The 57,671-nt window shown below is 42.7% G+C and carries 42 protein-coding genes, 3 pseudogenes and 1 riboswitch (1 of these 46 running past the window's edge); of the genes and pseudogenes, 35 read left to right on the forward strand and 10 right to left on the reverse strand.

Annotated elements, in window-relative coordinates; all coding sequences use genetic code 11:
• Positions 1 to 146: 146 nt before the first annotated feature.
• The 7 genes from ACWXW9_RS20645 to brxL are packed head-to-tail and all read left to right on the forward strand — an operon-like array spanning position 147 to position 13,431.
• Positions 147 to 377, forward strand: a complete 231-nt coding sequence (locus ACWXW9_RS20645) for a helix-turn-helix domain-containing protein (RefSeq protein WP_285848691.1) — start codon at positions 147 to 149, stop codon at positions 375 to 377.
• Between the two features lie 30 nt (positions 378 to 407).
• Positions 408 to 1,010 (forward strand): DUF1819 family protein, encoded by a 603-nt coding sequence (locus ACWXW9_RS20650; RefSeq protein WP_494930942.1) that lies wholly within the window; start codon positions 408 to 410, stop codon positions 1,008 to 1,010.
• Entirely contained in the window at positions 1,007 to 1,576 is a 570-nt protein-coding gene (locus ACWXW9_RS20655; protein WP_494930943.1) for a DUF1788 domain-containing protein, read from the forward strand. The genes ACWXW9_RS20650 and ACWXW9_RS20655 overlap by 4 nt, the downstream gene beginning before the upstream one ends.
• A 9-nt stretch (positions 1,577 to 1,585) precedes the next feature.
• Positions 1,586 to 5,224, forward strand: coding sequence for a BREX system P-loop protein BrxC (gene brxC, locus ACWXW9_RS20660; RefSeq protein WP_494930944.1), 3,639 nt, complete (start codon positions 1,586 to 1,588; stop codon positions 5,222 to 5,224).
• A gap of 12 nt (positions 5,225 to 5,236) precedes the next feature.
• Entirely contained in the window at positions 5,237 to 8,767 is a 3,531-nt protein-coding gene (gene pglX, locus ACWXW9_RS20665) for a BREX-1 system adenine-specific DNA-methyltransferase PglX (RefSeq protein ID WP_494930945.1), read from the forward strand.
• Between the two features lie 39 nt (positions 8,768 to 8,806).
• On the forward strand, positions 8,807 to 11,308 hold the full coding sequence (gene pglZ, locus ACWXW9_RS20670; protein ID WP_494930946.1) for a BREX-1 system phosphatase PglZ type A: 2,502 nt from the start codon (positions 8,807 to 8,809) through the stop codon (positions 11,306 to 11,308).
• A gap of 47 nt (positions 11,309 to 11,355) precedes the next feature.
• On the forward strand, positions 11,356 to 13,431 hold the full coding sequence (gene brxL, locus ACWXW9_RS20675) for a protease Lon-related BREX system protein BrxL (protein ID WP_494930947.1): 2,076 nt from the start codon (positions 11,356 to 11,358) through the stop codon (positions 13,429 to 13,431).
• A gap of 107 nt (positions 13,432 to 13,538) precedes the next feature.
• On the opposite strand, the gene ACWXW9_RS20680 is transcribed toward brxL, so the two are convergent.
• Positions 13,539 to 15,791: a helix-turn-helix domain-containing protein gene (locus ACWXW9_RS20680; protein ID WP_494930948.1), complete on the reverse strand. Its 2,253-nt coding sequence runs from the start codon at positions 15,789 to 15,791 to the stop codon at positions 13,539 to 13,541.
• Positions 15,792 to 16,078: 287 nt separating this feature from the next.
• On the opposite strand from ACWXW9_RS20680, the gene ACWXW9_RS20685 reads away from it, so the two are divergent.
• Positions 16,079 to 16,456, forward strand: coding sequence for a hypothetical protein (locus ACWXW9_RS20685; RefSeq protein ID WP_494930949.1), 378 nt, complete (start codon positions 16,079 to 16,081; stop codon positions 16,454 to 16,456).
• A gap of 36 nt (positions 16,457 to 16,492) precedes the next feature.
• Positions 16,493 to 17,100, forward strand: a pseudogene (locus ACWXW9_RS20690) (tyrosine-type recombinase/integrase).
• A 95-nt stretch (positions 17,101 to 17,195) separates the two neighbouring features.
• On the opposite strand, the gene ACWXW9_RS20695 reads toward ACWXW9_RS20690, so the two are convergent.
• A complete protein-coding gene (locus ACWXW9_RS20695; protein WP_494930950.1) occupies positions 17,196 to 18,854 on the reverse strand; it encodes a hypothetical protein in 1,659 nt (552 codons plus the stop codon).
• 158 nt (positions 18,855 to 19,012) lie between these two features.
• Entirely contained in the window at positions 19,013 to 19,381 is a 369-nt protein-coding gene (locus tag ACWXW9_RS20700; RefSeq protein ID WP_142546877.1) for a hypothetical protein, read from the reverse strand.
• Positions 19,382 to 19,655: 274 nt separating this feature from the next.
• Between ACWXW9_RS20700 and ACWXW9_RS20705 the strand changes: the two genes are divergently transcribed.
• From ACWXW9_RS20705 to ACWXW9_RS20745, 9 genes and pseudogenes are all read left to right on the forward strand, one after another.
• Positions 19,656 to 21,089 carry a Wadjet anti-phage system protein JetA family protein gene (locus ACWXW9_RS20705; protein ID WP_494931012.1) on the forward strand — a complete coding sequence of 478 codons (1,434 nt, stop codon included), beginning with the start codon at positions 19,656 to 19,658 and terminating at the stop codon, positions 21,087 to 21,089.
• Positions 21,086 to 21,694, forward strand: a complete 609-nt coding sequence (locus ACWXW9_RS20710) for a DUF4194 domain-containing protein (RefSeq protein ID WP_494930951.1) — start codon at positions 21,086 to 21,088, stop codon at positions 21,692 to 21,694. Before ACWXW9_RS20705 ends, ACWXW9_RS20710 begins: the two co-directional genes overlap by 4 nt.
• Positions 21,663 to 25,175, forward strand: coding sequence for an ATP-binding protein (locus ACWXW9_RS20715; protein ID WP_494930952.1), 3,513 nt, complete (start codon positions 21,663 to 21,665; stop codon positions 25,173 to 25,175). Before ACWXW9_RS20710 ends, ACWXW9_RS20715 begins: the two co-directional genes overlap by 32 nt.
• Positions 25,176 to 25,202: 27 nt before the next feature.
• On the forward strand, positions 25,203 to 26,492 hold the full coding sequence (locus ACWXW9_RS20720; protein WP_494930953.1) for a Wadjet anti-phage system protein JetD domain-containing protein: 1,290 nt from the start codon (positions 25,203 to 25,205) through the stop codon (positions 26,490 to 26,492).
• Positions 26,493 to 28,042: 1,550 nt separating this feature from the next.
• Positions 28,043 to 28,615, forward strand: a pseudogene (locus tag ACWXW9_RS20725) (recombinase family protein); the annotation flags it as partial.
• 149 nt (positions 28,616 to 28,764) lie between these two features.
• On the forward strand, positions 28,765 to 29,619 hold the full coding sequence (locus tag ACWXW9_RS20730; protein ID WP_494930954.1) for a recombinase zinc ribbon domain-containing protein: 855 nt from the start codon (positions 28,765 to 28,767) through the stop codon (positions 29,617 to 29,619).
• Positions 29,620 to 29,748: 129 nt separating this feature from the next.
• A complete protein-coding gene (locus ACWXW9_RS20735) occupies positions 29,749 to 30,711 on the forward strand; it encodes a helix-turn-helix transcriptional regulator (protein ID WP_494930955.1) in 963 nt (320 codons plus the stop codon).
• A gap of 113 nt (positions 30,712 to 30,824) precedes the next feature.
• On the forward strand, positions 30,825 to 31,451 hold the full coding sequence (locus ACWXW9_RS20740) for a type 1 glutamine amidotransferase family protein (RefSeq protein WP_494930956.1): 627 nt from the start codon (positions 30,825 to 30,827) through the stop codon (positions 31,449 to 31,451).
• A gap of 51 nt (positions 31,452 to 31,502) precedes the next feature.
• Positions 31,503 to 32,027, forward strand: a complete 525-nt coding sequence (locus ACWXW9_RS20745) for a VOC family protein (protein WP_494930957.1) — start codon at positions 31,503 to 31,505, stop codon at positions 32,025 to 32,027.
• 150 nt (positions 32,028 to 32,177) lie between these two features.
• On the opposite strand, the pseudogene ACWXW9_RS20750 reads toward ACWXW9_RS20745, so the two are convergent.
• A pseudogene (locus ACWXW9_RS20750) lies at positions 32,178 to 32,459 on the reverse strand (DinB family protein); the annotation flags it as partial.
• Between the two features lie 403 nt (positions 32,460 to 32,862).
• Between ACWXW9_RS20750 and ACWXW9_RS20755 the strand changes: the two are divergent.
• Both ACWXW9_RS20755 and ACWXW9_RS20760 read left to right on the forward strand, forming a co-directional pair.
• The gene (locus ACWXW9_RS20755; RefSeq protein ID WP_494930958.1) at positions 32,863 to 33,306 is read left to right on the forward strand and encodes a HEAT repeat domain-containing protein; all 444 of its coding nucleotides are present in this window, start codon (positions 32,863 to 32,865) and stop codon (positions 33,304 to 33,306) included.
• A gap of 443 nt (positions 33,307 to 33,749) precedes the next feature.
• Complete coding sequence (locus tag ACWXW9_RS20760) at positions 33,750 to 33,869, forward strand: helix-turn-helix domain-containing protein (protein ID WP_494930959.1); 120 nt, start codon at positions 33,750 to 33,752, stop codon at positions 33,867 to 33,869.
• A gap of 259 nt (positions 33,870 to 34,128) precedes the next feature.
• Here the strand turns inward: ACWXW9_RS20760 and ACWXW9_RS20765 are convergent, their stop codons facing one another.
• Positions 34,129 to 34,362, reverse strand: a complete 234-nt coding sequence (locus ACWXW9_RS20765) for a hypothetical protein (RefSeq protein WP_494930960.1) — start codon at positions 34,360 to 34,362, stop codon at positions 34,129 to 34,131.
• A 20-nt stretch (positions 34,363 to 34,382) separates the two neighbouring features.
• On the opposite strand from ACWXW9_RS20765, the gene ACWXW9_RS20770 reads away from it, so the two are divergent.
• Positions 34,383 to 35,762: an amino acid permease gene (locus ACWXW9_RS20770; protein ID WP_476127403.1), complete on the forward strand. Its 1,380-nt coding sequence runs from the start codon at positions 34,383 to 34,385 to the stop codon at positions 35,760 to 35,762.
• A 114-nt stretch (positions 35,763 to 35,876) separates the two neighbouring features.
• Here the strand turns inward: ACWXW9_RS20770 and ACWXW9_RS20775 are convergent, their stop codons facing one another.
• Positions 35,877 to 36,614 carry a GNAT family N-acetyltransferase gene (locus tag ACWXW9_RS20775; RefSeq protein WP_494930961.1) on the reverse strand — a complete coding sequence of 246 codons (738 nt, stop codon included), beginning with the start codon at positions 36,612 to 36,614 and terminating at the stop codon, positions 35,877 to 35,879.
• Between the two features lie 216 nt (positions 36,615 to 36,830).
• Between ACWXW9_RS20775 and ACWXW9_RS20780 the strand changes: the two genes are divergently transcribed.
• Both ACWXW9_RS20780 and ACWXW9_RS20785 read left to right on the forward strand, forming a co-directional pair.
• On the forward strand, positions 36,831 to 37,529 hold the full coding sequence (locus ACWXW9_RS20780; protein ID WP_494930962.1) for a hypothetical protein: 699 nt from the start codon (positions 36,831 to 36,833) through the stop codon (positions 37,527 to 37,529).
• A 567-nt stretch (positions 37,530 to 38,096) separates the two neighbouring features.
• Complete coding sequence (locus tag ACWXW9_RS20785; protein WP_494930963.1) at positions 38,097 to 41,015, forward strand: DUF3863 domain-containing protein; 2,919 nt, start codon at positions 38,097 to 38,099, stop codon at positions 41,013 to 41,015.
• Positions 41,016 to 41,074: 59 nt separating this feature from the next.
• Here ACWXW9_RS20785 and ACWXW9_RS20790 read toward each other — a convergent pair whose 3' ends face one another.
• Positions 41,075 to 41,749 (reverse strand): NAD(P)H-dependent oxidoreductase, encoded by a 675-nt coding sequence (locus ACWXW9_RS20790; protein WP_494930964.1) that lies wholly within the window; start codon positions 41,747 to 41,749, stop codon positions 41,075 to 41,077.
• 143 nt (positions 41,750 to 41,892) lie between these two features.
• Between ACWXW9_RS20790 and ACWXW9_RS20795 the strand changes: the two genes are divergently transcribed.
• The 7 genes from ACWXW9_RS20795 (at position 41,893) to ACWXW9_RS20825 (ending at position 50,020) form a co-directional block, all read left to right on the forward strand.
• On the forward strand, positions 41,893 to 42,285 hold the full coding sequence (locus ACWXW9_RS20795) for a winged helix-turn-helix transcriptional regulator (protein ID WP_494930965.1): 393 nt from the start codon (positions 41,893 to 41,895) through the stop codon (positions 42,283 to 42,285).
• A gap of 318 nt (positions 42,286 to 42,603) precedes the next feature.
• Positions 42,604 to 43,623, forward strand: a complete 1,020-nt coding sequence (locus tag ACWXW9_RS20800) for an ABC transporter substrate-binding protein (protein WP_494931013.1) — start codon at positions 42,604 to 42,606, stop codon at positions 43,621 to 43,623.
• Positions 43,624 to 43,789: 166 nt separating this feature from the next.
• Positions 43,790 to 44,800, forward strand: a complete 1,011-nt coding sequence (locus ACWXW9_RS20805) for a LacI family DNA-binding transcriptional regulator (RefSeq protein ID WP_494931014.1) — start codon at positions 43,790 to 43,792, stop codon at positions 44,798 to 44,800.
• Between the two features lie 75 nt (positions 44,801 to 44,875).
• Complete coding sequence (locus ACWXW9_RS20810; protein ID WP_494930966.1) at positions 44,876 to 46,975, forward strand: amylo-alpha-1,6-glucosidase; 2,100 nt, start codon at positions 44,876 to 44,878, stop codon at positions 46,973 to 46,975.
• Between the two features lie 28 nt (positions 46,976 to 47,003).
• Complete coding sequence (locus ACWXW9_RS20815; protein WP_494930967.1) at positions 47,004 to 48,257, forward strand: ABC transporter substrate-binding protein; 1,254 nt, start codon at positions 47,004 to 47,006, stop codon at positions 48,255 to 48,257.
• Between the two features lie 23 nt (positions 48,258 to 48,280).
• Positions 48,281 to 49,180: a carbohydrate ABC transporter permease gene (locus ACWXW9_RS20820; protein ID WP_494930968.1), complete on the forward strand. Its 900-nt coding sequence runs from the start codon at positions 48,281 to 48,283 to the stop codon at positions 49,178 to 49,180.
• Between the two features lie 12 nt (positions 49,181 to 49,192).
• Positions 49,193 to 50,020 carry a carbohydrate ABC transporter permease gene (locus ACWXW9_RS20825; protein WP_494930969.1) on the forward strand — a complete coding sequence of 276 codons (828 nt, stop codon included), beginning with the start codon at positions 49,193 to 49,195 and terminating at the stop codon, positions 50,018 to 50,020.
• Between the two features lie 161 nt (positions 50,021 to 50,181).
• Here ACWXW9_RS20825 and ACWXW9_RS20830 read toward each other — a convergent pair whose 3' ends face one another.
• From ACWXW9_RS20830 to ACWXW9_RS20840, 3 genes are all read right to left on the reverse strand, one after another.
• On the reverse strand, positions 50,182 to 51,687 hold the full coding sequence (locus tag ACWXW9_RS20830; protein ID WP_494930970.1) for a stalk domain-containing protein: 1,506 nt from the start codon (positions 51,685 to 51,687) through the stop codon (positions 50,182 to 50,184).
• Positions 51,688 to 51,839: 152 nt separating this feature from the next.
• The gene (locus tag ACWXW9_RS20835) at positions 51,840 to 52,475 is read right to left on the reverse strand and encodes a cyclodeaminase/cyclohydrolase family protein (protein ID WP_494930971.1); all 636 of its coding nucleotides are present in this window, start codon (positions 52,473 to 52,475) and stop codon (positions 51,840 to 51,842) included.
• On the reverse strand, positions 52,472 to 53,338 hold the full coding sequence (locus tag ACWXW9_RS20840; RefSeq protein WP_494930972.1) for a bifunctional 5,10-methylenetetrahydrofolate dehydrogenase/5,10-methenyltetrahydrofolate cyclohydrolase: 867 nt from the start codon (positions 53,336 to 53,338) through the stop codon (positions 52,472 to 52,474). The genes ACWXW9_RS20835 and ACWXW9_RS20840 overlap by 4 nt, the downstream gene beginning before the upstream one ends.
• Positions 53,339 to 53,451: 113 nt before the next feature.
• A riboswitch (ZMP/ZTP riboswitch) is annotated at positions 53,452 to 53,536 on the reverse strand.
• A gap of 219 nt (positions 53,537 to 53,755) precedes the next feature.
• On the opposite strand from ACWXW9_RS20840, the gene desA reads away from it, so the two are divergent.
• The 5 genes from desA to ACWXW9_RS20865 form a co-directional block, all read left to right on the forward strand.
• Complete coding sequence (desA, locus tag ACWXW9_RS20845) at positions 53,756 to 54,811, forward strand: Delta(5) desaturase DesA (RefSeq protein WP_494930973.1); 1,056 nt, start codon at positions 53,756 to 53,758, stop codon at positions 54,809 to 54,811.
• A gap of 72 nt (positions 54,812 to 54,883) precedes the next feature.
• The gene (locus tag ACWXW9_RS20850; RefSeq protein ID WP_342416742.1) at positions 54,884 to 56,017 is read left to right on the forward strand and encodes a sensor histidine kinase; all 1,134 of its coding nucleotides are present in this window, start codon (positions 54,884 to 54,886) and stop codon (positions 56,015 to 56,017) included.
• Positions 56,014 to 56,613, forward strand: coding sequence for a response regulator transcription factor (locus ACWXW9_RS20855; RefSeq protein ID WP_283654733.1), 600 nt, complete (start codon positions 56,014 to 56,016; stop codon positions 56,611 to 56,613). The genes ACWXW9_RS20850 and ACWXW9_RS20855 overlap by 4 nt, the downstream gene beginning before the upstream one ends.
• 181 nt (positions 56,614 to 56,794) lie before the next feature.
• Positions 56,795 to 57,418: a deoxynucleoside kinase gene (locus ACWXW9_RS20860; protein ID WP_149095950.1), complete on the forward strand. Its 624-nt coding sequence runs from the start codon at positions 56,795 to 56,797 to the stop codon at positions 57,416 to 57,418.
• On the forward strand, positions 57,415 to 57,671 hold the beginning of the coding sequence (locus tag ACWXW9_RS20865; protein ID WP_134911064.1) for a deoxynucleoside kinase. The gene runs 385 nt beyond the window's last position; only the first 257 of its 642 coding nucleotides appear in the window; it begins with the start codon at positions 57,415 to 57,417; its stop codon lies beyond the right edge, outside the window. The genes ACWXW9_RS20860 and ACWXW9_RS20865 overlap by 4 nt, the downstream gene beginning before the upstream one ends.

Consider the following 57,671-nt stretch of genomic DNA (forward strand, 5'->3'; position numbering starts at 1 on the left):
TAAAATGGCAGGGTTCTTCTAATTTTATAATAGCTCAAAACCACAATGCCTTTAAATCAAAATTATGAGAAACTCTCACAAACCTATACTTAATTCCTGTTAGAGTGAACTTTTTTGTGCTATGATTTAGCGGGTGATGTATTTCAATGATTGGGGTGTTTTTTGTGGATGTACGATACAATAAGCTGTTCAAACTTCTGATTGATAAAGGGATGAAGAAAACAGATCTACGCCATGCCACAGGTATAAGTCCTAACACATTGACTAAACTTTCTAATAATGAATATGTCTCAATGGACGTGCTTGTCAAAATATGTCGAGTGCTTAAATGCGATGTAGGAGATATTATGGAAGTTGTTTCTGCTGTAGAAAACTAACAGTAGAACGGATATTCGAGGGGTGATGGTATGGCAAAATTAGAATATAGTGCTGGAATGGTGAAACATTCATTTTGGTTTAATGAATTTAGAAAAATGATTGGTCTTCTGCTGGAGGGAAGTAGTTGGGAGGGGATCAAACGATTATGCCAAGAGGAAAACATTTTTTCTGTGCGCACAGTTGAGCGAGCGAATCACATATACCGTGTGGTTGCCAATCGTGTGAATAGTTTAGATAGAAGCATTCATACGTTTTTTTATAATGGCGAATTGAGTACACAAAAAATAATTGTACTAATTTCTATCATGAAGACGGACAAGCTTTTTTTTGATTTTGTCTACGAGGTTTATTATGAAAAGCTCCAATTTGGAAACAATCAACTTTCTGACGGCGATATTCAGCTTTTTCTTAGAAATAAGCAAGTTCAAAGTGAGCGAGTTGCGAAATGGACAGATGAAACTTTAAAACGTCTAGGAAGGGCATATAAAACAATTCTCATTGAAGCTGGTGTTTTGATTCGTGGCTCAAGGGACAACATCCAAAAGCCAATATTGGATATCGCTTTGAAAAGTTGGCTAATGAATAACCAAATGCAGATATATCTGGATGCTTTGACAGGGGGAGAAAGGTGAAGACATTACATGAGCGACTAGATCAGATGGAACAATTAATTCGTCTCCCCAACTTTCGACAAAACAAAGGGCTGGGTAATGAAGTCGGATATTATGTATTTGACTATCCTCCAGAGCATGAACTTGTTGTGCGGCAGCGAATACAATACATGAAAAATAAGAATAGCAAGTTTAATGATGGGTATGAATTGGTAGTCTTTGATCTATATGATATTGTCATCGAAATGCTTGAAGAAGAAGGTTTTCTAGATTTATGTTATGGATTCGAACAGAAAAATGGGTTAGATCGTATTGTTACAGCTATTGAACGGCTTGTATATGAGGAGAATATGGTGGAGCATTATATTCAAAAGAACACTCCTCAGATGGCGGTTGTAGTATTAATAGGGGTTGGAAAATGTTATCCATTTCTTCGTTCGCATAAAGTATTGAATAATCTGCATCATGCGGTTGATCATGTACCAGTAATTATGATGTATCCAGGAACGTATGATGGTCAACAACTCGTGCTTTTCTCGGAATTAAAGGATGATAATTATTATAGAGCTTTTCGACTCGTTGATTAGGAGGAATGGATGATGATATCAATTCGCGATATGTTTGTTAAACCGATAGACCGTGATATTAAAGGCGTGATTAAAGTTGGTCAAGCAGATGATGAGAACATTCGCCAGGAACTGGATGAGTATGTTGTTACAAAGGAAATGCAAAAGCATTTCGCTGACTTTTTTGCCAGCTACAAAAAAGGAATTGCTGGACGTACAGATAAAATGGGGGTTTGGATATCTGGATTCTTCGGAAGTGGTAAGTCACATTTTTTAAAAATACTATCTTATTTATTAGAAAATAAGGCTGTCAATGGACGGAAAGCATTTGAATTCTTTACTGAAGATAAAAAAATATCAGATTCGATGGTACTTGCAGATATGACATTAGCTTCAAATGTATCCACGGATGTCATTTTATTTAATATAGATTCCAAAAGTGATGTTAGCGGCAAACAGTCGAAAAATGCCATTGTTTCGGTTTTTCTTAAAGCATTTAACGAGATGCAGGGTCTATGTGCTTCTATTCCTTTTTTGGCTGATCTGGAGCGCACACTAATAGAAGCCAATATATATGAAGAATTTAAGCAGTTGTTTGAAAAATTGTATAAGAAAACATGGGTGTCCTCTCGGCATAAGTTTGATTTTATTCAGGATGTTGTTGTGGAAGTTTTGGTAACTTTAAATTTTATGAGCGAAGCCGCGGCACGTAATTGGTGCGAGAAAGCTGCAGAACCATACCAGATTAGTATTGAACAATTTGCAAAACTGGTGAAAGATTACATTGATCGAAAGGGAAACAATCATCATGTTGTCTTTTTAGTAGATGAGATTGGTCAATACATAGGTGATGATTCCAAGCTTATGTTGAATTTACAAACTGTCACTGAAGACCTTGGGACAGCGTGTCAAGGAAAAGCATGGGTGATTGTAACGAGCCAACAAGATATAGATGCAATTGCCAAAGATATGGGGCTACGTAGTAATGATTTTTCAAAGATACAAGGTCGTTTTGATACAAGATTATCGCTTTCCTCTGCCAATGTGGATGAAGTCATAAAAAAACGTATATTGGAAAAAACTCAGACAGCAGATGAGACATTACGACTGTTGTATGAACAAAAATCAACAATCATAAAAAATCTGATAGTGTTTAACGATGGAGTGGAAAAAAAGCTATATGTTAATGAACAGGATTTTTCTGCTGTTTATCCATTCATTCCTTACCAGTTCAACTTGCTAGGCGATGTACTGACATCTATCAGGCAACATGGTGCATCTGGAAAGCATCTTTCAGAAGGTGAACGTTCAATGTTGGCCCTGTTTAAAGAATCGGCAGTGAGAATTATGAATAATGAAGCCGGTGCGTTAGTACCTTTCAACGTATTTTATGATGCACTACACCAGTTCCTTGATCATCGGCATAAAGGGGTAATTATTCGGGCAGCAAGTAATAGATATATTAATCCTGATCAGGAAGAGGATTGTTTCAATGTTAACGTACTAAAAACCTTGTTTATGATCAAGTACGTCAAGGAAGTAACGGCTCATGTAGATAATATTGTTAGTCTTATGATCAATCATGTGGATACTGACCGTATTGCACTCAAGAAAAAGGTTGAGGATGCACTTAAAGTACTGGTTGATCAGACACTTGTACAAAAACATGGCGAGGTATACGTTTTTCTAACGGATGAAGAACAGGAAATCAATCAAGAGATCAAAAACCAGACGGTAGAAATGGCAGAGGTCATTGCCAAAGTATCCGAATTGATTTTCACAGATATCTATGGAGAAACGAAATATCGCTATCCAGCTTTCAATGGTCGCTATCATTTTTTATTTAATCAGTTTGTGGATGATCGTCTTCATCGTCCCAATCAAAATTATGATATTGGTGTTCGAGTATTGACGCCAAATTCAGAGTATGCTGACGATGAAATGACTCTGAGGATGATTTCTGGACAGAACAAGGAAGTATTGATAGTGTTGCCTAACGACGCTGCTTTTCTGGAAGAAGTTCGCAGTGCTTTAAAAATCGAAAAGTACTTACGTACTGCTGCTTCGGGAGCTTTGACAAAGTTTCAACAGATTAAGGATGCCAAAAACATTGAGATGAACGAACGAAGTGGTCGTGCAAAGCTCTTCCTGACAGAATCGCTCAAGCAAGCTCAGATTTATGTCAATGGAGACAAGGTGCAGATTGGTGCAAAAGACGTATCTACTCGTATTAACGAAGCAATAGGTAAATTGGTATCGACTGTCTATCACAAGCTTCCGTATATTAATGTGGCAGTGGGAGAAGTTCATATTAGAGAGTTGTTCAATACTTCTATGCAACAGTTATTAACGTTAGAAGGTGGAGAGCCTGCCAATGCGAATGCACTGCGAGACGTATTGGAGTTTATCTCTCTTAATGCAGCGTCACACTTGAAGACATCAATGAAGAGTATAATGACTCGTTTTATGAAAGCACCTTATGGATTTGTCGAAGACGATGTAGAATGGCTGGTAGCCTATCTATTCAAAAACGGTGATATCTCTTTTACAGTCAATGGTAGCAGCGTAACCTTATTGAACAAGACTTCAGACGAGATCATTCGCTATGTGACAAAGCGTGAATTTGTAGAAAAAATGCTTATGGATCGGCGTGAGAAAGCTACAGATCAACAGAAGAAAACGGTGCGAGAGTTATCTAAGGAAATATTCAGTGTTTCTATTATGAGTGAAGATGATGATGCCATCATGCAGGATTTTCAGCGCTATAGTCAACGCTTATTAAATGATATTGAAAAGATTGAGATTATGATTCAACAAAATAATTCTTTGCCAGGTAAAACAGTTGTTTCATCAGGAAAGCTGTTGCTTCGCAATGTGCTGCAGATACAGGTACCAGCAGAATTCTTCCAACTGCTTCATCGTGATCGGGATGATTATCTGGACTTTGCGGATATGTATGAACCGATCAAGCTGTTCTTTAATGGAGAGCAGAAAAACATTTTTGAGCGTGCTCTTCGTCTCATAGCTATTTTCGATGAAAGTAAGACCTTTATTGTGGATGAGCAGGTAGAATTGTTAGTAGCAGATATTAAGGGGATTTTGAAGAAAAATGAACCTTATACGGACATTCCGAAACTTCCTGATTTGCTCGATAAGTTTGCCGCGGCGTATACAAAGGTGCTTGATGATATGTCTATTCCTGTGCGTGCTGCTGTAGATGATGCCAAGGAACGCATTGTGGATGCTTTGGATGGAAAGCCATATCAAGATGCAATGAGTGAGCATGCATTTAGGTTGTTTCAAGAAATATACGATAAATTACAAACGTGTAACAATGTCGCCACATTGCAAAATATCAGAGTAGAAGCAGATGCACTAAAAGTAAGGCTGCTCAACGAAATGGATGCCAAGGATAGACAGTTTGTGAGGGAGCGTGCGAAGCAGGCTGAGCAATACAAAGTTAACAGTGAAACGGCTACTACAGCAGAACCCGAAGTGCAATCACTACCAAAGGTGAAAAAACGCCGGAATATCAGTATTAAAAGCATCAATTTGACAAACTCATGGCAAATTGAAACTCAGCAGGATGTCGAAAAATATATTGCTGCATTACGTGAGCGCATTTTGCGTGAACTTGATGAAGAAACGGTGATTAATATCGAATTTTAAGGAGCTGTACAGATGAACAAAACAGCCATTAAAAAGTTTGCAACATGGGCAAGGAATAAATTGATTGGCGACATTACGTATAAGTCAGGATTGATGGGCGTGTCGAGTGAAGGCATTGCTGATCCATTGCCCCAATCTACGAAAGAGATTCAATTTTTTGATATCGGTGCGAGTGAACCCTATGCTATTTCACATGCAGAGATCGCACAACGTGACAAGCTAGTTGAGATGATCAAAACTAAAGCCGCTAGTTCTGATTATAAAAATGCTTATCGTTATGTAGTCGAGGAAGTAGCGTATACCTGGTTTAATCGCTTAATTGCTATTCGTTTTATGGAAGTCAATGATTATCTGCCTTCTCGTATAAGAGTACTCTCATCGGAAAGTCCAAATAAGCCAGAGCCGGATCTCGTTACGACGCCGTTTGATGCAGATTTGCCCTTTGCAAGCGCCGAGCGGGAACAAGTGCTGAAATTTAAGCTAGACAATAAACTAGATGATCTTTTTCAAATGTTATTTATTAAGCAATGCAATGCCTTATACGAAGTCCTACCCGAATTGTTTGAGAAGACAAATGATTATACAGAATTGCTCTTGAATATCACATATTCAGATAAAGACGGTGTTGTATCTCGACTAATTAACAGTATCGCTGAAGAAGACTTTCAAGAACAGGTTCAGATTATTGGATGGCTGTATCAGTATTATAATACGGAGCCAAAAGAAGAAACCTTTAGTTTATTGAAGAAAAATGTGAAGGTTACAAAAGAACGCATTCCTACGGCAACGCAATTATTTACTCCAGATTGGATTGTTCGCTACATGGTCGAGAACAGTCTTGGACGACTGTGGTTAGAGCAGGAGCGTGCAAGAGTTGGTCTTGGAAATGAATATCTAAATGGTAGCTATTTTGGGTGGAAATATTACCTTGAAGAAGCCGAGCAAGAACCATCTGTTCAAAAGAAAATAGATTTATTTCTAAAGGAACAGAAGTATTTAAGACCTGAAGAAATTAAGATTATTGACCCTTGTATGGGGAGCGGTCACATTTTAGTTTATGCTTTTGATGTATTAATTCAAATTTATGAAAGTCAAGGATATAGTGCGAGAGATGCTGCCAAGCATATATTACAACATAATATTTTTGGATTAGATATTGATAAGCGCGCATGGCAGCTTGCCTATTTTTCATTAATAATGAAGGCACGACAATATAACCGAAGAATATTTAATGAGCAAGTAGCTCCTCAAGTGTATTTTCCTTCTGGGGATGCAGAAGGAGAGGAATGGGGCTCTTTAATCAAAGTAGATGCACTTGAACCGATTCCACAAATATCAGAAGGTCAAATGACAATTGAAGATATTAATTATGCTGAAAAACTACGGATATGGAATTTTAAGAGATTGCTTTCACAACAATACGATGTTGTGGTAACTAATCCACCCTATATGGGCTCTAGTGGGATGAATATCAGAGTATCGGACTTTCTTAAACATAATTATCCTGATAGTAAGAGTGATTTGTTTGCCGCATTTATTGAGAAGTGTGTTGCTCTGACTCGACAGTATGGTTATCAAGCAATGATTACTCAACATGCATGGATGTTTCTATCCAGTTTCGAGAAGTTGCGCGAGAAGATATTGATGCAGCAAGTAGTTAATATGGCTCATCTAGGTACAAGAGCATTTGCAGAGATAGCCGGAGAAGTAGTGCAATCAACAATGTTTGTGTTGCGAAAGTGGAAATTGGATGAATATAAGGGTTCATATGTAAGACTTGTTGATTTTAATGATGCAGAACAGAAAAAAGTAGAATACCTAAAAGTTCTTTCCGACAGTAAATGTCCGTATCTTTACTCAACCAATGTTAAAAAATTTCATGTAATACCAGGAAAACCAATAGTTTATTGGGCAAGCAATAAAATTATGGGTATATTTGATAAGGAGAAAATGATTACTATTGCTAGTCCCAAGAGGGGACTAAGCACCTGCGCCAATGATAAGTTTTATCGTTCTTGGGTAGAGATTAATTTCAAAGAAATTGATTTTGCTAATCTTAAAGGAGAAATAACCCAAGGTAAATGGATTCCGCTAAACAAAGGTGGGGAATTCAGGAAATGGTATGGAAACTTATGGGATGTGGTTGATTGGGCAGGGAATGGACGAAATATTAGGGCTTTCCCATCTTCATTAATAAAGAATGAAGACTTTTACTTTCTACCTTCGCTTACCTGGTCTTCAATAACATCAGGTGGGTTTAGTGTAAGATGTACACAAGAGGGATTCATATTTGATCAAGCAAGTAACGGGTTATTTCCTGGAAAAGAATTATTTTATTACATTGCTGGATTGTTAAATTCTGTGGTAGCAGCGAAGATATTAAACTTAATAAACCCATCCCTGAATGTATTAGTTGGAGACATTGCGAAAATTCCAGTTATTATAACACAAGAGGAAAAAGAAAAAGTGGATTCTATTGTTGCTAGTAACATCACGATATCAAAAAACGACTGGGATTCTTTTGAAACTTCGTGGGATTTTCAATATCATCCTCTAATAAAAAAAGTGGGGGGAAGTATAGAGGCTATTGCTGATATGTACAATAAATGGAAGGTAATTGCGGAGTCTCGTTTCCTACAAATTAAGTTTAACGAAGAAGAAATGAATAGTATTTTTATTGACATATACACTCTGCAGGATGAATTAAAACCAGATGTATCAGATAAGGATATTACAGTCACTCGTATATTTGATAACAAAGAAGATATTCCTGAGAGCATGAAAGGCAACAAATATGTATTGACCAAGGCAGATGTGATAAAGTCTTTTGTTTCTTATGCGGTTGGCTGCATGTTTGGTCGCTATTCATTAGATATCGACGGACTTGCTTATGCGGGTGGTGAGTGGGATGATAGCCAATATCGAACGTTCATTCCGGATAAGGATAATATCTTGACGATTACAGATGAACAGTACTATGAGGATGATATTGTCGGCATGTTTGTTGCTTTTGTGAAGAAGATGTACGGACAAGAGACATTAGAAGAAAATTTGGTCTTTATTGCTGAAGCTTTGGGCAATAAGGGGAATAGCTCACGCGAGAAGATTCGCAATTACTTCTTAAAAGATTTCTTTAAGGATCATTGCAAAACTTACCATAAGCGACCAATCTATTGGTTGTTTGATAGCGGCAAGGAGGATGGCTTCAAGGCGTTAATATACATGCATCGCTATGATGAGAATACGATTGGCAATCTTCGTATTGACTATTTGCATCGTCTTCAACGTGTTTATGAGCGGGAGATTGCTCGAATGGATGAAACTATTAAATATAGTGACAATGCACGTGAAAAATCTGTTGCGGAAAAACGTAAGGAAAAGTTGATGAAGCAGTTGAAGGAAACGAAGGACTACGATGAGAAAATTGCTCACCTTGCCATTGCTCGCAGACTTATTGATCTGGATGATGGAGTAAAGGTTAACTATGAGAAAGTGCAGACAGACTTGGAAAATACCATGTTATCTGTGCTAGCGAAAATTTAATTGAATGAAGAAAGGGGCAGCAGGATGCCCGAGTTGAATTTGAAACAAATCGTCGATAAACTCAATGCAGAATTTACCGGGGAAACTCGCAAATTAGTCTTTTGGTATGACGAGCATGCTGAGTTTGTTGAAGATATCACAAGTTTGAAACTGGATCGAGCTCAAGTGTATGTACTTGAGCCAGAAAACCAGTTTCGCACAAAGATATTTTTGGAGCGGGAAGATATAGAGACTAGCTACTTGCTCTATGCTCCTTTCCCAAAACCGGCTATACGCGATAATCACTTGGAGGATATGCTGCGTTATTCGAAACGCTTCTATGCAGACCGTGCCTCACTGTTAACAGTGGATTTGGGGATTGATGAACAGTACAAGCCAATTATTCAGAGGTATATCAAGTTCTTTGCTTCTAAGGAAAGAGAACGCAAATTCTATAGTCTTGAGATGGAGCAGTTCACAAAGGAAACAATTGAAGTTGCTCTTCTGAGTGTCTTATGTAAGGCACGAACTGTTACATTTGATGAAGTTTTACGAGTGGTTATGACAGAGGATGAGTTGGAGAATAATCGTTTTCTAAACGAGTTTGAGAAGTTTGATTTAACCACGATATTTTGGCAACATTGTGAGAGAGAGTATGGCTATTCAGATGCAAAGCCTACATTAGAAAAACTTGTAGCTACTTTGTTTGTTACGTATACAGAACGTTATTTGAGACAGGAACTACCACAAGCATGGCGGAGTTTCGTTTCTTTAAGACAAGGCAATGTCATCGTATTTATGGATCATTTTATGAACAGTTTTCTCTACCATGAGCGTTATGATGAATTATCTGCAGCAGCATCTTCTATGCTGAATGTTTCCGGTGCTATCTCGAAACTTGATTATGAAACCCTACTTGACTGCGATTCATTCGCGGAGATTGATCAACTTTTGTTGAATTGGATAATGGAACGATTGCTGGATGAGGATACAGGAGCAAAACTTCGGGAATGGGACATACCAAAGATTTGCCTGGAGCGTGGCAAAAAGCATTTTGGTACACGATTTAAAGTACAGTATAGTATGTTAGCTAGTGCTTATGAAGTGATTGTTGCAGCTAATTATGCTTGTTCAGATGATTTGAAATCATTGATTGCTCAATATCAACAAAAAGATTATCAAATTGATGCTCACTATAGGCACTTTTATTTCTTGTATGACCAGTTGACTGACACTTCTGGATATGAAAAATTGCGTGATTTAATTGAGAATATCTATACGAATGAGTATTTGGCAAAGCAAATGCCTATGTGGACATCATCTTTTGCAAGCGATGCAGCAATGAGCAATTTGCCACTGCAAAGACACTTTTACGGCCGTTATGTTGAAAGTAGTAAGAGCAAGGTTGTTGTCATTGTTTCAGATGCTTTGCGGTACGAGGTAGGAGAACAATTGTTTCAGAAACTTGAAAAGGACCCTAACTGTGTAACCAAAATAGAAGCAATGATGGGTATCTTACCCTCCTTTACACGATTAGGTATGGCCTCATTACTTCCACATAAGCAATTAGAATTGACGGATGAAGGGAAAGTTCTTGTGGATGGTTTACCTTCTGATAATCTTAAACAGAGGGAAGAGATTTTACAAAAATCGGTCCCTAATAGTCGTTGTGTACAATATGATGATGTCAAGCAATTGAAGAAAGCTGAACTACGTGAACTTTTTACAGGAATGGACGTTGTATATGTTTATCATAATCAAATTGATGCACGGGGAGATAAGTTGAACACCGAGAATGAAGTTTTTAACGCGTGTGAAGAAGCAATTGAAGAAATTTATACTCTGATTAAGCGCCTGTCTGTAAATGCTAATACGTATCATTTTGTAGTGACAGCAGACCACGGTTTCTTGTATAAACGTGATAAGCTAATGGAGCATGACAAAATCAGTGGAGTAGGCGGAAAAGACGCTTATGTTAATCGTCGCTTCATTGTAACTCAGGATGCAATTCAGGAAGACGGTGTATCTTCGGACAGTCTTGGAAGAATGCTAGGAAATGATGACAATCGTTATGTTTCGTTTCCTGTCAGTACGAATGTTTTCAAGGTTGCGGGTGGTGGACAGAATTATGTGCATGGGGGATGCTCACCACAAGAACTACTCCTACCTGTCATTGATGTAAAAACCGAACGGGGGCATGTGGAGACGCAACCTGCTTCAATTGCGTTGGTTAGCATGGTTCATAAAATTACGAATCTTATTACTTCATTAGATTTTATACAGACTGAACCCGTTAGTAGCGTAGTGAAAGAAATGAGCTATAAGCTGTTTTTTGTTTCGGAGGAAAATGAGCGTATCTCAAATGAATGTAATTACATGGCTGATCGAAAAGATAACGATCCGCAGAAAAGAATGTTTCGTTTGCGATTTGATTTTAAAAATCAGAAATATCATCGTAATAAGAGGTACTACCTGATAGCGTTGGATGAAAAGAATGGTTTGGAAGTGTTTCGTCATGATGTTGTGATTGACATTGCTTTTGCTAATGATTTTGGATTTTGACTGAGTAGGATGCTGTGAGATTTTATTTTGGAAAGGCAGTTGTTGTTATGGAAGAGCAACTGAACAATTTATTAAAAGAGTCTTTTGCGGGGAAAGTTGTTCGCAAGGATCTCACTAAAAAAATTAAAGAGGGGGCAAATGTACCTGTATATGTTCTTGAATACCTACTCGGCATGTATTGCGCTACGGATGATGAAGAGGCAATTGAACAAGGCATTCAGCGTGTAAAAGGTATTTTGTCAGATAACTTCGTACGTCCGGACGAGGCGGAGAAGATCAAGTCCAAAGTACGTGAATTAGGTAGTTATACCATTATTGACAAGATAGAGGCTAAGCTTGATCCCGACAGCGATACGTATCGAGCGGTTTTTTCCAATCTTGGGCTAAAGAACGTTGTTGTAGCTGACACTTATATTAAACAGTATGAGAAGTTACTAGCCGGTGGTATTTGGTGTATTTTGCGAATGAACTACAATCGGCTTGATGAACGTTATGATGAATTTGATTCAGATGTACCAAAGGGGAATAAGAAAAATAGAGTCAGCCCGTTTGAGATCGAGGAGCTGACTCCAATTCAGATGGCACACATGGATATGCAGGAGTTTTTTGAGGGCAGAAAGCAATTTACTAAGGAGCAGTGGATGGATGCTCTACTACGAAGTGTTGGTATGGAGCCAACACAGTTTGAATATAAAACAAAATGGCATCTACTTTTGCGAATTGTTCCATTAGTAGAGAATAACTATAATCTTTGTGAGCTTGGACCTCGCGGAACAGGGAAATCGCATGTTTACAAAGAAATTTCACCTAATTCCATCCTGATCTCTGGTGGACAAACTACGGTAGCAAACTTATTTTATAACATGGCTAGCAGATCCATCGGGCTTGTTGGAATGTGGGACTGTGTTGCATTCGATGAAGTGGCCGGAATTACTTTCAAAGATAAAGATGGTATCCAGATCATGAAAGATTATATGGCATCGGGATCATTTGCACGAGGAAAGGAAGAAAAAAATGCTAATGCTTCAATGGTCTTTGTAGGTAACATTAATCAGAGTGTGGATGTCCTACTGAAAACATTTCATCTATTCGAACCTTTCCCGGATGCAATGGCGTATGATACAGCCTTTTTTGATCGAATGCATTATTATTTGCCTGGCTGGGAAATACCCAAAATGCGGCCTGAGTACTTTACTAATGAATATGGATTTATAACAGATTACTTAGCAGAATTTTTTAGGGAAATGCGCAAGCGAAGCTTTGGAGATGCGATTGAAAAGTACTTCAGGTTAGGCCATGACCTCAACCAGCGTGATGTCATTGCAGTCCGTAAGACTGTTTCTGGATTGATTAAGATGTTGTACCCACACGGAGAATATAGCAAAGAGGACGTATCTGAAGTGCTTGAATATGCGCTTGAAGGGCGGCGTAGAGTGAAGGAGCAACTTAAAAAAATTGGTGGTATGGAGTTTTATGATGTTCACTTTTCTTATCTAGACAACGCTACTTTTGAAGAGCATTTTGTAGCAGTGCCTGAGCAGGGATCTGGCAAGTTAATACCAGAAGGTCAAAGTAAGCCGGGGCATGTTTTTACTGTAGCTCATGGAGATACTGGAATGTTAGGTGTCTTTAAAATGGAGACAGAAGTTGTTGGAGGAACTGGTAAGTTTGAAGTAACGGGTATTGGGTATGATCGTGAGGCTAGAGAAAATGTAAAAACTGCTCAGAATTATTTCAAGGCTAATAAGAAACTAATTAGTGGCTCTATTAATATTGACACCAATAATTTACTTATGCATTTGGTTGACTGTCAAGGAGTAGGTACTCCTGCTGAGATTGCATTGTGTGCTTTTATAGGTCTATGCAGTGCTTCTCTGAGAAAGCCAATTCAAACACAAATGTGTATACTTGGTAATATGAGCATAGGGGGAACGATCAGTAAAGTGGAGGAACTTGCTAACACATTACAAGTCTGTTTCGATGCCGGGGCTAAGAAAATATTGCTTCCTATGTCTAGTGCCGTTGACATAGCAACTGTCCCGTCAGATTTATTTGCGAAGTTCCAGACTTCTTTTTATGTTAGTCCAGAGGATGCGGTTTTCAAAGCATTGGGAATTGAATAGTTGATTGAGTTTGAAGACACATGGAAGCCTTAGATAATGCATTGATCAAAATTCAGCCCCACCATGCATTGAAATTAGCAGGGTGGGGCTGAACTTATATTGGGATATTAAAGATCATCCTCCCAAGGCATGTTATCGAAAAAACGTTGTAGTTCAATAGCCTTGTACATATGTTGTTCTAAAAGAAGCGGATCAGAGGAGTTAAGCAGTGCCTCCTGCTCGTCCAAGTAATCTTTTAGTTCCTTAATAATAGAGGAGGTAACTTCTTCAATGGCGCGTTTTGTATCGTTCCAGTAATTGTTCATTCCCTCCGTATAATGTGATGCCACTTCTTTATCTGAGAAGAGCTTAACAACCTGCTTGGCCAATCTTTTTTTCCACCCGTCCCCAATAAGTGAACTAACAGCTAGCCAGGTTAGGGCCGCAAGTGCAATTCCGATTGTTATTGGTCCACCGATTGCTGCGACAAACGACGCCGCGGCTGCTGTTCCTCCTACTGAAATGCCAAGAGCTGAGAGTAGACTCACTCCTTTGGCAACTAGAATATATCCTCCTAAGTTTCCAACAGTGGCCGCCCATAGACCAAGACCACCGAGAACAGATGCACCCGCAAGTCCTCCCGCAAGAGCTCCTTTAAAATCAAATGGTATAGAGGTTTCATTAATGTTAATTCTACCAAGCCCGCCAAGAGTTCTCTCAAAGTTTTCAAAATAACTTGTAAGCTGATTATTAAATTCTTTAGAGCTTCGTTTCAAAATATCTTGCATTTTAGAATAGTAAGCATCTGACAAGTTTGAACCAATATACTCTTTGGCTTGTTTTTTGTCATAACCTTTTTCATTAATTAACTCAATAACATAGTCTTGAGTAACCTCAGTGGACTCCCAAACTTTAAAAGAATTAATATCGTTACTTTTACTAACTTCTGCAAAAGAGAGAAGTTGCTCTTTGGATCTTTTTATTTCTTGAAGTTTCTCTGGAAGTACTTTTTTTGTTTCATTATATTCTTTGCGGATTTTCTCGCTATGTTCTTGGATTGCAATAGCCTTCTTTACTTCCTCATCAAAATATCTAACGGCTTCTCTTTGAAATTGAGTTATATCCCGATTGAGCCGTTTCTTCCAGATTAGTGGAAACACTTCAGTGAGAACTCTTTTTATTTCAGTTTCAAAATCAATTCTTAGTGAAGCATCGTCCAAGGAATAAGTAAAGAATCGCTCTTTAAGCTTTGTAACCAATTCTTCCTTGGATGTATTAAAGGAATGCTTAATTACATTTTTGTCTAGTTGATTAATTACCTCACTAAGTCTTTCACGAATTTTACTTTGCAACTTACTTCTGTCGGATATATGATGCGCTTGAGAAGCAATAACAATTAAATTGTCTAGGAATGGTAAATCATTTATGGATGGCAGACGCTGAATGGTGTCTTTTAAGAAAGTTACTTGATCGTTTGTATTCAAGAAACTCGAACTCTGTGACATGAAAATGATCATGTCTGCTTGTTCTTTAATACGCTGAGCTTTCATCGTTTCCTCAACACTCTCTGTGCCGAATCCAGGAAGATCTACTAGATCGCAAGCGCTAAGAACGTCTGCTTCAAGAAATACTATTGCAGAGTCCACCTCACTTGATTTCTTTTTGGAGTCTCGATTACAGTACTCGTCTAATATCTCATAATCGCCAGATTCAATCATCAAACTCTCACAGTAGGAACGATCATATAGTTTACGATAATTCCAGGATTTCTTGTCGTTTTCGGCTCGGAAAATTATTACATTCGTCTTAGAGTACTCAGCTTCTTTCAGCCATGAAGGTTTATCATTTTTGTGTTTTACAAAAACCGTAGTTGAGGTAGTAGGTGTCCAATCAGCCAATAGGGCGTCAATACCTGTTAGCTTATTTATCAATGTGCTTTTCCCAGCATCTGAAGGGCCAACGAATCCTAACAATGGTTTTGAGTTAGAAGTTTGTATGACTTGGTAAAGGCTTTTTAGCTTCTCCATGCCAGCCGCTTCAATGTATGTTTCTTTGGATGCTAGTTCTTCCAGCTTGGGTTTAATATAATGCTCGAGTGTTGAAAGTTTAACCGATTCTTGATGATAAACATTAGGTATCCTAAACGGTTCGACTGTGGGGGTTAGGCATAATTCAGCTACAGAACACGCGGCTATTAACTCATTTGGAGATTTATTAGCTAATCCACACAGTTTGAAGAAAAAATCTATGTCTATAGTGGAGGTTTTGTTTTCATAGCGAGAAATTTGTTCTTGTGAAGTACCTGTCATCTCTGCCAATTGAACTTGAGTCACATTAATCATTTCACGAAACTTCTTTAAGTCAAAGTTATTCATTTTCATGAAAAATCTCCTCTCAAGGGTTATATATAGTTTATATCATATCTAAATATAATTGTAAATATATTCTTATAGATTTTTGTCATACTAATATATATATATCGTTTATTTCGGTATTCATGTCCTTTAAACTTTTGAACGTGGAGAAGAAAAAGGTCCGATATTTCTATGAAAATGAAACGTATAGTGAGAGGAATTTTTTGCTCCACGTATTGCACCTTGAAAATAAAAAAACTCATCTTATCCTGTACATTTTTCGTATCATTATGACTGAGTTGGAGGTATGAGAAATGAAGAGCAATGTGGTTAATTTGTTCGAGAAAACGGATAGTACGGCTAAACGGAGAAGCAATGAACTCTATGATACAGCATCCTTTTCGCATTCTGGATATCGTTTAACATGGGAGGAGGCAGTAAATCTCTTTTTGCAAGCTCGCCGCGCTGAAACGTCAAGTGAGCACAAAGTAAAATTTGAAAGGAGCAGCTTGACTTGTTACCGAAGCATTTTGCAGGAACAGGAGATAGAAGCCGAGATGTATGAGGTTTCTGCGGACTTCCTGCGAAATCAATTCATTATGGTGATGGTCGAAAAAAAGAGCTACAAGCTCAATACGATTAATAATCGGATCAAAGCCATAAAGGGATTCTTTCAGTTCCTATCGGATTAAGGTTGGATTGCGCATCATCCTGCTGAGCATTTGAAATTGCGCAAAGGCCACCAGCCAACGATAACTTCATTCTCAGAGGATCAGGTTATTGCACTGCTTCAGCAACCTGATCAGCAGACCTTCACTGGCTTCCGTGATTTCGTCATGCTGTCCTTGATTTTGGATTGTGGTCTGCGGGTTGGTGAGATGACCAAGCTTAAAATGAACCAGGTCGATGTGAAGGAAAGCCAGTTGCTCGGTGTCATTGGGGAGAGTAGGAAGCCACGGGATATTCCATTTTGTCATGATGTCCGTAAGTTGCTAATTCGGTATGTCAAAGCCAGAAGAGAAGTACCATCATTGCACTTTTTCGTAACATTGGATGGACTTCGCTTGGGGTACGGTCTGTTCAAGTTTCTATTCGCAAGTATGGGGAAGCAGCGGGGATTAAGGACGTACGCTCTAGCCCGCATAATCTCCAGCATACCTTTGCCAAGCTGTATATTATGAATGATGGTGATCCTTACAGCCTGCAGGATATTTTGGGACATACCTCGCAGGACATGGTCAAGAAATACGTGAATTTATGGCGGCCGGAGATGCGATCTAAGCATGCGAAATCGTCACCTATGAGGAGATTTTATAAGGAGAAGTTATTGGATTGAAAAAGGGATGTTGCTCAGAGGAGGTAAAATTGTACCTTTCTCTTGGAAAAGCAAGCAGGCCTGAAGAACACGCAGGCACTTGCTTTTCCCGTTCATTACCACCATCTACGCTCCAGCTTCTTTTGGTCAGCGTTCCTTTGGTGATCGCGTTTCCCGAAAAATTCGTCTTCCCGGGCAATCGTTGGGTCATACCAGTCTGCCTTGGCTTTTGCCCATGCTATCCAATCCGTTGACTTTGAATCAAGGTTTTCAGATGCCTCAACTGCTGCAATGTAGCGTCTTATTTTGCAGGCGGTATCGTAGTCCTCCGATAAATTTCCCAGTATAAGTGTTTGGTCAACCTCTTCATTTACACGTTGACGGTGTTCCTCTCTTCGACGTTCCTCTTCCTGACGCTTACGTTCGGCTTCTTCTCGAGCCTCGCGCTCTTGCCTGAGTATATCGGAAGCCTCGTACATCGATAGCATGAGATCACCAAGACGATCTTCAATGACGTATGATTTACAATCTCGGAAACTTTTTGAGCTATTAATCGAAACGGTTAGTCGGCCATTGTAAACATAGTCATACTTTCTGATTTTTGGCTTTGATGCCCAGGAATGGCGGCGCTTGTCTTCTTCATACTTTAGTAGTTGTATATTTTCTTCTTTCGTAGGAATATGCTGGATTTCGTCCTTTGCTTCTGTCACCGAGACAGAGACGGTTTCACCGTTAACAACAAACTTTAGATCGCTGGTTAGGGAGCATTCGAGCGGCTCCATGGCTTTGATTAGCGCATTAAAGATATGCAATACCCTGGGCAATGCTTCTTCAGAAACCGTGTCGGCAAGAAAAAGAGGAGTATCCATGGCTCTTCTATTATAACCTCTGGTTTCTTGCTCCCTATGTTTTCTCTTCCAATCAATGACTGCTTTTCGGTGGGCTACAATTGTCGGATGCATTTTGGCGTTCTCATCGGGCAGCCTGATTTGCGTTGCAATAGAGAGAACGACACTTCTATCCTCTTCATTCAAAAAGCTGAGAGTCTCTTTCTCGAGATGTGGAGTGTAATCCGTACCGGTTCGTACACCTGATTTTTTAGTGGGCTTGTTGGTTATAGGTAACGGAGTACGGGCTACTGGCTTGCCTGCTCGAAGCTTGGCCCAATACCCAACTGGAGGCGTGGGGATATCCAACGACTGGCATACCTTGCGGATTGCGACATCCGAGACAGCATACCGTTTAGCTATTTCGGTTACGGGAGCCAACCATATTTCATTGTATAGAAGCTCTCTGTCATAAATATTGAAGGTTTGTCCGGATTGCTCATACGTTTCTGGTAGGTCAATTGTTTGAGCGACCTCGCTGGCATCAAACTTCATTGTTGTAGAAGGGAAGGGGGGCTGCTCCTCCACTGGTAATGTAGGAGCTTCGAGTGCTGTTGATGCTTCTGCGATGCCTGCTTCCAACTCGGCTTTGCTGTAGCTTTCAATCGTTAAGCTTTGCCGCTTCTTTTTACGAGTAGAAGGGCGGGAGTTGGATAACAAAATGATTTCGTCTGCCGGCTCAGGTAATTCAAGCTTGGTTACAGGTTTGTTAAAATTGAGCTTTGTCCAGTATCCAGACGGAGGAATCGGAATGCCCGCGACTTTAATTTGTTTCATAAGGTGGGTATAAGGGAGGTTATATTTTTTGGCCACTCCGGCGACAGATATTTGCCAGATTTCCTCGTATAATTGTTTTCGAGTCATTTCAATATTCGAATACTCGGGCAAAGCGCTTCCCTCCTCTCCTTCACTCGACGAGCTTACTTCAACGATGGGAACAACTGCAGGTTCAATTCTAGTTGGTTGCTCTTCTTGTGTGACTTGTTGAACTGCTTCTTTCTCAACATGAAAGCCAATTGCAATGTTTTCTCCCGGCAGTGTCTGATTTACCTGCGGTGCAAGGAGTGCGTCGAATTGTTTGATCCCTCCAATCCCTCGTTTTCGCTTAATAGAAAAACCAGGTCCCGTTTCATCTCTTCGAATTGATTAATAATCGTATTCAAGTTTTTTTCAATATTCTCCACCTGAATCGCATTGATCTTGCCATGATTATAGGCAATAAGCCGTTCCGGTACGATGGTATAAGACCAACTTTCCCTATATCTATCTTCATTACGAATTGCAAAACCAATGGGCAACAAGTCATTTCTCATGCCGAGTGTCAGCATGTTTGGGGATATACCCAGGTAATCTGCTGCAATTTTAATGGTAATTTTGGACATGCCTCTGATCTCTTCATCCGAATACTTTGCCATACGTTTCACCTCCTTTAGCAGGGCGTTTTTCTTCCAGATTTAATATCATTATTTTCACTTTTATCATACTACATAGTAGTGTGCCGGGTAGTTGTTTTTGAGGATTTGATTATACGTAACCTCTATCCTGAGGCAACCATAGATTGAAGGATATGATGCCATTACTGTCGAAATTTATATAAATGCGTCGATGACTGGAGATGGCATAAGGCAGGATATTAACAAGCCTATCGGTGCAAGAAATTCTATATTAACGAGGGAATGTGTGACGAGTATGAAATTGTTCGACATTATTCCGGATCGACTGTTTACGCTGCTTGCGGGCTCTAATAAGCAAATCTATGCTGAGGCTCTGTTATTGCTGTACGATCAGGCACAGACAGAGCGCTTCGGCATTCGTTTTAACGTCATGCGGGATTTGCTGCAGGAGATGCTGGATACCCGGCGCGAATTGGGTGAGGATATTGCTGTGTTGGATACGGAAGACGAGGCGAGCGGACACGGTGACAATTTGAGTCAGATTAATATGGAAGACCTGACGAGAGCTCAAGCGAATACAATGTTGCGGCGACTGGAAGAGCGAAAGTGGATCGATGTGGAGACGCGAGCTCAATTCGAGCGGTTCATTGTATTGCCCCACTATGCCAGTCGGCTGATTGGTGTGTTAAAAGAGCTGTGCGATGCGAGGACGGTTGAGTACCAGCGATTTGCATTTTTGGTCTACCAATCGCTGACCGGAGAAGGAGCCCGGCTGCAGCCTTGTTCGGCCGTTATGAGTGCGGCGGAAGTAAGTAGACAGTTTCGACAGGAGCTTGTGGCGCTTTACAACAATATGAAGCACTTGATGGAACAGGTTGTTCAGAAGACGTCAATACAGGATGTGCTGGATCATCATTTTGACCATTATAAAACGCAAATTATTGACAAGAGTTATCATCGGCTGAAGACGTCTGATCATGTTGCTCGTTATCGAATGCAAATTCTAAATACGGTACAGCAATGGCTGCTAGATCGACAGCAATTGGAAGAAGCCGCACTCGACGGGGTGAAGAGCGGATTGTACGCTTCGGTAGACGAGGCTGGGCAGGCAGTGAAGCAGGCACTCTTTTTCATTGATGAAACGTTCAACGGACTGGATGAGTTGTTTTACCAAATTGATGTGCGTCACAATCAATACTTGCGTTCCTCTTATGATCGCGCTCGCTATTTGAGTCAGCAGAATGAAGGCATAGATCAGCAGCTTGCGCGTTTAATTGAACGGCTGAGCAAAGACTTATCGATGGATGGTACGGAGTCGTTGTTTGCGCTGCGCCAGACCCGCGCTCTTTCTGAACAATCCTTATTGCCGCCGCGGCGCAAGCGGGCTCCTCATCAACCTGATGTGCATGTAGCTGTGGAGATGCCTGATCATCTACTGGAGGAATTGCGAACCAAAAACCTAGAACGAATGCGCAAGGCGATTACCCGAAAGAAGGTCGATGATTACGTAACGAATCGTTTGGGTGAACGAGCAGAGATGGAAATGGCGGAACTCGCGCCCGAGAATGCGGAGCAGTTTATTATGCTAGGCTATATTTATTTGTATGGATCAGACGGGGGCTCGAACTTCCTGATTCGGCGAAGTGATGGCCGCAATATTCTAACGATTGGCGGATATCGCTTCGATAACCATACAATTGTCAATAAGAAAGGGGGCTCGAAAAGATGATGTTCGACGAATTGAGTGAATCTGAGCAAGCCAAGGTTCGTCATGTATTGAATCGGTTATTCGAGGTCAATCTGCTGGTTAGAGACAAGGACCGTGAAGCTTATGCCATCATACGGCGTCATAGTCAGGCACTTGAAGCCTACTTTCAATTTCTCGGCTGGGAACTAACAGTTGATGAACGTCATGAATGCGTCTTTCTCCACCTTCCGGATGGACGGCTCCGCAGACGTTTGGATAGGGAACAGACCCTTTGGCTACTTGTGCTGCGACTTCTGTATGAGGAGAAGCGACAAGGCTTGTCGTTAGCTGATTATCCGATGGTGACGTTGCATGAAATTCGTAGTAAGTTTGAGACGTTTCGGATTGAATGGGTGGGACGGACAGCGCTGGACAAACTTATTCGGTTGTGTGCACAGTTTCAGTTGCTCGAAGCGATGGATGAGGATCATCGTACGGACGATGCACGGTTCAAACTGTACCATACCTGGATGTATGTTGTTCAGGCTGACGAGATCGCTCAACTTACGGAAAGACTGGAACGCTACGATGCCACAGAGGAAGGAGGATTGCTGGATGAAATGGATGACACGGCTCCGGTTGATTAACTGGCATTACTTTAAGGATGTAACTATGGAATTTGGCCGACAGACACTAATTACAGGACAAAATGCCGCCGGTAAATCGACGATTATCGACGCCCTTCAGGTGCTGTTTGTAGTTGATCAGCGGCTTATTCGCTTCAACGCTGCAGCTCACGATGAGGCGAAGCGCAGTTTTGAGAATTATCTAATGGGCAAGATTGGCAGCGATGAACGCTCGTACGTTCGGGACGGGGATTTTACGACCTACATTATTGCCGAGTTCCGTGACGAGGACAAGAAGGAATCGTTTGTTATCGGTGCAGCTATCGACGTGTACCGCGACCGTTCGTATGAGGAAGAGTATTTTATATTGGCTGCATGCAAGTTGGATCAGCTTGACTTTGTTAATCCGCAAGGCCAGTTGCTGAATCGGGAAGCGTTTAAACGACGATATGGAGTCGGTGTTGGGACTGGTCTTGGAGAAGGAGATCTGCAGCTTGGTGTGAGGCAGGGTTCAAGGAGGCGGGCTCTATTTGAGCGTAACAAGTCTAACTATCAGAAGGCATTGTTGGCAAGATTGGGTCAACTGCAGGATCGATTTTTCCATATATTCACCAAAGCACTGTCGTTTAAGCCGATTCGCAATATCCGGGCGTTCGTTTACGACTACATCCTGGACAAGCGTGAGTTACAGTTGGATTTGATGAAGCAGAATTTCGAGATTCATGAGCGCTACAGGCAGGAGCTTGAACTGCTGCAGAAGCGAAAATTGCAGTTGCAGGGCATTCGAGATGGCTATCAGGAATATGCCCGGCTCAAAGAAACAATTAAAGAGCAGGACTATGTTATTCGAAAATTAAAATTGTTGTATGAAACAGAGAATCTCGAGCAACAGGAGCGTTTGAAGCATCAAGCGGAGGAAAAGTTGGCTTACCTACAGGAAAGTGCTGGATTGGCAGAGTGTAAGTTGAATGAGGCGCGTGAACAGTCGCAGCTCGCTTACCAGCGCTGGCAGAATCATGCAGCTGAAAGACGCAAGCAGGAACTGGTGGCGGAGATTCGAGAGCTTGAGACGAAACGTGTGGAACTGGAGAAAATATTGTCCATTTACTGCACCAGGCTTGATCGGGAGAGACAATTGCTGGAGAACTTCTCCACCTGGACGGACGGAGAATATTGGTCGTGGGAAACAGGTGAGCAGGAGCAGATTGGACAATATACGGAGCATCTTGCGGGATTGCTGGAGATTGTAGACAAAGGCAAGGCAGAAGAATTGGATGAAGAAGCATGGGCCGCGAGATTAGCTGCAATTGGTGAAGCCCGGTCTGGTTGGTATGACCGGCTCTTGATAGGCGAAGCTCGTTTACTGGAAACACTGAATGCGGCGGAGGAGCAGGCGACCGAACTGGAGAGCATTATCCGTGATCTAGAGCAGAAGAGGCGCAGCTATGCGGAGCCGGTCAGACAGTTGAAGGCATTGTTGGAGGAAAGGTTAAGGGGACGTTCCGCGGTCTGGATTTTTTGTGAGGAAGCAGAACTTGTTGACGAAGGCTGGCGGGATGCACTGGAAGGTTATCTGAATACGCAACGATTTGATCTATTGGTGGAACCGGAATGCTTCGCGGAGGCCCTCGGCATCTATGAGCGAGAGAAATGGACGCGAAAGCTCGAAGGCGTAGGTCTTGTCGATACTGAAAAAGAAAGAAAATATCTAGGCACAGCGGAGCCGGGTTCGCTGGCCTATGAGCTTATTGCTGAGCATCCTGTCGTTCGGGCTCGTGCCGAGCACCTGCTAGGCAGGGTGATGAAAGCCAAAGACGAGCAGGAGTTGCGACGGTATCGTACAGCCGTTACGCGTAGTTGCATGGTATACAATAATCTTGTGGCCAGACAGATTCCGAAAAAGCACTATGAAATTCCTTATATTGGAACAAAGGCAATCGCGCACCAATTGGAGATTCGCAAGTTGGAGCTTCAGGAGGTTAGGAATAAAATTACAAGTCTAAGGGAGTTGGCGGCGGGCTTCCGTGAGTGGATGGAGCGATTCCGGGACAAGGATGCTGTATATAACGGGTTATCATCTCCCCTCGCATTGCCGCGAGAACTGGAAGCTTGCAGGTGTCGTCAGGAAGAAGTAGAACTAGAATGGGAAGAACTTAATCTGGCGGAAGCTGAACGTCTTAAGGCTGAGTACGAGCATTGGCGCGAGGCGGAGAAGCAATGGACGGAAAAATGGGGAGGCCTCTTGCAGGATAAAGGCACGGTTGAAGCCGAGTGTAAGCAGCTTGCGGGAGCTTTGCTCGTTCAACAGAATAGATTGCGAGATACTGAAGTTATCCTTGAGCAATGGGTGGGTGAGTATGGTGCTGAGAGTGAGCATCGAGCCAAGCAGCGTTATGAGGAAGCGGAGCGATCAACGACAGTTAGTACGTGGCAAAAGTTGCAAAACTGGGAACGTAGCTCCAAGGGACTACAGACCAAGCGTGATGACCAATTCAACGATGTAGCCAAACTCAGGCAAAAGTACAATGTTGATCATGCTTTCAGTGGTGATGCGAACGATTCCGAGAATGATGCCTATGACCGTCTGCTCGATACAATCGAGCATCTTAACATTCCACAATATCAGGAAAAGGTTGCAGAGGCGCTTGCAGAGTCCGAGGAGGAGTTCAAGTCCCACTTCGTATTTAAACTTCGGGAAGCAATTGAGATGGCGCGGCGTGAATTCCAACAATTGAACTTTGCACTGCGGAACTTCCCCTTTTCTGACGACAAGTATCACTTCGAGGTTTCGCCGAGCGAACGGTACAAGAAATTTTATGAGGCAGTGATGGACCCACTTTTGATGGAGAAAGGCTCTCTGTTCGACTTGCCGGAAAATGATCGGACTGCAGTGCTACATGAATTGTTCGAAATGCTAGTGCGTGGAGAGGTCGGGCAGATGGAAGAGTATGCCGATTACCGACAATACCTGGACTTTGACATCATGGTTTCTTCGAGCAGTGGGGGGCGTTACCGGTTCTCTCAAGTGCTTAAAGAAAAATCCGGCGGTGAGACACAGACTCCTTTCTATATTGCGATTCTAGCTTCGTTTCATCATTTATATTCAAACAAAAGCTCTCGTCTGGTTGTCTTCGATGAAGCGTTCAACAAAATGGACGAACAGCGTATTCAATCCAGTTTGCGGCTAATTAAGCAAATGGGACTGCAATTGATAGCCGCTGTTCCAGACGAGAAAATGCAGCATATGGCACCTGAAGTGACGACTACGCTGTTTGTCAGCAAGCATGACTACCAGTGCTTTGTTGATATGATTGACCGCTGGGTTCCAGATGAAGCGGAGACGAGTCCTGCATTTCACAATATTGAAGCAATCGAAAAATCGATAGCCCTCAAGCAAGATAAGTTTCCCGATGCAGACTCATCCTCGTCCAAGTTCGGGGAAAGCGTAGAGAGTCCTCCGTTTGAAAGTGAACGCGAGGGAGGGCAAGGCTCCTTGTTTTAAATCGGCAGCGGGAGGTAAGACCTACGTATGGAAGCAGACGAAATAGGGTTTAAGCAGAAATTTGGCAGGGATTTGCTGGCCCTGCTTTTGGACAAATACGAGCAAAGCCAATCATTTGCCACAGGGACTCCTGGAAAAATGCGTCCCCAACTCGTAATTGGGAAAAGTCCTTTTGCTCGGGATTATAACGATGAGATGGACTTTCGAAAGCGTCATTGGATGAACGAAAGGCTAGCCGAGTTGGAGCAGGTGGATGTTGTTCAACTTACAAGGACTAAATATCGTTCGGACGAAATAGAGAAGGTATATTTGCAATGGGAGGCTGTAGAGGAGGCGTATCGGATTTCCGGTCGTACTCCTTTACGCACCAAATTGGAGCAATTGCGGGCTTCTCTGATTCCGTTGAGTTCTCATCCGTGGCGTTGGATTCAAGAGTGGCGACAGGAAATGGACGATGCATTGGCGCAAGGCAAGACTGTTCGCCTCGATCCAGATGATGTGCAAGGAACGGTTGATCTAGTGTGCACGTTGAACGAGTTGCCGCTGCTTGGTGATCGTGCAGTACCAATTCGCATCTTTAGCCAGCAGCTATTTCGAGATACGAAGCATCTGGAGCGTCAGACGCTTAAACGGCTGATTGCTCTGGCGAAGCAGGCTTCTGGTGAGCAGCGGGAGACAGAAGAAGAATGGTTGGATTGGCTTGGTCTTACTCGTAATCCTCAAAGTGTCTTTTTATGCGGTTCACTTGTCTTTCGAGTCCGCGACGGCAAGCAGGTTGACACCAGCGCATTTCCGGGCGGTCTCGGGCTTTCTGGTGAGACGATTGATGCAATGACGCATGTCTTTATGCATGCTCGTCACATTCTTACCATTGAAAATTGGACGAGCTACCATTATTATCTAGAGCAGCCTTCGGTTCGTGCTGGCGAGGTTCTTGTCATCTACACAGGAGGGTACCCAAATCGTGTCTTGCAAAGCTTTCTCCGAAAGCTGAGTCAGGTAGTAAGTGAAGCGTCAAATCCGCCAGAACTACTCCACTGGGGCGATATCGACCTTGGCGGAATCCGCATTTTTAAGTGGATTCAATCCAATTTTTTCCTCGGGCTTCGACCTTATCGGATGGGAGTGGATACGCTACTCCAGTACGAATCACAAGCAGCGCCTGTCAGTGAAGATTATGCCAGTCAGCTACTTCATGCGTTGAGTGAACCACGATATGCGGATTGGCTTCCGGTGCTGGAAACCATGATAGAGCGCAGGATTCGTCTGGAGCAGGAGTGTATCGTAGACTTAGAGACGGATTTTATACAAACTTAAAGCAGGTTGTGCTGCATCGTTGGACGGAAATTAGAGCCAATTTAGCCAGTTTTAATGAAAAGAAAGGGGACCCGAAAAGAGAACAAGAATGAATAAATATTAACCAGCATTCACTCTTTCCGTTCTGATAGTTTTTGCTGGATATTCATTCATCAAACTTTTCTTTTCGGACAGCCCCATCTTAATATTCATAGAATTCGTTTTATATTTTCAACAGGATAAACAATAATAGGGTCTTAAGATCCTCAATCTTCTGTCAGTATACAAGTTCTCAAGATATTTTAATCTTGAGGGATTAACGTTAATTGGAAATTAAAAAGCAGGAATAGTGAGCCATTCTAATCCCCAATCCTCACGTCTTATACGCTCTCTGATGATTTCACTAACTTCATCAAAAATCTCCAAAAGTTCATCGTATGTATCTCCGTCATCCCCAATTTTGTTCTACATTCCTGAACCAATCAAAAAGTAATTCTAATCGTCCATATTAAATAACTTGGCAGGAATTTTGTGTATTTGAGCTATATAACTGTTGCATTCGCTACAGGGTTATAAGGCAATATGAAGTGAGTTTAATTGTTGATTTATTCTATTTTAAGGTGAATTAATTTTTTCTTAGCGGCATCTGTTTGAGCTTTATAAGGCCTTATTATCCGCAAGGAATAAACTCCTCAATTCCATCCTGCAGATTTTTATATTTATGAGGTTCCGATTTTGGTTAAAAAATGAAACGATAAGTAGAGGGATAAAACCTCCTTGTTCATTGAAAACAAAATACTCATCTTATCCGGTACATTCTTCGCATGCTCCAAAAGGAGAAAGCTAGTCTGCAGGTGCGCCATAATCATCTTATATTATAAGAATGCGAGCGATTTTGCCATGCAGTAAATAAATGATGGTTCCATTTAAGGCGACGATTCATGCGAAGGTATAATGATACTTCTGTCCAGCCACAGCTTATCGCAATGGGGGCAGCTCGCAGAGAACCTGGGAGAGGCTAGCTACCTATGAGAATGACTAACCATCGTTCGCCGGATAAGTAAATTGTCAAACCAAAACATAGGAAGAGGGGCATTCGTATGCCCCTTATACGCTAGCTTGTTGTGCCTACCTATGCGTTTATTTTAAACGAATCCCTTTAATAATGAATGTTCTCGATCTTTTTTATTGGGAGGTATAGTATGAAGCACAATTTAATTCGATATAGCATGCAGATTGCTATGCTTAAGCAGCTATTGTCCATATCCTGATAACCGAACAGGAATTTCATGCGCTCAAAAATAAGATCATGAAAGACTATGGTGTGATTTCTGACCTGACAACCTGATTCGCACAATTGTTGATTGCACCCAGTCTTATTATACTGATTCCGAGATAATAAGAGCTGAAGGAGGATTAACAATGGCATATGAAGTTGAAGTGATTAAGGCCAGCCGAAAAATAACAGACCGGAAAGCTGGAGGGCTTTCCGATATTTTAAGAGTAGCCCATATGCAAGAGTAAGCACGGATACAGAGGAACAGCTTAGCAGCTATAAATCGCAGGTTTCCTATTACACTGAACTGGTAAACAAACGTTCGGATTGGCAGCTTGTTGATATTTACGCAGATGAGGCAGTAACCGGAACACAGGTTAATAAGCGTGAGAACTTCCAACGCATGATTGATGATTGCATGAATGGGAAAATTGATATGGTTATTACCAAGTCCATTTCCCGATTTGCTCGAAATACATTGGATACACTCAAGTATGTACGGATGCTGAAGGAGCAGAATGTAGCTGTAGTCTTTGAAGACGAGAACATTAATACAATGACAATGGATGGCGAATTGTTACTGGTCATTTTAAGCTCAGTAGCGCAGCAAGAGGTTAAAAATATATCCTCCAACGTTAAGAAGGGCTTAAAGATGAAAATGAAGCGCGGCGAGCTGGTTGGCTTTCAAAGCTGCTTGGGCTATGATTATGATGTACAGACAAAGACAATATCTATAAATGAAAAGGAAGCCGAACTGGTTCGTTATATATTCGAGCGTTACATAGCGGGCTACGGAGCTTACATGATTGCTAAGGAATTAACCGCCGCGGGTTATAAAACGAGGGCAGGTCGAAGCAATTGGCAGGATACAGCGATTCTTGGTATCGTTAAAAATGAAAAATATAAGGGAGACTTGCTCCAAGGAAAGACCTTACCGTTGATCCGATCTCAAAGAGAAGACTGGAGAATTACGGCGAAGAAGACCAGTTTTACATTAGGAATCATCATGAGCCAATAGTGAGTGAAGAGGTTTTTGAAAAAGCACAGGCTATTTTGCATCGAAGAGGAGCAAGACTAAGAGGCGTTGAAAAAGGAAAACGCGATAAATACAGCAGGAAATTTCCTTTTAGCAGCAAGCTGGAGTGTGCGTTTTGCGGTAGTAACTTATCTAGGCGAAATTGGCATAGCGGCACGACGCACGAAAAGACGATTTGGCAATGTGTGACCGCAACCAAAAAAGGAAAGAAGTATTGTCCTCAAAGCAAGGCTTTAATTGAAAATGTCATTGAGAGTGCTTTTCTTGAATCCTACAGAAGATTGTGCAGCAATCATATGGATGTATTAGATGAACTGATGAAGCATATGGAGACTGTTTTCAGCAATCAGAACCATATGAGACAATTAAATAAAGTGAACAATGAAATCAAACTCATGGAGCAAAAGCGTTGTAAGCTCATTGACCTGTGCTTAGATGAAAAAATAGATCGAGCTACCTATGAGAGCGAATATGCGGAGTTGGAGAGTCAGCTTAGTGAGTTGTTAAATGAGCAGGCGCAGCTAGAGCAAAGCTCGCGGCAGGAATTGGATGTGAAGAAGAGACTGGAGCATCTTAGAAAGGTACTGCAAAAGAATGAGGTGCTTTCTTCATTTGACCGCAATGTATTTGAGAGCATTGTGGAGAAGGTTACTGTAGGGGATTCAACTGATCCTGCACAGTCTGACCCGCATAGATTAATGTTTATTTATAAAACAGGCTTTACGAATTCGGTGGAGAGTAAGATGATTAAACAAAAAAAGCTATCCAGAAATGAAAGGGGGGAACCGCATTCCTATACTTTGAACGACACATGTGGAGAGCATTGCAAGGATTGAAAGGCTGAAAGATTGATGAATAAAGGGATGCAGGCGATTCGCAAAGCTAATCATTTAGTGCGATCCTTGAGAAGATAAAAAAGATATTTATAAAATATTGAGGTTTAATGAAAGATGAGGATTCATCTTATGCCAAAAAACGATAATATGCTGGCCATTCTATGGATGCTGAATTCAGGCGTAAAAATGACTGCAAAACAAATATCCGAAAAGTTAGAAATAAATATAAGGACAGTTTATCGGTATATTGATGCACTATGTGCCAGTGGAGTGCCTATAATATCCGACACAGGTCATAATGGCGGGTATAGCTTGCTGAATAACTTTATCAGAGCACCTCTGCTATTTGATATTGAAGAAAAAAAGGCACTCCTTCATGCTGCTGTTTTTGCAAAAGAAGCCGGATATCCTTTGAGTGAGGCATTAGGCAATGCGACATCAAAATTGAAAATGTATTCGAATCAGGAGCAGGAAAGTATACTTAGCCGTCATTTAGCCGGATTTGAAGTTATAAACCGCATGGGAGACCCTTCTGTTCAGCCGGTATTGGCGGAATTGGAGCAGGCTGTAGCAAACGAATTCTCTGTAGAAATTGATTATCGCACAAGCCATGAAGAACAACCCAAGAATAGGGTGATAGACCCCTATGGAATGGTCTACTGGAACAATAAATGGTATACTGTTGCATTTTGCCACCTAAGGAATGAAATCCGCAGCTTTCGGGCAGATCGGATTCTACAAATCAAGCGGACTCAATTCATATTTAAGCGTCCCGAAGCTTTTTCGGCCCGTGAATTTTTTATGCAAAATCTGTTACCTGATTTAGTGGGCAAGGACGGGTTAATTTCTTTAATTATCGGAGGCAGGTCAGAGGCATTGGATGACTTGTGCCTGCATTGGTTTTTGGGGCATCATCTGAAAGAGCGGACATCAGATCAAGCAATCTTTTTACTTGAGGAAAAATCAATTCATATATATGTCCCTTATTTTCTCCTATCCTACGGGAAATCCATTCAAGTAATCGAACCACAGAGTTTGAAGGAAAAACTTGTTGCTGTTGCGTCGGAGCTAATGGAATATTATCAACTTTAATAGCTTCACTGACAGCAGATGTCAGTGAAGCTATTTTATAATGATGATAATCATTGATTACCAATGGATGATTGGTACCACTTGATAAATTATAAAATAAGGAGAATTTGCAAATGAATAATACAGTATATCTTTATGTGTTCGACACAATGGCAGACTGGGAGATAGGTTACTTAACTGCCGAACTGAACTCGGGAAGATATTATAAAAAGGGGTTGGCCCCATCAAAAATAGTTACCGTGGGAATTGAAAAGACTCCTGTAACTACAATGGGCGGATTGAAAATACTGCCTGACATCAAACTGGATGAGTGCAGCATTGAAAGCACAGATACATTGATTTTACCCGGCGGAGATACATGGACAGAAACAATTCACCAACCCATCTTAAAAATCGTTGAGAGGTGTTTAAAGGAAGGTATATGGGTTGCAGCGATTTGTGGTGCTACCATGGGACTCGCCCAGACAGGATTGCTGAATTCACGTTGGCATACAAGCAATGATCTGGAATACCTTAAAATGATCTGTCCCACTTACACGGGCGAAAAGTATTACAAAATGGAGTCTGTTGTAACTGATGGAAAACTGATCACTGCATCTGGAACAGCTCCGTTGGAATTTTCTGTACACGTCTTAAAAGCTCTGGGTGTGTTTTCTTCAAAAACATTAGATGCCTGGTATAGTCTTAATAAGACTCAGGATTCCAAATATTTCTATGAGTTGATGAATTCAATCCAATGAAGGTATAAGCATAAAATTGATATGTTATGATCATTTAAAGGAGGAGTAAAAATGACTGGAAGCAGAGAATATATGGGAGTGTCAGGTAAATATACAAAGAATGGAACACCCAACGGCATTACATCTATTACCCCATTTATTACAGTGAAGAATCCTTCTGAAGCAATAGAGTTCTATAAAACGGTTTTCAATGCAAGGGTTAAGGATATTACTGAATATCCTGATGGGAATGGCAATAAAATAATTGTTCATGCTGAATTAGATTTTGGAAATGGTTTTTTGCAGCTGGGAGCAGCGAATCCGACATATAAATTGGTCTTGCCGCCAGATGAAGACAATGCGTGTTATTCTTTAGGAATTTACGTAATGAATGTTGATGAGGTATTTGAAAAAGCGGTAGCAAGAGGAGCAAAAGTAAGGGAACCGGTTGCAAACTTTGTTTCAGGTGATCGATTCGGAAGTATATTGGATCCTTTTGGAGTAAGATGGTCTATTATGACTAGGATTGAGGATTTGTCAGAAGAAGAAAGTAGTCGGAGGGTTGCTGAATGGGCCAAAAGCTTTACTGGAGAATAAATGAAATAACTTTTTTTGATGAAAAGTGTTAAAAGTGACAATTTGCTGAAATGATGTAATAGAAATGCTGGTGCCAAATAGTTGGCGAAAATAGAAACTTCAAAATTTTGAGGTTGAAAAAGCAATCCTTCGAAAATATACCGTGTCGCCAAGGGGCTTTTCTATATTTTCTTTTTGGTTCAGGAACGATTTGAATCGCTCGGATAACTCCAAAAGCATGGTCTCCATTTCCTCTAACCCTTTTGACTCTGTTTGTTCTTTTAGTTGTTCAGCTAACGTCAATGCATGGTTCATACTTTTACCAGAAAAAAATTCTATCCACCCAAGATCGGAAAGATAGACATGGGACAATACATTCGATAACGATGAAAACACACTTTGAACTTCTTGACGATAAGCATCCTTGGGGAGCTCTTTTAATCGCTTGAAAATTTGTTCATTTGCCTATGCGTTAAAATCGTAAAACTGTAATGAAAAATCTGTCATATGGATCCCCTCTTTTCATGTGGAATATATTTTCCAACCCATTAATTGTATACGAACATAAGTTTTTATTAAAGCTGTTACTCTCTAACTAAATGCAAGAGAGCTGGAGTATCAAAAGCTCAATTTAACTTTCCGCGTAAGTTCGTAAATAAAGAAGATGGTTCGAGATATGAAGAAGACCTGCAAGTATGTTATATTTAACAAACGGCAATCATGATGAACAGCAAATGTAGTGATTTTTTTAGTAAAGCCACAGGGTCGAAGAACAGGTGAACAAAGTGCTCTGATGGTGGAACCGTTACAGGATCGAATATAGATTGACTCAGTTATAGAAAAGGATGAGATTATTTTGGAAAACAACGAAACTCAGCAGGAATTTGCAGATGTATATGAGCAGCTTAAAGTAGCTGTTAACCGAACCTCCGATTGGAAAGCGCGTCTAGCTGCGGTAAATGATCTGGGTGCGTGGAAGAACCAGCAGACGATCGACGTGCTGACACACCGATTGAATAATGATACGGTATATGCCGTTCAGCAAGCCGCATACAACAAGCTACAGGAATGGGGCGAGAATGTACAGCCACCTGTGCGCAAAGAGGGTGAGCTTGTAAAGGGCCTGACGAAGACTCTGGTGCGGATTAAAAAAAGCCTGCCAGCCGATCATACCTACAATGATTTTCGCGAGAAGCTGCACAAGATGAGAGTCGACATTTACGACATCTATGAAGGTGACAAGGGTGCTGAGTTTGATCAGTGGCTGGAGCAAAAATGGGCTTCGTTATCCACAAGATAATGTCGGAATCCTACAACTGAATGTATTTTAAGGGTTGTTACTGGTAATGCAGACAAAACCTTAACAGGGATAAGGGGTTATCTTTGTTAAGGTTTTTTTTACTTATGATATTGGGAGTTGGTATGTTTGTATCTTTTCCTCGTTTGTGTGATTTTTAATGTGTTACATCTTATTTAATTGCCGAATGCATTTTCATTTCGTAAAGATTAATAATCATTTCTGCACTTTAAGAATTAATAATAACTCTGTGCGTTAATTCCTGTTTCAAAATTAACTCATTAAGTTAATAACGTAAATGGTTATTATATTTATTCAAAATAAAATGAACTGAGGATGTATATAAATGATAAAGTTTATGGTCGATGAAATGTTGAAAGACAGGGAATGACGATGTATGCTTTGAAAAAAAATCAGGGATACGTCCTAATACGATAAGTCAGTGGGTGTCTGACGGTGGGGCAGACGTTAAATCCATTACATTGGATACACTTGACCGTATTTGTGCTGCGCTGGATTGCCAGCCTGGAGAATTGCTCAAGTATGTGAAAGATACAAACCAATAAAATTTCTATTCTATAACGTTAAAGGAATACTTTTTGAGCAAGCTATGAAATACATATCAGGAATGCAAAGAAAGCAACTAAGAATTATCTGTAGATAAATTGTAGGAAAATGATCATTTTTGATGGGGCAATAGTGAAGTTTGTCGTTGATAAACACGTTTCCGTGAAATATATTAGCTCTAAGCGTGGTCATAGTGAATAAGCTGTTGCAAAGACAAATTTGGTCCTCTATTTTTTACCATTATTCTTTAACCATTGGTTAAATAACAAGTGTTGATTTTCCGTTTTTTTTGTCATACAATTCTTTCATTGCTACAGGGTCGGACTCAGGAACAGCAAGGCTTGATTCATATTTGGACGTGATTTCCTTGTGCGCACTCGGATGATGAAGTATCTCTATATTGGCAAAATCAGCATCACGGCAGCCTGATATCTCGATATCCTTTTTGGGATAGGGCTGTTTTTCATATCTTTCAGGTTTGATGATGAACAAATACGAAGGGGAGCGTTCTTTTGGAATCGAAACAATTAACGAGAGGGCTAAAGCCACGGCATGTTGAGCTGATTGCGCTTGGAGGCACCATTGGCGTTGGCTTGTTTATGGGGTCGGCAAGTACGATAAAATGGGCGGGGCCTTCTGTGCTGTTGGCCTATCTCTTAGCCGGGATTATTATGTTTTTTGTCATGCGGATGATGGGAGAAATGCTGATTCTCGAACCGGTGACAGGTTCATTCGCTACTTTTGCACATAAATATATTAGCCCTTTGGCCGGTTTTTTGACCGCTTGGAGCTATTGGTTTTTATGGGTTACTGTAGGGATGGCGGAGGTTACTGCCATTGGGGTGTACGTGGGCTATTGGTTCCCTGACATTCCGCAATGGCTACCAGCCTTGGCAGGCGTCATCATTATTGCGTTAGCCAATTTGGCGGCTGTGAAATTTTATGGAGAATTTGAATTTTGGTTTGCCATGATTAAGATTGTCGCCATTATCTTTATGCTGATTATTGGCACGGGTATGATCTTCTTTGGCCTGGGGAATGGTGGGCAACCGATTGGTCTCTCCAATCTGTACAGCCATGGCGGTTTTTTTGCAGGTGGTTTAAAAGGTTTTCTATTTGCGCTCTGTATTGTAACGGCCGCTTATCAAGGTATAGAGATGGTGGGCATTACGGCGGGTGAAGCAGAAAATCCGAAAATGACGCTGCGAAAAGCCATTAAGAATATTATCTGGCGTATTCTGATTTTTTACGTGGGTGCGATCTTTGTTATTGTTACAATCTATCCATGGAATCAAATTGGCGAGATCGGCAGTCCTTTCGTTCTGACCTTTGCCAAAGTAGGGATTGTTGCCGCTGCGGGCATCATTAATTTCGTTGTTCTCACAGCCGCGATGTCAGGCTGCAACAGCGGGATTTACAGTGCGGGAAGAATGCTATATACATTGTCTAAAAACGGACAAGCCCCCAAGTTCTTTGGGAAAGTTTCCGAAAGCGGGGTTCCCAGAAATAGTATTATTGCGACCATTTCCTTGCTGCTGGTGGGAGTGCTGTTTAATTACTTAATCCCTGATTCCAAGCTGTTCCTGTATATTTATAGCGCCAGTGTTCTTCCAGGCATGGTACCGTGGTTTGCAATGGCAATCAGTCAATTTAAATTCAGGAAAAAGTGGAAGAATGAAATGGAAGATCATCCCTTCAAGTCTCGTTTTTTCCCGATCAGCAACTACATCACCATTATCTTCTTGTCCCTGGTGATCGTTGGAATGTGGTTCAATCCAGACACGCGCACGTCATTGATTGTCGGAGCATCATTCATGGCAATCGTCATTGTCGGCTATTTTGTCTTTGGCATAGGAAAGCGGCAGAGAATTGAAGAATTAGATAAGAAATAGAAGGCTGCTTAAATGCAGAGATCACGCCGAGCGAGATTCAGGTTACTCCCTGAGTTCGCTCGGTTTTTCTTTTGCCAAGGTAAAAGCAACTTACTTCGGAAACGGAAAAACGGCTCAAGCTTTAACCCTATACCAATACGTATAAACTTCCGAGTATCCTAGTTTGGCATAAAGCCGTTGTGCAGGTTTGTTATCGGCTGCAACGGCTAAATAGCTGTGTTTGGCCTCATGTTCTTGTCCCCATTGGAGCAAATGTAATATCATTTGTTCCCCGAAGCCCTGATTTCTGTAATTTAAATCGGTCACAATATCGTATAAACCTAGATACTCTCTTTCGATAATTCCAAGACCGCAAGCAATAACTTGATTGTTGTCATAAAGCGAGATAAACCCTTTCTTCGTTATGATATTAGATAACATGCGTTCCATGATACCCTTATGATGATCTTCCACACGATTAAGTCTGCAAAAATGCTCTAACCATTCTTCATTCATATGTTCATCTATGTTCACCGAATCTAGTTGGGGGCTGCTTAGGTTATCCAGCTTCAAGGTTTGAACACTCGTCGGGTCAATGAGGGAATAGCCCTTTTCCTCTAAAATGCGATCTAAATGCTCAGGATGGATAAAGGGAGTGATTTTATAGGTTGCGGGCAAGTTACGATTGAAATATAAGCTCTCACACTCTTCAATTTTATGATCGAGGTCAAAGGTTGAATAATGAATCGGGTTAATCGAGTTGGCACGTTTGGTATAACCATCTGCAAAGCGCAAAATCCATCCATCGTAAAGCAAAGTGGACAGGGGCTGCCAGTTGTTCAAGGATAGCTCTTCAATCATTTTAAGGTTCATAGGTATCCTCCATACAAATGAATAATAATACATACTAACGAATAATAAGCCAAAGGGAAATAGAAAGAAAGCACTAATTTTGTTTAGGTCTAGCCAATATACAAAGGACATAAATTATCTATACTTTCTTCTAAATTTTAACTGTTAATAGAATTTTAGAGAAGCTATAATTTTATTAAATAATTGGAGTGCAAATGGAGAGGGGTTAAGGGGAAGATGTTGAAAAAATGGTCATTGCTCTTGATGTTAGCCTTGCTAGTAGTAGCATCATTGGGCTGGAACGGCGGGGTATCTTACGCAGCTACCACAGAATATACTTGGGACAAGTACAAGGGTACTGAGGTGAAGACATATAGATTGACTGCAGTACCTGGAAGAATAGAATATATGGATCAGGAAAGGTTTTTTGCCGCTTTAAGCCAAACCCCAAATGTGTATGGAGATTTCAGCGGCTATAAAACGGGGAAAACAACTGGAGTTGTAACCGTAAGCATAACGGATGCGGTTTACAAATTTACAGTTACTGATTTTCTTCGCGATCAAGAGCCTGAGGTTGTAGAGTATATCAATCCCAGAGGTGGAATTCCTCATAGATGGAATGGAACTAGTGATATTCGGATTTTTATGAGAGGGTCAGAAGCGACTTCTTTGTCTGAGCTATTTTATGAGGGGACACCAAGTGAAGGACGCTTTCAATTTAATCCTGACGATATATATTTAGTTACATTCTGGTCCAGTACCGTACGACCTATCAGTGGTATGTCTGCTGAAGCGCTAATAGAGGAAGGACCTCACACGTTTATAAATCGGGAGCTTGTAGGTCAAGTAACAAGCGAAGATCCTGCAGCTTATCCGCAAGATGGGATTTCAGAGAGTTACTATTATGTTTTTAATGGTGCTATTACAAAAGAATAACCCAGGTGATATAGGATGGCTAATAAGTGATCCAAATAAGTCAGCATTTTGCATAATTCGATTCCCAACGCTTAAAAGTACAATGTATAGACAAACTAGACCGTTTTGATCTATATATTGCTGATTTGAAATCGCTCTTGGGATTTATGCAAAATGCTCAAGTGAGAGTGATCTGCAATAGTAGAGATAACATAGTGTATACCCATCCGGGACTATATACATGATGTTATCTTTTTTATTTCTACGCTGGCAATGAGAACATACAGTGATGGAAGAAAAGGGTTGAAAATTTGATTTCCAATGAAAACCATTTTAAATGATCGGGATATATGGCTTTAAAATAATGACGATTTAACGGATAATACAGCATACCTAAAGCGACTTTTTTTACTGTCTTTATTCAAACCTAGGGAGATTATTCCGATAATTCAAGTATATACAGTTTGGTGTCACTGATTATGAGAATTCGTTTGAAAACAAAAGAGATAATTTTCACAAATGAAAAGGAGCACAGGGGGAAGTGATCTGGTATTACATCATAAAGGAGGGGAAATGCTCTAGAATCTTATGAAATGTAAAAAAGAGTTACAACGAATTAGGCGGTACATGGCTGGTTTACTAGCTGTTTGGTTGTTCTGCGTACATACTGTACCTGTTTTTGCAGACAGGGCCTTTAACGATATTGAGCATTCCTACGCTGCTGATGCGATTGAAGCCATGGCTGCTCAAGGGGTTGTTACTGGTTATCACGATGGCAGCTTCCGGCCCATAGATTTTATTTCGCGGCAGGAGTGGGCGAGTATCTTTGCTAAAACCGTAAAACGAACGTCGAACACCAGAAGTGTTGTTCCTTTTACAGATGTGTCGCCGTGGGCTTTATCTTATGTGCAGACCCTGCAGGAAGAGAACATTACCAAAGGAATTAGCGATCAGTTATTCGGTGCAAAGCACAATATGACTCGCCAGGATATGGCAGTTTGGTATGCCAGGTATTTCGGTGTTTCTGAAGATACCCGCGCTTCCAGTATATCCAGTTTTGTGGATCAGTCTGATATATCAGACTATGCACAAACGAGCGTATGGCTGATGGAACGGTTGGAACTGATGGAGGGGGATACAAATCACTATTTCCACCCCAAAGAGTCTGTGAGACGGCAGGATGCTACACTGGTTGCTTATCGGATATGGCTAGGCGGTGACGATCTGAGAGAACGTGCCAAGCGTTTGCTGGAGTCATTAGGAAATGGAGCAGCAACGACAAATCAGCCGATCAGCCTACCAGAATCGAAGAAGGTAGTGGTCGACCTGGCGCCGGAAATTAGTCACCAGCGCGCGAATCCAGAAATTGAAGAGCCTAAAAGCCATAGTCCAAGGCCCGATCCACCGGACTCGCCGATAACACCAACAGAGCCGAAGCCTGAACCGCCAGTTATACCACCGGGACCTGGCCCTAAACCACCAGAGACACCACCAGTAATACCGCCAGTAACGCCGCCGCCACCGGGACCGAAACCGAAACCACCGGTGATTCCACCGGATCATTCCTCGGATTTTGTAGTGGATGAGGTTGTAATCAAGGCGCCAGAGTTGGTAAATCAACCGGAAACGTATCCTGCATATCAGCTGTCCTTTCAGCTATACAATGAAGGACGCTTGGTAAACATTCCCGATGTCAGCGTCACAAGTATCACTTACACATTTAGTGATACATTAGGTGTTTTTGATGAACAAGGGAAAATCGCGCGTTCCGAAAATATTCCTGCTGCTGATGGTTACATCCCTGTAGAGATAGAAGTCACAATTGCCAAACCCTATCGGGTACTTAAAGCACAGACCAAGCTGATCGTGAAAGGGAAGACTCCTCCAGTAGAGGACCCGAGTGTAATCAGGTCCGTATACTTGGCGACGTACACCATTTCACAGGCCACTACTCTAGACCCTGTAGCCTGGAGTATGCCCTATGTATTTCAAAATGCAAAGGGAGAGGTCATACCGCCAGGTTTGTTGCCGTCAGACTTGAAGCTTCGGATAAAGGATTCCAAAGGGATATTTGACGAGGATGGGCATATTGCCAATCTGCATCTGATTCCTGCAGTGAACTCTGTCATTCCATTCAAGATTGAGGTTGAATCACCATCTCAGGGAATTCACTTCATATCCGATGCCGAGTTAACTGTAGTACCGGGAGAGCGCAAAAAGCAATATTTTGCTGTCTCGATGATGCTACAGGGACAAGATGCGGGCAGTACGACCACGGTAGACCAAATTGAGCAGGCTCGTCAATTGCTGATGGATCAATTTGGCCCCAACTTAAAAGTGACCTGGGCCATGGAAAATAGATTTGTTTTTGTAGAAACGAATCGCCCGCAGCTTAAACAGGTTTTGGAATATGTGGATCAGTATGGTGATGAAGTCGGGATTTTGGACGGGTATCCGAATAATCTGTACGCACTCCCTGAATGGGAAGCACGGATGAACGAGTGGTTGTATATGTATCGTTATAATGCACTCAATGAGCTGCACCAATCCGGGTCGTTGGGATCACCTTCGGTGTTTGAAAGCATGGATACAGACCAATACCGGAAGTATCTGCCTAAATCATTGACCAGTTTTACGGTGAACCCTGAGCAGGCCCAATGGCTTAAAGATCATTATAAGATCACTTCAGCGATGGGGTGGTCGGCTACACAGTATAATGTTAACAGCATGTATGGTGAAGGTTCACCTTTGATGCCTTACTGGTCCAATAAGGATAATCCGATTGTTCCAGCACAGGGGCTTGCAAATAATAGTGGTATCGTGTTTATGAACTCGATTACGATTGATCCCATTGGATCACGCTATACAAAGGATTCCTCACGCTGGACGCTCCATCCAGGCGACCCATATGTGACTGAAACGGATGCGGCACCACAACTGTATATAGCACAGCAATATTTAGATAACCCATATCAACGTTTAAATACGGTAAACTACATGTCCATTATTTTGGACATCAACTGGCTTGCCAAGAACCATAACATGTCTCAAATATGGGAGAACTTTGTGAATCACTTCCCTGCTGACCGCGAGGTCGAGATTGTGGGAGTGGACGGGCTGAAACAGATTTATGAATCGTTAGTTGGATCGAATAATGATCATACGGAATTTTCGCTCATGTTTAGGGGTTCCGGCATTAAGGCAGTTATGGACTCCAATAATTCACCGGCCAATCTGCGTTACTTGTGGACTGAAAATGCTTCACAGCGGATCATTTTATCCAAGGAGGATGGAGATTCGGCATGGTCCATTATTGATTTTACCGACTATACCCGAAATCCGGTTCCCAAAACACCATTCAACCTGGATAGGAACACGGATGTAAGCTATGTCACCGGAAGAAACTTTAAGCTAAAGCCTATGGCTCCGTTAACAGCAGAGGAAATTCAGCGCGTTAAGGATCGTTTGAAGGAGATTTACTTCGCAGAAGAAGTGAACTATCAGTAAGACCAAAAAGAACCGAGAGCATATCGCTTTCGGTTCTTTTTGGTCTACTCGTCCTTTAGTTATACCCATTCAATAACTTGATCCGCAGGTCGCCGAGTTTTTCCACGCGGCTCATTCAGACGGTATCCAAAAGCCACCATGCAGGAAATGCCGAAATGCTCGGCATCCATGATGCCTTCTTCGGAAAGAATTTGTTCAATTTTGTTTTTATTAAAACCTTCGATTGGACAGGAGTCAACTCCGATTTGAGCTGCGGCTGTCATCATATTGCCCAGAGCGATATAGGTTTGTCGGCAACCCCACTCAAACATCGCTCTTTCATTTTCCTCCAGCTCAAAATCCGATTTCAGGAAGGCATCATATACCTTTGCTTTGCCTTTAGCCACTTCAGCAGGCAATTGCTGTACGTTTTCCATTACACCCTTGATATAGTCGGATGAGGCCAACATGTCTTTAGGCAGTCTGGAGAGAATGAGTACGAAATGGCTTGCTGTTGGAAGCTGTTTTTTGGCCCCCCAAGAGTAAGGCAGCAGCTTCTCACGTATGGCTTTGCTTTGGACGACTAAGAACCTCCAGGGTTCAAAGCCGAACGAACTGGGGGATAAACGGCCTGTTTCGAGAATAAAATCGAAGTCCGAATCGCTGATTTTTTTATGGGTGTCAAATTCTTTGGTAGCATGTCTGAACTCATATGCAGATAAGATTTGATGTTTAGTGGTTGTTAAGTTTTCCATTGTTTTTACACTCCTTATGGATATGGATTAGAATTGACGCTTACCAAGTGGCATGCTTAATATTAGAATATACATGACTGTTTTTGAAGTACGCACATTAATGTGCTGTAGTATACAAAATGATACCAGGAGGAGAATTGCTTATGCGTAATCGGAAAGGCGGCTTTGGAGAATGTCCCGATGGAAAGGACCAGGCCTGTCCCGTGGAGTACACCTTGGATGTGATTGGAGGCAAATGGAAAGGAGTCCTTTTATATCATCTAATGTATGGAACCAAGCGTTTTAGCGAGTTTCGGCGGATCTGTCCGGGGATTACTCAGCGCATGCTTACGCTCCAGTTACGCGAGCTGGAAGAGGACGGTGTAGTTCACCGTGAAGTCTATCAGCAGGTTCCCCCCAAAGTCGAATATTCTCTAACCGAATTTGGAAGAACTCTGACTCCGATTATTAACTTAATGAAGGATTGGGGAGAGGAATATAAAACCAAACATCGTTCATCAGAAAGCTGCATGGAGCCATCCAAGCCCAGCTTGTAGAGGATGTTCATCTTTCAATACAGGTACGCGCAAAAGGCACTTACGATCGTATGCTAGAGCATATACCGTAGTGCTTTTTGCGCTTTATCAATAAGAGTATTTTGCATAAATCCAGTGAGAGACTGGAATCAAATGATTCATAAGGCTGAACCACTCATCGGATGATTTGGTCAGATATTCTCCAGTTCCCCTCTTTTTTGAAAAACTTCGATTTTAAGTTGACAGCAGAGAAGCCGCCTGATATATTTCTTACGATATTGATAATCATTATCATGTAATTAAAAAGGTCATTTTTACAATACATAGGGGGCTAATATGTTGAGGAAAAAATCGTTTTTTATTTTGGCTGCTATGATGCTCGTATTGTCTGTATTCATTAGCGCTTGCGGCGGAAACAGCAATGGTAATCATTCCGCTTCATCTTCAGGAGTTAAGCAAGAGTCAGCTTCCACCGGAGAGAAAAACGCTGATACGACAGACGGTCAGATGCGAAGCTTTAAAACGGTCAAAGGGGATATTCAAATTCCGGTCAAACCGCAGCGTATTGTGACGGATTTTTACGGCGGAGAATTACTGTCCGTAGGGGCTAATGTGGTGGGTGTGGAGCCGACGGCCTTTCAAAATCCTTTCATAACTGCTTTGCTCAAGGAAAAGGGGACCAAAGAAGTGGGTGACCCGACCAATTTGGAGAAGACGCTGGAACTCAAACCCGATCTGATTGTGGTGATGAAGGATACAAACTATGAGGCTTTATCTAAGATCGCCCCGACCTTGTATATTCCGTATGGCACTACGACTAACATTTATGATACGGTCAAGCTGTTTGGTGATATTACCGGAGAAAAAGAGAAGGCCGCACAATTTATTGCCGCATTTGATAAAAAGGCTGCGGAAGGCCGCGCACGACTTAAAGGAGTTATTGACGAAAAGGCTACCTTTGGTTTGTATGAGCTAACGGACAAGAACGCCCTTTGGATATTTGGAGACAATGCAGGCCGGGGCGGACAAGCCGTATACAATGCGCTCAAGCTGAACATGCCGAAGAAAACGACCAACTCCAAGGAACAAACCGTACAGCTTTCGTTGGAGGTATTGCCACAGTACGCCGCAGATTATATGTTCCTGACAATCTATGACCCGGAGAAAAAGGGAGACGCGCTTAAGCAACTGAAATCGTCCGCTGTGTGGGGGAACCTGTCTGCGGTGAAGAACAATAGAGTGTTCTTTAACGATTTTGATACGTACTATCGCTATGATCCGATCGCCATCACCGGGCAGATTGATATGATCGTGGATATGCTGGTTGAAAGAGAAAAAGAGAATAAAGCTAAAAAATAAGTATATGATCCACGTTCATTCGTAAGCACTTCACTACATGGGCAGTATGACCGTGGGTGGGGTGCTTTTTTGTGAGATCATTTTTTGTTGCAATCGGTTACATTCTAAGATATACTCATTCCCAAAGCTTCCGAAACGTTTTGGAAGATGGGTAAGGAGCACAATGATGACGACAATTAAAGATATCGCGCGCGTTGCCGGCGTTTCCGTCACAACGGTCTCCAGAGCTCTCAACGGATACGATGATGTCAATGAAGCGACCCGTCGCAAAATTATGCAAGTGGCCAAAGATTTGAATTACAGCCCCAATATTTTGGCGAGAGGACTCGTCATGAACAAGTCGAAAACGATTGGACTGCTTGTATCGGGGATGAATCGGCAAAGTGCCAAGGATCATTTTACGTTTGAGGTTTTATCAGGGATTAATGAATGTGTGTCGGAAAAAGACTATGATTTGGTCCTGTTCAGTACCAATTCAACGAAACAAAGAGAAAAGACGTATTCCCAGCTATGCCGGGAGCGTAGAGTGGACGGGGTCATTTTATCAGGGATTAAAACCGATGACCCATATCTTCAGGAGGTGGTAGATAGCGACATTCCCTGTATCCTGATTGATATCCCAATCTTGACGGATACGGTAGGTTATGTGACGACAGATAATGTGCTTGGTGCAAAAAAAACAGTGGATTATTTGATAGGGCTCGGTCACAGTCATATTGGGATGGTGAATGGGCATAATCAGGCTTTTGTCAGTGAGAGGCGGCTGGAAGGATACCGGGAGTCACTGGAATCGGCAGGATTAACGTTCAATCCGGAATGGGTCGTCAATGGGGCGTATGATGAAGACACCGCCAGAGAGGAAGCCGTTAAACTGTTAACACTTTACCCCGAAATGACGGCTATCTTTTGTGCGAGCGATCTGATGGCGCTGGGAGTTCTAAAAGCAGCGAAGCAGCTTGACAGGAAAGTGCCCGAACAGTTGTCGGTTGCCGGATATGATGACATTCAGCTTGCGTCTTACGCGAGCCCGCCTTTGACAACCGTATCACAGGATAAATTTCAGCTCGGCTATCAAGCGGCCACGATGCTGATTCAAATGCTGGAAGGCAGCGGACAGCCACATGCCATGACCCTGGAAACACAACTGGTTGAAAGAGAATCGACAATGAAACGATAAAAAAACAAAAAAACCACGATATGTGGTTTTTCAATTACATTTTTTCCGAAACGTTTCGGATAGAAAGAGGGACTTATGGAATACAGAGTAATTAAAGAAAATGACCTGTTTTTATTGACAGATACGAAAGGGAATATTCCCGAAAACCACCCCTATGGATTGGGATTGTATACGAAGGATACCCGATTTCTCAGCAGGCTGGATCTGAGAATTAACGGACAGGAACCTGTTTTGCTATCCTCGGATGCAGCAGAAAATTACATGGCCACCATTTTGCTGACCAATGTGCAAACGGAAATCGACGGCAAGCTGGAGTTATGGCGTGAATCGGTTGAAGTGGAACGGACCCGTTTTATTTATGATGATGTGCTGTATGAACGCATTAAGCTGACGAATTATTACCCGAAGCAGATTACATTCGAGCTGAGTGTGCACATGGATGCCGATTTTGCGGATATGTTTGTCGTTCGCGGTTTTCAGAGCGGTGAGTTGGGGAAAAGAACCGGAACAAAGGCCGCGAATCAGTCTCTAGTCTTTAGTTACCAGGGAGCTGATCAAGTCTGCCGGGCTACCGTTGTCACATGGGACCGGCCAGAACAAGCCGCTGATGAAAACGGAGATGTCTTTTTTCAAATCACTTTGGATCACGGGGCATCTGAAGTGATTACGTTCACAGTACAGCCACAGATTGGAGAAGCCGTCGTAGCGGAGCCGATGAAGCCGGAGGATGCGTTAAAGCAGCTCAAGCAGGTTTATGAGGTATGGGATCAGCAAACGGCCAAAGTACAGACAGATCATGATCTGCTTCAGCGGCTTGTGGACCGGGGCCTGAAGGATTTGAAGGTGCTGCTGACGGATTTGGGCTATGGCGTGTTTCCAGTCGCTGGACTTCCCTGGTTTGGCGTCCCATTTGGCAGAGACAGCCTCATTGCATCCTTGCAAATGCTTCCCTTTAATGCGCAGGTCGCGAAAGGTACCATTCGCACGATGGCTGCCCGGCAAGGGGAATCTGTAGATCCTTGGCGTGACGAGCAACCGGGGAAAATCATGCACGAAATCAGATACGGTGAGCTGGCGAACACAAATCAAATTCCATTTACTCCTTACTATGGAACCATTGACGCGACTCCGTTGTTTCTGATGCTGATTGCAGAGTACGCCAGATGGACCGGGGATCTGGAATTCGTGCGGGAGCTGGAACCGAATATTATCGGGGCGCTGGAGTGGATCGACCGCTATGGTGACCGGGACGACGATTTGTTTGTGGAGTATCATCAGGAATCAAGCAAAGGCATAGCCAATCAGGGCTGGAAGGATTCCGGCGATTCCATTGTTCACCGCAGCGGAGAGTATGCCAAAACGCCGATTGCTTTAAGCGAGGTGCAGGGCTACGTCTTTCAGGCAAAAATGGGTATTGCTGATTTGTATGAAGCTCTTGGCCGCAGTGAGGAATCCGCTAAGCTCAGGGACGAGGCACGGCGCCTGAAAAACAAATTTGATGAGGCTTTTTGGATGGAGGAGCATCAATACTATGCTATCGCTCTGGATGAAAACAAGCATCAGGTGGGCACCATTACATCAAATCCTGGACACTTGCTGTTGTCGGGAATGCTAGACGACTCCAGAGTGGATGCGGTAGCCGATATGCTGGTTTCACGCAAAATGTTCTCCGGTTTTGGGATTCGGACGATGGGAGAAGGAGAAGCTGGATACAATCCGATGAGCTATCATGATGGAAGCATTTGGCCGCACGATAACAGTATGATTATCCTTGGACTCAGCAAAACTGGTCGTCAGCAGCAGGCGAATCAGGTGATGAAAGGGCTGATTGACTCTGCTGGTCATTTTGAATATGAACGATTGCCTGAGTTGTTCTGCGGTTATGACAGCTCAATCGGGAAGGCCGTCCCTTACCCGGTGGCTTGTTCTCCACAAGCATGGGCGGCGGGAACGCCTCTCATATTTATCCAGTCCCTGCTTGGCCTGTTTCCAGACGGGATCAGAAAGCAGATTCATCTCTCACCTGTCTTGCTTGACGGGATGAATGAGCTGACGGTTTCCAATATCGCCATCGGTAACGGAGTCCTGTCCATCCAAGTGGAAAGAAACGATGGGGGAGAGATTGCTTGGTCCGTACTGGAGAATACAACGAATTATAAAGTTATTACTGACTAAGCCAACAGAAAGGGAGGGGAAAACGAGGATGAAAGCGATCAGATGGTTCGTAATTGTGGCCGTGATGACCGCCCTGTCCGCCAGCTTGCTGGCGGGCTGTGGCAGCGGACAGAAGAAGAGTGCAGGCGGAAAGGTAGAAATTACTTTTGCAGGCTGGGGCTCTACCCCGGAAGAAACCAAACTGTTGGATCAGGTGCTCGCTGAATTTGAACAAAGCCATCCGAATATCAAGGTGAAACGCGAAGTGATCGCCGATCAGTATATGGATGTGATCAAAACCCGTTTAATTGGCGGCAAAGGCCCGGACGTATTTTATTTGGACGCTATTGAAGCCCCGGGATTGATCGAAACGGGGGTTTTGGAACCGCTTAATCATTATGTAACCCCTGATTTTGATATGAATGATTTTGAAAAGCCAATGATTCAGGTATTCCAAAAGAACGGGAACATATACGGTTTTCCGAAGGGATATTCGACGCTTGCGCTCTTATACAATAAAAAGATGCTGAAAGCAGCGGGTGTGGAAGTTCCGACAACATGGGACGAGCTGCGGGCGGCTTCACGTAAATTAACGAAAGGAACCAAAGTGTACGGTTTCGGACAAAATCCGGAGCTTGCGCGCACATTTTTTATTGCTCAATCGTTAGGTGGACAGGTGGTTAAGAACGGCAGAGCCAACTTCACTACTCCGGAAGTGCTAAATGCTCTTCAGCCTTATGTGGATCAGCATCTGATCGACAAGACGGCAGCGCAGCCCAGTGATGTGGGAGCCGGGTGGACCGGCGAGATGCTCGGTCAAGGGAAAGCGGCTATGGTGCTGGAAGGGAACTGGGCGATCCCATTCTTGAAAAGCACCTTCCCGAACATTGACTTCGGGACAGCGGAAGTGCCGACGATTCATGGTAAAAAAGGGACGATGGCCTTTACGGTTGGATATGTGATGAATGCGGCTTCCACCAAAAAGCAGGCTTCCTGGGAGCTGATCTCCTATTTGACCGGCAAACAGGGGATGAAAACCTGGACGAGCAAAAGATTTGAGCTTCCGACCCGCAAATCAGTCGCCAAGGAGCTGGGATATGATAAAGACCCGATACTCGGACCGCTTGTTGCAGGTGCCCCTTATGCGACTGTCTGGTCAGAAGGATCTACGCTTCCAACCATATTTAATAACTTCAACAACCAATTTGTAAGCGCTTATATCGGCGAGAGACCGTTGAAGGAGGCGCTCCAGGAGGCACAGGATCAAGCCAATGGGGAAATTGAATTCCAGCTCTATGACTAAAACAGGAACGGAGGGTGCTCATCATGAAGCGGAGTGTTTCCAAAAGGGCTTTTAAAGAGGCCGCTCAAGGGTATTTGTTTCTACTGCCGACCTTGTTCGTGCTGCTCTTTTTCATTATTGGACCGATTTTTTATGCCATTTATCTTGCATTTCATAAAGTGCAACTACTTGGCGTTTCCAGCTCGGAATTTACGGGTCTGCGAAATTTCGCCCGTATCATGGTGGATAACCGGGCTCATATAGCCATCTGGAACACACTAAAATATGTCATTATCGTCGTTCCGATTCAGACCGTTCTAGCGATGGTCATGGCCGCCGTTTTGAATGCGGGCCTGAAAGGACAGAAGATATTTCGGGTCATTTATTTCCTTCCCACATTAACATCATCCGCTGTGCTGACGCTCATCTTTATGTGGATGTTCAACCAGAGTGGTCTCATTAATGAGCTATTGAGTGTGGTGGGATTGCCGACATATAACTGGCTGGGTGATCCGAGGGTGGCGCTTAATGCCATTATGGGGATGAATATTTGGTCGACGGCTCCCTTTTTTATGGTTATTTACTTGGCCGCGCTGCAGGATATTCCGGACTCTTTATACGAGGCTGCCGAATTGGATGGGGCGAACGCTTTCCAAAAATTTTGGAACATTACGATGCCCAGTTTGAGACCTGTGACCTCTTTTGTCGTCATTATGGGATTGATTGGGACGTTTCAATTGTTCGACCAGTCCTATATTTTTTCGGCGGGATCAGGCGGTCCGAACAATTCGACGCTTACCGTCGTCTTGCTGATCTATCAATATGCCTTTAAAAACCTGGGTACGATGGGGTACGCTGCTGCGTTAGCCATGACTTTGGCCGTGATCATTTTGATCGCAACGCTCATCCAGCGCAAATTTTCCAAGGAAGAATCTTTGAACTAGGGAGGGAGCATCATGAACCGTCGAATAGGCATCGGGAAAATCATATTGTATTTGATTCTCATCGGTTACGCGGCCGTTACGCTTGTCCCGTTTTTTTGGGCGCTGTCGTCGTCATTCAAACCGTTGGAAGAAATAGTGAGTGGAAAAATCAGTTTTATTCCCAAAGTTTTTACCTCGGATAATTATAAAATGATATTTATTCAGCAGCCCTTATTCGGTCGCTGGCTGTTGAACAGCCTGGTGATCGGTGTAGCGATTACTGCGCTGAACCTGCTGTTTAATTCTATGGCTGGCTATGCGCTTGCCCGCTTGAATTTTCCGGGAAAAAATCTGTTGTTCATCATCATCCTGGGTGTACTGATGATTCCGGCTCAGGTTACGATGATACCGAATTTCTTGATTCTGAAAGGCTTTGGTTGGCTGGATACGTATCAAGGAATGATCATTCCCTCCATGATCAGCGCAACGTATATTTTTATGATGCGCCAGTTTTTTGTCAGCTTTCCGAAAGAACTGGAAGAGGCCGCCGAGATTGATGGTTTAGGGAGGTTTGGCGCTTTTTTTCGCATCGTTCTTCCGTTGGCTCGTCCAGCATTGGCTGCGCAGATCATCTTTGTGTTCATGGGGTCGTGGAATGACTTTATGAAGCCGCTGATTGTGATGTCCAGCCCGGAAATGTTTACCTTGCCACTTGGGCTGAATACGTTCAAAGGTCAATATATCAGCTATTGGAATTACATTATGGCGGCTTCCATGATATCTACGCTACCGATCCTTGTTATTTATGCATTCTTTAATCGTTACTTTATTAAGGGAATCACTTTTACGGGCGGCAAATAACGAAGGTAAGGGATATCGAACCCGAACAGGGCAGATATCCCTTTTTTGATAATCCAAGAGGTTATCCAAATCTGTATGAAGAATGGTGATAAGTTAAGTGCAATCCTGGATTTTGACTGATCAGGTTATGACTATTCACAGTTGGACGTTTGGCTTTTTATTTACGATTTCGTCGTAATTACGATAGTATCTTCTTTTTGAATCCAATCTACTTTGGCCCCTAGCGTCTCGCTGATCAGCCGGAGCGGAAGATAGCCAATGCCGTTTACAGTGAAGGGAGGATTTGTGAGTTTCACAACTTCACCGTTCATCGTTGTCTGCCCGTTTTTAAGATTAATTTGCAGAGAGACGGGATTGGCTCCTGTTTTAGACTGATTAATTTCCGCTATTTTGCTGTTAAAATCATAAGTGACCTCGGCCCCCAGCTTGTCAAAAACAGAACGAAGGGGAATAAACGCCTGCCCGTTGCGGGTAATGACACCGTTACTTAGGGGGACCGGTGTATCATTGAGAAGGACGAGAATCGGCTTTTGTACAGGAACCGGCGTACTGTAGAGAAATTCATAATCCCCTATGCCAAGCTGCGCATGTTTGTTGACCCCCCAGCCCCATAGGGTGCCGTCTGTTTTTTGCATGATCACATGCCGTAATCCAGCCTGGATGCTTTGAATATTTTTGGCGAGTAATTTAAAAGGGACAGTGGACGATAATTTCTCACCTTCCAAGGACGCTTCATATACATTCCCGCCTGTCGTCAGTGCAAGGATAGAGCGTTCAACGATAAAGACGTCTTTGACATCCTTTATACCTGTTAACAATACAGGGTAATTTTCGTTGTGATAGGTTGTACTATCCGAGTAACCTGTGACCGTTTCACCCCAGAACCATAACCGTCCTTGTCGATCAATCGCGAGATTGGAACTCCCATTGGTCTTAATTATTTTGATGTCCGATAAGGCTTGAATCTGCGATGCAGATAAAGCTTCGGAGGGGGTAGCATTTTTTTCAAATACCTTGGGCCATGTCCATACAGTACCGTCTTTCTTTAAGGCTATGTTTTTGGAGATAGCAGTAATATCCTTTAATGATGGAACAGGCTCGAAGCCCTGCAAGGACCTTGTATTTTTCCATACACTTCCGTCCTTCTTCAAGAAGAGCCAGCGTTCCTCATATTGCGGTCTTTCTTCATAGTAACTATCCAACTCTGTAATCTTGTCGATGCCGGAAAGAGTTTGAAATGGGCCAAAGTTGCCACCATTTTCGATTCGATCAGCGGATAATACGGTTCCTTCGGCATTTAGGGCGAGCACATGATCATTCATAATACGCACGTCTATGATGTTTTGTAGTCCTTCCAGAGGAATGAATTTCACGGATTCAGAAATGTTGTTTCTTGGCACATACCAGGCGGAATGATCTTGTAAGGTAAATATCAGATCGCCTTCCTGGATTATATTCGAAAATGTTCTTACAACGTTGGGCTTATCTTCTACACGAGTCGGTACGGATTGATTATAGCCCCATAACCACAAGCTCCCATCGGATTGAATCAGACTCCCGGAATCATAAGAGCGAATACGGGACGTCGATTCATCTTCGGCCGCCCATGCACTGGAACTGAACAATAACAACGCGATCATACTGATTAACAGAGTACGTCTTTTCATGCGTTTTTCCTCATTTCTTCATCAATGTATATAAGGAGAATATCTACTTATCAATAGACGAAGAATTTATAGAAAAGTTTTCCAGAACAAATCAATTCCAAAAAAATAACCTCCAGAAACCCATGCTTAGACATGGATTTGGAGGTTATTTCTTAGCTCGTTATTCGGCCACGCACGATCAATAAGGTTTGCGCTTTGATTTGTCCAATTTCACTAATGAGCGCAGCCGTTTTCGCTTCATAGGCGTGTTTGACATCCAAATCTTTCAGGGAAGCAAGGTTAATTTCAACGGTGAGCAGGGCGGATTGGGCGGCAGCCTCGAACAGAATCGCGCCTATGCCGAGATCAGAAATGACATTTTTGTTGGACAGTTCCACAATACTGTAGGCACGCTGCATTCCGTCCCGGCACACTTCCAGCAAACGCATCGGCACCTCAATGGCGGCGATCACCACGGTCTGTAGGGAATGGGTTCGATAGCGTTTTTCTTCGTCTGTTTCTTTGGGCAAGCGCAATGCGGTCATGTATTGTTCAAAGGATTGAATGTCTGCGGTCATCAGTTCCTCACAGCGCGCAGACAGATTTTCCATGCTATGAATCACTTCAGTGATTTGACCATGAACATGCGCGTATTTTTCTCCTTGGGTAAGGCTGGCGGTCATGGAGGTCATAGCCGCGCCCAGTGCCGCTGCCAGTGCGGATACACTTCCTCCGCCGGGGGTAGGCGCTGCACTTCCAGCCTCTCTTAGAAAATGTCCGATGGAATCACTCCACGACAGTTCACTCATGAATAGGCCACCTCTCTGGAGTATTGTTGCAGATCTATTGCTTTGAGCAGATTCTTGTACAAAATCGCAGTTGTTAATGTGCCGACACCGCCGGGAACCGGAGAAATGGCATGTACCTTTTCCCCAACGTCTAAAGCAGCATCCCCCACTATTTTTCCCTCCAGCGTCTCGTTAATTCCCGCATCTACCAAAATCAAACCGGGATGAACCATATCCTGTGTAATCACATCAGGGCAACCGACTGCAACGAAGGCAATGTCTGCATGGCTCAAATGCTCCGCAATATCACGTGTGCCTGCATGACAGGCGGTAACGGTGGCATTTTCTCTTTGCAGCATGTGAAAAAGGGGAAGTCCCACCGTCTGTCCTATGCCGACAAGGGTGACATTTTTGCCTGCCAATGTGTGACCGTAATGTTTGAGTAGCTCAATACAGGCTTGAGGCGTAGCGGGATACAATCCGCTTTCACCTGTAACGGTAGCCAGCTTGTTGCCTGGGGTAATTCCATCAATATCCTTGTACGGGGCGATGGATTGTTTAATCGCTGAAGCGGATAGATGCTGGGGAAGAGGCAATTCCAGCATAATACCATGTACATGAGAGGCTTCGTTCAGGCTGCCGATCAGGTGAAGGAGTTCAGCTTCGCTTACATGGCGGTCAAAGGTATGAAGATGAAAGGAGATGCCCAGCTTCTCCGCTATTTTTTGCTTGGTCCGGGCGTAGTAGGCAGAGGCCGGATCGCCTTCTACCAACAGTGTTGCCAAATGAGGGCGATGCCCTTGCTGTTTCATTTGTTCTACTTTGTTACGGATCGTTGCATACACTTGCTCAGCTGCTTCTTTGGATTTCATAATGATAGCCATAGTCTGAACCTCCTCTGAATTTATCGCATGATGGAATCAACAGGGTGTCATGGTCTTGTAAAACGAAAAAAAGTATTTGCACAAGGTCGTCACGACAGACGAATCCTCTGCAAATACTTCTCCCAGGCGAACGGCACGCTTTCATTGTATGCTCCCTCGTGGTTGATTCCACTGACTTCGCCAGTCACATACAGCGTTATTTATCTTATATTTTAACAAATAATCTTCCGAAAAGAAACCCGTGAACATTTGGCAAAGAGGTCATGTTATTTGCCCATATGACAAATGTCATATTCCTGAACTGACGTTTATGACTACTTCGAACACAGGTATCCCCTTATACTGAGGTTAGATCAACATGTACGCCTGACGAGATCAAGGTACGGGCGTCATTTTAAAGGAGGATCAACATTAAGTATGACACAACTCCCATTAGCCCAATTGAAAAAAAATATGGCTCCCTATGAGAAAATAAACACGAAATCCAGCGTTCTGCAACTCATTAATACCCTGGGTCCACTGATTCTGCTATGGTATGCCGCTTATCTTAGTCTGTCGGTATCGTATTGGCTGACCCTTCCCATTACTATTATTGCTTCAGGGTTTGTTATACGAACGTTTATCATTTTTCATGATTGCGGTCATCAATCGTTCTTCAAAAGCCGCAGGCTGAATGACATTGTGGGCACGATTACAGGTATTATTACACTTTGCCCGTATGACCAATGGAAAAATAGCCACGCGATCCACCATGCAACCAGCAGTAATCTGGACAAACGGGGCACAGGTGATATGTGGGTGCTTACGGTGGAAGAGTATATAGAAGCTTCTGCATGGACACGACTGGCTTATCGTGTATACCGGAGTCCATGGGGGATGTTCGGACTCGGTCCGATCTACACTTTTTTGATTTCCTATCGCTTTAACACAAAGAAGGCAAAACGTAAGGAAAGAATAAATACGCATGTAACGAATATATCTCTAGTTGTCTTGTACGCTCTGTTGTGCTGGGCCATCGGATGGCAGAATTTTGTTTTGATACAGGCACCTATTTTTTTTGTATCAGGTGTGCTGGGAATCTGGTTGTTCTATGTACAGCATCAGTTTGAGGATTCGTATTTTGAGCATGATGAAGAGTGGAGCTATATTAATGCAGCCGTAGAAGGCAGCTCTTACTATAAGCTTCCCAAGGTGTTGCAATGGATTACGGGCAATATCGGCTTCCATCACGTTCATCATTTGAGTCCGAAAGTACCGAATTACAATTTGGAGAAGGCGCATGATGCCACCCCACAGCTTCAAAAAGCGACGACTATCACAGTGAGCACAAGTCTGCAATCTCTGAAGTTCCGGCTTTGGGATGAAAGCACGAAAACCTTTTTGACCTTTAAACAAGTGAAGCCGTTGCTCAGCAAACGTGCTGCCGTTACGAAACCCGTCCCCACACCTATTGTGAGTACGGAAAGAAAATAACTTTGTACGAAACACGGTATGATAAGATAAGGGATATAAGCTGAATTAGTGAAATGATAAAGGGTGGGCAGGATGCAAAAATGGTATCAGATTTTTCAAAGAAATACGGGACTTAACCCTTATGTATGGGTTGTCTTTTATATCCTGCCCTTCTATTATTTTAGCTCCTCATCTACAAGCCATATTGTGCTGGGTACCATCATTATTTTAGTGTTTTTTGCTTGTTATGTACTGGCTTTTGTCTCTCGGGGGTGGCTGATCTACTTCTGGACGAGTGTACAAATTGCGATATCCATTACCATGACGTTGCTATTCAGCTATATGTATTTCTCGATATTTATCGCTTTTCTGATTGGTAATATCAAAAGCAAGGCCGCATTCACTACACTGTATATTGTTCTGATGGTCTGTACCATTGGATTGATCAATTACGGCTTCGTAGCTCAAGATCCTGTTTTTATTAAGCAGCTTCCTTTTATTCTGCTGAATCTGCTTGGTGTAATCTTGATTCCGATAACCACTTTTAACCGAAATAAAAGTGATCGGCTTCAAGTGCAATTGGAGGATGCCAATAAGAAAATATCGGAATTGATTAAGCTGGAGGAGCGGCAAAGAATTGCGCGCGACCTGCATGATACTCTCGGTCAAAAGCTGTCACTCATCGGACTGAAAAGTGATTTGGCTGGCAAGCTGATGGATCAGTACCCGGAGCGGGCTCACGCTGAAATTAACGATGTTCGTCTTACGGCGAGAAGTGCGTTAAAAGAAGTGCGGGAAATGGTCACTCAGATGCGAGGTATGCGATTAGAGGATGAATTACTGCGTATTCGGCAGATTTTAAAGGCAGCTCACATTGAATTCACCTTGGAGGGCGACCCAAAGCTGGAGCATACGTCTTTGATGAACGAGAATGTGCTTAGTATGTGCATGAAAGAGGCGGTGACCAATGTGGTGAAGCACAGTGGCGCTACAGCCTGCTCCATTACCATTGAGCCGTCTCGTAAGGAGCTGACCCTTCGGATTCAGGACAATGGAGTCGGCGTTACGGGAGAAAGTGCAGCCTTTCGGGGGAATGGTCTGCAAGGGATGAAGGAAAGGCTCGAATTTGTGAACGGCTGTATGGAACTGCGTTCAGATCAGGGAACGGCCCTGATTATTAAAGTGCCGAATATTACTGAAAAGCCAAATGAGGAGGTGGGGCCATGATTCGAATCGTCATTGCGGAAGACCAGCGTATGCTGCTGGGTGCTTTGGCCTCCCTGCTGGACTTGGAAGAGGACATGAAAGTAGTCGGAAAAGCAAGCAACGGGGAAGAGGCTTTAGAGCTGGTCAAGCTGCATCAGCCGGATATATGCATCATGGATATCGAAATGCCAATCAAGAGCGGATTGGATGCGGCTGAGGAACTTAAGGGATTGAATTGCAAGGTGCTGATTCTGACCACATTTGCCCGTCCCGGATATTTTGAACGGGCCATCAAGGCAGGCACGCACGGTTATCTGCTCAAGGACAGTCCCAGTGAAGAACTGGCTTCCTCGATTCGAAGTATTATGGCAGGCCGTCGCATTTATGCTCCGGAGCTGGTCGATGATGCTTATGCGGAAGTTAACCCGCTGACCGAGCGTGAGAAGACCGTCTTGTCGCTCATTGCTGATGGGAAGAACACTAAAGAGATTGCCGGTGAGCTATACCTGACGACAGGAACGGTGCGCAATTACATTTCAGTCATTCTGGATAAGTTGGGTGTCAGCAATCGAATTGAGGCGATTACGCGTTTTAATGAAAAAGGCTGGTTTAAATAAGCGTAAGGCATAAATGTTCAAGGAGAAACAGGGAAGCTATGAAGGAAGACATAGCGTCTCTGTTTTGTTGTTTTATCGGAGGATACATAAGAGAAAGTATATGCCTTTATCCTACTTCCTTGTGATACAATAGGATAGCTATCCAGGGGATGGACCGAAGTACAAGGAGGAACTGAACTACATGAAACAAGCCCCATTTATAGCTGTTGAAGGGCCGATCGGAGCAGGGAAAACGACGTTGGCTTCCATGCTTTCAACGGAGCTGCATATGCCGATTATTAAAGAGATTGTCGAGGAGAACCCGTTTCTCGATAAATTTTATCAAAATATAGATGAGTGGAGCTTCCAACTGGAAATGTTCTTTCTCTGCAATCGGTACAAGCAACTGGAGGATACCGGCCTGCAATATATCGAGAAGGCACAGCCTGTTATTTCCGACTATCATATTTATAAAAACCTCATTTTTGCTGAGCGGACCCTAAAGGGTGTGAAACTTGAAAAATATCGCCAAATCTATCATCTGCTCACCGACGATATGCCTAAGCCGGACGTGATCATATACATTAAAGCCGATCTGGATACGTTGCTGGGCAGAATTCGCAAACGGGCGCGCTCCTTTGAACAGGAGATGGACCCGGCCTATCTGGAGCAACTTATTATCGATTATGATAAAGGCATGCAATTTCTCGCCAAACAGGCTCCTTTTCCCAAGATATTGACCGTTAACGGGAATGAGATTGATTTTGTAGAAAACCGAGCACAATTTGAACTGATTGTTTCCGATGTAAAGGAGCTTATACAATGAATAATTACAACATCCCCGCGAATGCCCTGATTACGGTAGCGGGTACGGTAGGTGTGGGTAAATCCACGCTGACGGGGGCTCTGGCTGAACGCCTTGGCTTTAAAACCTCCCTGGAGAAGGTAGATCATAATCCTTATCTGGAGAAGTTTTATCATGATTTCGAAAGATGGAGCTTTCATCTGCAAATTTATTTTCTGGCCGAGCGCTTCAAGGAGCAAAAAAACATCTTCTTGTCCGGCGGAGGCTTTGTGCA

Source organism: Paenibacillus sp. LT-B23 (genome assembly GCF_059417685.1).

What these genes read in the sequence shown, in the direction of transcription:
- ACWXW9_RS20645 (WP_285848691.1), top strand. Translation starts at nt 147, where the DNA reads ATGATTGGGGTGTTTTTTGTGGATGTACGATACAATAAGCTGTTCAAA.
- ACWXW9_RS20650 (WP_494930942.1), top strand. Translation starts at nt 408, where the DNA reads ATGGCAAAATTAGAATATAGTGCTGGAATGGTGAAACATTCATTTTGG.
- brxC (WP_494930944.1), top strand. Translation starts at nt 1,586, where the DNA reads ATGATGATATCAATTCGCGATATGTTTGTTAAACCGATAGACCGTGAT.
- pglX (WP_494930945.1), top strand. Translation starts at nt 5,237, where the DNA reads ATGAACAAAACAGCCATTAAAAAGTTTGCAACATGGGCAAGGAATAAA.
- brxL (WP_494930947.1), top strand. Translation starts at nt 11,356, where the DNA reads ATGGAAGAGCAACTGAACAATTTATTAAAAGAGTCTTTTGCGGGGAAA.
- ACWXW9_RS20680 (WP_494930948.1), bottom strand. Translation starts at nt 15,791, where the DNA reads ATGAAAATGAATAACTTTGACTTAAAGAAGTTTCGTGAAATGATTAAT.
- ACWXW9_RS20685 (WP_494930949.1), top strand. Translation starts at nt 16,079, where the DNA reads ATGAAGAGCAATGTGGTTAATTTGTTCGAGAAAACGGATAGTACGGCT.
- ACWXW9_RS20700 (WP_142546877.1), bottom strand. Translation starts at nt 19,381, where the DNA reads ATGGCAAAGTATTCGGATGAAGAGATCAGAGGCATGTCCAAAATTACC.
- ACWXW9_RS20705 (WP_494931012.1), top strand. Translation starts at nt 19,656, where the DNA reads ATGAAATTGTTCGACATTATTCCGGATCGACTGTTTACGCTGCTTGCG.
- ACWXW9_RS20710 (WP_494930951.1), top strand. Translation starts at nt 21,086, where the DNA reads ATGATGTTCGACGAATTGAGTGAATCTGAGCAAGCCAAGGTTCGTCAT.
- ACWXW9_RS20715 (WP_494930952.1), top strand. Translation starts at nt 21,663, where the DNA reads ATGAAATGGATGACACGGCTCCGGTTGATTAACTGGCATTACTTTAAG.
- ACWXW9_RS20720 (WP_494930953.1), top strand. Translation starts at nt 25,203, where the DNA reads ATGGAAGCAGACGAAATAGGGTTTAAGCAGAAATTTGGCAGGGATTTG.
- ACWXW9_RS20735 (WP_494930955.1), top strand. Translation starts at nt 29,749, where the DNA reads ATGCCAAAAAACGATAATATGCTGGCCATTCTATGGATGCTGAATTCA.
- ACWXW9_RS20740 (WP_494930956.1), top strand. Translation starts at nt 30,825, where the DNA reads ATGAATAATACAGTATATCTTTATGTGTTCGACACAATGGCAGACTGG.
- ACWXW9_RS20745 (WP_494930957.1), top strand. Translation starts at nt 31,503, where the DNA reads ATGACTGGAAGCAGAGAATATATGGGAGTGTCAGGTAAATATACAAAG.
- ACWXW9_RS20775 (WP_494930961.1), bottom strand. Translation starts at nt 36,614, where the DNA reads ATGAACCTTAAAATGATTGAAGAGCTATCCTTGAACAACTGGCAGCCC.
- ACWXW9_RS20780 (WP_494930962.1), top strand. Translation starts at nt 36,831, where the DNA reads ATGTTGAAAAAATGGTCATTGCTCTTGATGTTAGCCTTGCTAGTAGTA.
- ACWXW9_RS20785 (WP_494930963.1), top strand. Translation starts at nt 38,097, where the DNA reads ATGAAATGTAAAAAAGAGTTACAACGAATTAGGCGGTACATGGCTGGT.
- ACWXW9_RS20790 (WP_494930964.1), bottom strand. Translation starts at nt 41,749, where the DNA reads ATGGAAAACTTAACAACCACTAAACATCAAATCTTATCTGCATATGAG.
- ACWXW9_RS20795 (WP_494930965.1), top strand. Translation starts at nt 41,893, where the DNA reads ATGCGTAATCGGAAAGGCGGCTTTGGAGAATGTCCCGATGGAAAGGAC.
- ACWXW9_RS20805 (WP_494931014.1), top strand. Translation starts at nt 43,790, where the DNA reads ATGACGACAATTAAAGATATCGCGCGCGTTGCCGGCGTTTCCGTCACA.
- ACWXW9_RS20810 (WP_494930966.1), top strand. Translation starts at nt 44,876, where the DNA reads ATGGAATACAGAGTAATTAAAGAAAATGACCTGTTTTTATTGACAGAT.
- ACWXW9_RS20815 (WP_494930967.1), top strand. Translation starts at nt 47,004, where the DNA reads ATGAAAGCGATCAGATGGTTCGTAATTGTGGCCGTGATGACCGCCCTG.
- ACWXW9_RS20820 (WP_494930968.1), top strand. Translation starts at nt 48,281, where the DNA reads ATGAAGCGGAGTGTTTCCAAAAGGGCTTTTAAAGAGGCCGCTCAAGGG.
- ACWXW9_RS20825 (WP_494930969.1), top strand. Translation starts at nt 49,193, where the DNA reads ATGAACCGTCGAATAGGCATCGGGAAAATCATATTGTATTTGATTCTC.
- ACWXW9_RS20830 (WP_494930970.1), bottom strand. Translation starts at nt 51,687, where the DNA reads ATGAAAAGACGTACTCTGTTAATCAGTATGATCGCGTTGTTATTGTTC.
- ACWXW9_RS20835 (WP_494930971.1), bottom strand. Translation starts at nt 52,475, where the DNA reads ATGAGTGAACTGTCGTGGAGTGATTCCATCGGACATTTTCTAAGAGAG.
- ACWXW9_RS20840 (WP_494930972.1), bottom strand. Translation starts at nt 53,338, where the DNA reads ATGGCTATCATTATGAAATCCAAAGAAGCAGCTGAGCAAGTGTATGCA.
- desA (WP_494930973.1), top strand. Translation starts at nt 53,756, where the DNA reads ATGACACAACTCCCATTAGCCCAATTGAAAAAAAATATGGCTCCCTAT.
- ACWXW9_RS20850 (WP_342416742.1), top strand. Translation starts at nt 54,884, where the DNA reads ATGCAAAAATGGTATCAGATTTTTCAAAGAAATACGGGACTTAACCCT.
- ACWXW9_RS20855 (WP_283654733.1), top strand. Translation starts at nt 56,014, where the DNA reads ATGATTCGAATCGTCATTGCGGAAGACCAGCGTATGCTGCTGGGTGCT.
- ACWXW9_RS20860 (WP_149095950.1), top strand. Translation starts at nt 56,795, where the DNA reads ATGAAACAAGCCCCATTTATAGCTGTTGAAGGGCCGATCGGAGCAGGG.